We start from the raw sequence: 57,025 nt of genomic DNA on the forward strand, positions 1-57,025 counted from the left end.
CTTTTTTCAATGCGTTGGATTTCATAAGGTCTTTCCTCTTGGTTGGTTTGCGTTTACACGCGGTTCATGAGCTTTGCGGTTCTGCCGGCGGAATGTCCGATGATGAACACCACCGCGCAGGCGCTCAGCAAGACACCGAACATCTGGAGGTCGAAGGTCAGAAGGTGGGCGAACTCCAGAAGGTCGGATTCGTAGACCTGCCACTCACCCGCACAGGTGACGGTGGTGGTATCCACCATCGTGACTTCCCCGGTGCAGATCAGTGGCGCGGTCATGGTTCTTAGCCCTTGCTGCTGGCGGTGGCGGCGGGCTTGGTGTCAGGCACTACACCGACCACGTGGGGCTGGGCTTTGCCCTGGGCGGCGCCTTTCATGCGCATAATCAGTTTCTTGCGCTTGATGTCGCCGTAGCGAATGTCATTGAGCTGGTCAAAGACCGCTGGGTCTGAGGGGATTTTGCGGACGCTGAAGCCGTGTACGTCGTTTTCCTTGTCGGGGTCTGGAGTTTCACCGACGAACACGCTGCAGAACTGGGTGCCCTCAACGGTGACCCGGGTCACGCTCAGTACAGTGGTGTCGTATTCAAATTGCATGGTGGTTTCCTCTTGGGTGGTGCTGTTCAGGGGTGCCGAACAGCGGGTTATTGGCTCCGTAGAGCCGCTTTAGGGTTAAAGCCTGTGGACAATCCGCTACGCGGACGGCGTTCGCCTGTTGACCACAGGTTTGCGCTCACGCGCCCTTGTCTCGCGGGACTCGACGTCTCCAAGTCATTTCTGTTTGAAGAAGGGGGCATGGTTGCTAAGGGTGGAAAACCGCAAAAAGCGAGGTAGCCATAGCGGATGACGTTTCTTAAGTAAGCGTCCAGGGTCTGGAGCTTGTGTAGGGTGTCGTCGTCTTCGGTGACCAGAACGGTGACCCGGTTGCGGTGTTCGTCGGGGTTGGCGCCGACGGGGAAGACGTTCAGGTTCAAGAAGCCCGAACGGGTGTCGTAATGCACCGTGGTGTGGACTTCTCCGGAGAGGCCGAGGATGAGGGCGGTGCCGATGACTTCGGACAGCAGGGCGTAGATGCGGCTGGTCAGAGTGTCCATTAGTGGGCCTCCACGAAGCGGGTGTATTGGCGTTCGACGAAGTTTTTGCCAGCGGCGGTGCTTTTGAAGTGCTTTTCCGCCAGTAGGGTGCTGTTGGGGAAGTTGCCGGTGTAGCAGCGGGCGATGGTGTGGCCCAGTTGGGTGTAGACCACTGCACTAAAGCGCTGGGGGCCCTGGTTGGTGGTGGTGCAGTGTTCGCCGCGTGAGCCGATCCAGTGGAGTTGTGACATGACTATTCGGCCTCCAAGAGCTGTTGGCGGAACAGTTCGACGTTGATCATGAGGCGTTTGCCGATACGGAGGGTGGGCACATAGCCGCGATCTACCCAGCCTCTTACTACCTTGGGTTCATCGCCCAAGCCGATCCATTCGGCGAATTTGACCCACGGGAGGACGGGGGGAGCGTGGCGTAAGGTTTCTTGTTCCAGTTCTTGAAAGTCCATGCGCTTTGTCTCACTATGTTTCACATTAACGATTGCTCTTTTAGTGGGAAGTCAATCGGTGTGTATTAACTAACAGCACGCCCTAAATATTAGGGTATGCCCTAATATTTAGCAATTAGAGTTTATTTATACGGATGGACGTAATAGATAGGGTAAAACTATTAAAGACTTTGGAAGGCGTAACCTATAGCGAGATCGCCGGAAAAGCGGGAATTGAGAAGAAGCGACTGGAAAATATGATCGGTCGTAAAGCCAAAGTGCGTCACGAAGATATTGAAGCCATCGCCGACATTTACCCGCAATATGAGGTGTGGCTGTTCACTGGGAAAGAGTTTGCTGCAGACGGGCAAATAAGCCCCATGACAAAGGAGGCAAAGGAGCGCTTAGGAACTCAAGGGAAGGTCGGTTAATCGCAGCAAAGGTTGCCAATCGATGGAAGAGGAAGGGAGTCTGACAAGCGCTTTAGTTGCAGCTACTAGTTTAATTGTTTCCAATGACACTATGGAAGGTAATAGTCTAATTTGTAAACGTGATATAAAGTTAGGGTTTGTTTAGAAAGTTTTTTTTGATCGGAAAAGGACCAGTTATGGAAGCGGCAAAAATAACGTTTTATGAGATAGAAAGGTGCGGGTATTACAGGCATGGAGAGCAAACTCCAGAGTTTGGCAATGTTGGTCTCATATTGCAGCAAATAAAAAATTGGGTTCACTCAGACGGAGTTTCTCTTGAAGATACATGTACATATGCTATCGAAGAGAGCGAAGATGTTCTTAGGACTTTTTGTTACGACATAGTTAGTGATGCAAGTACAGGAGATTACTTGCTTACAACTTGGAATGAAACTCCCTCTTATGATGGAAAGGTTGCTGCGGTAAAGGGGGCGTCTAAGGTTGGTAGCGCAAAAGTAGAGTTCGGCAAGCTGCCAAAGAACAGTATACCGGGATATGCAACATATTTTTGGTTTATCCCGTCGAGGAATTTGTTTGCGACGATTAGGTTTCAACACAGGATGAACGGTAAAAGAGGGCTGGATAAATACATGAAGGAATATGTGGGAAAGCTAAGTGATTATGTCGTGGAGTCTGAGGACGGCGACGCAGATTTCAATATTATCGGCTATGCTGACCTGGATGAATCAAATCCCCAAGGGTTGAACGCGCTCTTCAGAACTTCAATAGTTCGTAAACCTGGGAAAATTTCATATATTTTTAAAAACAGAAGGTCGATAAGAAAAATCGTAAGGCACAACAAGCTAATCCCAAATGATAAGGTGAGCAAAGGAACTTGGGAACAAGCGTTTAAACACCTATTTTCTGAAGCTAGGTCAGCTCCTCCATTAGATTCTAGTGTGAATTTTTCATATGAATTTTTGTATATGCCGGAGGAAGACGAGCTTAAAGACATGGTGCGGGAGTGGGAGGAAAACCACGACTCGAAATGGGATGACATAGGGTTTGGTATAAGTGGAGAGCAGACTCCAGTATGGCTAAGTAACTCTTTGGCAAGGGATGATGTGGATCTCGATGTGAAAAGAATGGATGAAGAGGTTGTGGACGGTAAAAGCATACTTAAAGAGGTTTGTCGACAGCGAGACAGGCTGCTGACCTTGCTAGAAAGTTGAGCTTAGAATATGAAAGGTTGGTTGAAAGCAGTCTTCGCATTTATTTATATAGCTGTTGCCATATTGTCGTTCATTGTTGGGGAAAATATTCCCATGAAGGAGCAGGTACATATATATGATGGTCTTAGGAACACAGCCGCCATAATTTTTGGCATAATGGGCGCTTGGATTGCTATGCTTTACCCAAATAAACTTAATGCGATTTTCAAAAGCAAAGACCTAGATAAGAGCGCCAAAGAAATAAGCGAAATAAAGCTTCTCTTCAAACCGATGATTTATTCTACGTTGATTTTATTTGTTGTGATTTCAGTCTCAATTCTGGTTCCTGTTGGGAGAAACTTGGAGTTCCTTGTTGGATATAAAGGGGTTCTTAGGTCTGCAAGTTTTTCTTTGGTGTGTACTATTACAGTTTTGCAGTTTTGGTCTCTTCTTATGACGCTGCTGCCTGGCGATTTTTTAAAGCGTGATATAGACGCGAAAGAGTCAAAAAATAAAACCATACAAGCTGTGAAGCCTACGAGAAGAAGGCAAAAAAGTAACCCAGTTGATTAGTTTGCAGTTTATGCGGCTTTACTGTGCGAGAAGTGACCGAAACTTAAGCAGTTTTCTATAAAGCTGTCGCTGACAATGCTTCCAAATGAGTCTTTTATCGGGACGTATTTTTCCTGCCAAACAGCGCTGTTTCTGATCGTCACGGCGGGCGTGACGTGCGGAAGCTTGGTTAGCATCAGCGTATACATCACCAGAGTGATCGCTGCTGGCTTGTAACTCGCCGTTACAGGCGTCTCCGACGGCCCTTTCAGGGAGACCAGGGGAATGATTCCCCTGGACCCGCAAGCCGCAGGCTGATGGGGGGGAGTAATCGGTGTTCTCGGAGTGATCCCCCAAAAATGTCCTTTGATTGTCCGATGTCTATCCCTAATACAATTCCGCGCCGGGAGCTTCGTGGAGGCTGCCGATATAGCCGCACATGAAGCAGAGTCAGCTATCACAGAAATCAAATTTTAGCAATTCATTGGTGTCTAAAAAACGAACAGCGCAAAACTATCTTTTTTATCGACACAACATGTTGTGTGTTTAACAGCTTATAAACAGGTTGTCCACAGGGTTTGACGCTATATATAGTGTTGCAGTGTCCTAAAAAGCGGATTATATTAGTGGCGTGGATGGAGGCTCAAGGATAACTTGGTCCAAATCGAAAAAACCCCCTAAAAGCTTTACCTTTAGGGGGTTTGAATCTCCTGCCAGAGAGATTTGGATAGGCAGTTTATGTCTCAGTCTAAACTACTGCAAGCTTCTTGAAGGTACTTTGACGTGTCCCCGTCCACAAAATTTACCTTTTAATTGATAGGAGCTTTAAACATGTCTAAATCCAAAGGTGGTGGTCGTATCGGAAGAGATGCGGGAACTGGTCGTTTTATACCGGTGAAGGAAGCCGAGAGGCGACCCAAAACAACTGTGATAGAGCGTATCAAGAAGCAATAAATACACTTTGGCCCCTTCATGGGGCCTTTTTCAGTTGTGGCTAACCTCAAAGGGGTGGCACCGCTTTGACCTAAATCTGCCCCCCCCCCCGACGTTGTGGTTGGCAGTTAAGGGTAGTGAATTCCAAAATGCCATAATCTATTGATTTTTAATAAATAGTTGGGTGTAGTGGCGAATTATTGAGAGGCTGGATAGGGACGAAATCCCACAATGCAGCCCAATGGACTGACAAAACCAACCTTACAGTAAGTGACGCTCCGCGCTGGCTCGTAACTCGCCGTTACAGGCGTCTCCGACGGCCCTTTCAGGGAGACCAGGGGAATGATTCCCCTGGACCCGCAAACCACAGGCTGATGGTTCTGAGTAAATCGCCCGTCAAGGTGGAGAGGAGGGCAGTGCGATAGAGGGCCGTGAATTTGCCCCCATTTTGCCCCAAAAGCTGAGTAAATAAGAGTATCAAAGAGGTTGCCCGATTTCGTAACTTATTGATTTTAAAAGGATAGTGGAGTTTTGAGTGTCATTGAAGTGCCGCTAAATGGGGTTCAAATCCTGCCGTTCCGACCAAATACCTCGAAAAGCCCCTGATTCCAAAAGAATCGGGGGCTTTTTCGTTCCCCCTCTCTAGCTGCCTATTCCGGCAATCGTGGTTGTGCTGTAGGGTAGGTAAGCGAAGCGCCACCTACCATCCTTTTCACTCTTAAGCATATTTCCCCACCCATCTGACTCTGGCACACTTGCTGATAAACAGCGCACGCTTTCTCTCGTGAGTATCTTTGATTTTTGAAAATCTTTTATTTTCAGGTGGTTACGTTTATAAATAAATGAAAGCTAGAGCCAACGTGTAAGAGCTCGATATACAGCTTTATGTGACAAAATTGGGTACTGTCGGCATGCTGTCGGGTCTTTTTCGTAACCGCCAGTCTAATTTTTTTGTCATTGTGACCGCTCAGAGCCGCGAGGATTTAGAATGATTGTTAAAAAGTTGAGAGAAGAAAGGAAGTGGTCACAGGAGCAGCTTGCAATACTAAGTGGTCTCAGCATTAGGACTATTCAGCGTGTTGAAAGTGGGCAAAGTGCCAGCCTGGAAACTCTTAAATCACTCGCCTCTGTATTTGATGTCGAAATATCGAAATTGACAGAGGAAATCACGATGATAGATAAAAAGTCAGAAATATGGAGATCACAGCCTTGGTGGTTTAGGTGGTCTTTTTTTGGGGTGCCATCAAGAAGAGTTCAGCTGGTTCTTGAGCTATTAGCCTTACTCGTTGGAGTAGTATCTATATTTGTTGCGGATAATCCTCGTGTGGCACCGGCATTTATACTAGTAGCGTATATTACTGGGTGGACCGTTCGTTACGGGGATAGTAAAAAAGTGTGGTAAGACGGTAACATAGCAAAGCCCTTAACCGGACTTCATTTCCGTTGCTTCTATTTTTTGCTCGAATAACGAAAATTAGAAGCAACTACAATTAACTGCTTGTAGAGGTGTTAGTGCGACAAGCAAAGCTTGGAGCATTCTTGCAGGGTGGAAGTCCCTGTCGGGTAAGGTCTAGCCAGCCACCCGTATCGAGTCTTGCGCGCTGCGCGGAGGCTGTGGATCGCGTACACTTTCCGGTGCGAGGGGCGACCCTCCCACGAGCAGCCGAACAACCAGTGTGAAGCGTAGACAGAGAATTGCACAGGCCATAGGGATTACGTGATCCTGAAGCGTTGGTATCGCTCCGACAATAAAGTGTCCTGACTGACGAGGCTTGTAACGCCGTCGAAGTCCATGCAAAGCAACCGCACTGGCAAGGTTGTGGCGAGTCAGCGGAGTTATCAAACCGTGGCATGTGTAAAGAGAAGCTCCAGGAACTTGTGAGATCCAAGGTGCTCCCGCAGGAAGTGGGTAGGGACGCTGAGTAAACAACGAGGCCAACGATGGCACTTTGGAAGTCGGACCAGTCCATAGTAGTCCGAGAGCGGGAAATCCGTTCACATGGCGAAGGGACTGGCAGTTGTATCACGGTGTGCAATAGACACATAGGCCGGACAAAGTAGGGCTGGACTCACTATGACAACCGCACTGCACACCATAGCATTTAAGGCACAAACCCACCCCACGCATCGGTTTCAGAATCTTTATGGGTTACTGGATGCTGATCTACTGATTCAAAGCTGGGGTCAGCTCAACAAGCAGTCGGCGCCAGGAATTGACGGCAAAACCGTTGATGACTATCGCCCCCGCTTGATGAGCCATATCGACCGCTTGAGCGGCCTGCTTAGAACCAAGCGATATCGGGCAGCCGACATCAAGCGGGTGCACATTCCGAAAAGCAACGGTGGCGATCGACCGCTGGGCCTGCCAACGCTGGATGACAAAATCGTCCAGCAAGGTGTCAGTCAGATACTACAAAATATCTGGGAGCAGGACTTCCAGCGGTGCAGCTACGGTTATCGGCCCAACAAGAGCGCCCATCAGGCGGTACACAGCCTGATGCTCAATCTTCAGTTCAAAGGCTACGGCTACCTCGTCGAAGCTGACATCAAAGGCTTCTTCGACAACATGAGTCACTCGTGGCTGATGAAAATGCTGGCCCAACGAATTGACGATAAAGCGCTCTTGGCGCTGATAGGCCAGTGGCTGAAAGCGCGAGTGCGAGAGCCGAGACGAGGGGCTATCAAACCGACCAGCGGCACCCCGCAGGGCGGTGTGATCAGCCCGGTATTGGCCAATATCTACCTGCACTACGCGTTGGATCTCTGGTTCGAAAAGCGGGTCAAGCCAAGGCTGCAAGGCCGTGCCATGCTAATCCGGTACGCGGACGACTTTGTTGTCGCCTTCCAGTACCGGGACGACGCCAGACGGTTTTATCAGGCGCTGCCCCAACGGTTGGAGAAGTTCGACCTTCAGGTGGCGCCCGAGAAAACCCATCTGAAGCGGTTCAGCCGGTTCCACCCCTCGCGCCGTCGAGTGTTCCAGTTCCTCGGCTTCGAGTTCTACTGGGATCGAGACCGCCAAGGTGAGCCGCGTCTGAGGCGAGTCACGGCCCCAAGGAAGCACAAGAGCCTGCTCAAATCGCTCTACGACTGGATCAAGCAGAACCGCCACAAGCGGCTCAATGGCTTGATGCCAGCGTTAAGACGGAAATTGGCAGGCTTTAGAAACTACTTCGGCCTGCCGGACAACAGTCGCAGCGTAAGCCGTGTGTATGACTTCGTGTTGAACACACTGTTTAAGTGGCTCAACCGTCGCAGCCAGCGCCATAGCTTCAACTGGCGGAGCTTCAAGGATATGCTAAGGTATTACCAGTTCGCGCCACTGCGAGTGTCCAAAAGGCAATTGGCGGTAGACTGGTACTGAGGGCTTGTGGATTACACGAGCAACGATACAACTGAAGAGCCGGATGCGGTAGTTCCGCACGTCCGGATCTGTGTGGGGGCGGTTCAGGAAACTGGCCGCTCTACCATGACTGTAACCAGGTTCCCAAGAAAAGTAGACACCTAATTCCCACTTAACGGAGGGTGTCGTTTTGACCAATCGGCTCTTCTCAAGAAATCCTGGGCGACGCCGATGTCACGGACATCCGCTGGGTTGCCTATATGTTGGCGACTGTCAGACGTGAATGTGGGGGAACATGGCAACCCATTCGGGAATGGGGAAGGGGGCGCAATCGTCCCTACGGAGAAGAAATAACGGTCACTGACCCGGTCACCGGAAAAGAGAAGACCAATGTGTACTACGGTCGAGGGTATGTCCAGCTTACCTGGGATTACAATTACAGAAACGTTGGTGAAAGGCTGGGCCTGGGGAACTCTCTCTACCTAAATCCCGATGATGCCCCTCAGTTCGAAGATCTTCTTTTCGCCTCATCCGCTCAGAAACTGTTTCGATTGATGCCGACCAATAGGTTTGCCAACTATGCTTAATTGCCGATACGTCTGTATTTTGTTGATGTCAGTCGCTGTTCCGGCATGTGCCGGCAGCGAGAAAACTGCTGTTCAGCCTGAAAAAGCAGCTGTGAAGGCAGAAACCAGTTCAGTAAATAGCCCAACCGGGGCTTCTTCGCAGACTCTGCCAGAGGACTGGGAAACACTCACCCACAGTGAGTGGTTGGACGCTTTAGATATCGCTAACTGTGACGCTGAGAATCAGGGCAGCGAGGCTCGCCGAAAGAACTGGATTCGTTTAGACAACAGTACACAGCTACTTCTCCTGACCTGTGGGCTTGGAGCCTATCAGGATGCTTTTCATGTCTACACGGTCAATGTTGAGGATAAAACGGTGGCCCCTGTCATGTTGACACCCCCTAAAGACGAAGGCGGCTCGGAGAGCGGAACTCTCGTTAGGGGGACACTGTATAAAGGTGACGAAGGAAACGTTGTGGAGTTGTTACATTTGTCCGCTGCCACTGGCGCTTGCGGATGGCGGGCTCTATACCCGGTAGATGATGTGAAGCGCGGTGGCCTTATAAAGCCAAAACAGGCGTTCTGTGACGGTGATTGCTATAACGGTGTAACCGTTCCGGATTGGCCGGAAATTGAGGGAGAATAGAGTTATTGTTTCTGTTTTCTGAATGACGAGTTACTGGGACAGATTGTTGAGCCGCTCTTGTTTTTCGAGGTATTCGTTTGCGCGCTTCAAGCCCTTTAATGAAGTTCCGGAGATTCTCTTGGCCACCTGTTTATTGTTGCACAGCGATGGCTCTTTTACCCAATAGCTTGTATGCATCTTCGCGGGGGATATTTTGTCGATTAGGCTGCACTTCACATATCCTTTGCTCTTGGCGGCATGGTGCCAGTAGTAGCTGATACCGACTCCCCCTACTGGAATGGCGACGATTCCTATAAAGATAATACAGGTGAAATACGGCAGTGCTTTCTTGTACCAGTTTTCTTTGTATAAAAAGGCAAAGAGCGACAGAGCATAAAGAAAACCCCCGACGCCTATAATCAACGCCCCGGGAGTGTAACTGTGAAAAGTCTCTACTAAAATGATTGGTGGAGTCTCCTCCAGTAGAGTTAGCAGGGTTTTTACATCGCCAACAAAAAAATACGCTAGTACCGAAACCAGTAAAAGGCACCCTAAGGCGAAGGCGCTGATAAAGGCGATTTTTTTGATTAGAAGAGCCATCTTGGGTCTAGGCCTTGTTTTATGGAGTTTAGCTTGTTCATGAAGAACCGTCTGATTGACTGTTTTATGGCTCGTCCAGTTTCATCAATAATATAATAGACTCCGTCCTGTATCGTCTCTTTATTCATGCTTTTGGCCAGCGATTCGTAGCTCTCTAGTAGGTCTACCATTCTTTGAATTTCCTTTTCGAATTTGTAGTGAGTCAGAACAGTGGCTACGCCTATGGAGACCGCGAGTCCGACGCCAATCGGCACGATGACAGGAGCTGCACCCAGGGTCACTAATAGACCGGCTGCCAACCCTTTTGCAGTCAGGTATCCCGCGATGCTTGCCATGGCTATTTTGGCGATATCAACAGACAAGTTAGCTATCCAGTTTGACCATCTATAATCTTCTTCAAAGAGCCACTTGATGCTCTGAAGACTGATCGAGAACAGCGCGGAAATGACAAATCCAGATTTTGCACCGGCTTTTAGGGCTTTCCCGCCAATGCCAAAATTCATCATCTTGGTATTTGTGGAAAGGTAACGGGTTCCCGTAATGATGGTTCGCAGTCTTTGGTTGCCTTTAAAAACGATATAGTTTTTCCCGCCTTGGGTGGTTATATAGTATTGGGAGAACAGATTTCCCGATTTCGCTAAGTCCTTGGCCAAGACGGCGAGCAAAAAACTGCTTTTGGCGGTGGTTAGGTTGTCTCTGGCCTGAGCGAGTGTTGTCTTCGTGGTTTCCACTCCAAATTCTTTGAGTTTCTCCGCGATCTGTTCGTTGCTCTGGCCCTGGGACCGTTGGATAGAAATCCACAGTTCCAGGAAGCCGGGGGCATCCAGGGTATAAATATCAACATTCTGATATTTGGCGCGGGCGTTGAGTTGCTGTCTGCTGTGGATGGCATGCGCGGACTGTGGCGGGTAAATCATCAACTATCTCCTTGTTGGGTGTCGAGCGTACGGTGATGATACTTAAAGTTATCGTCCGGCTGCAAGGCCTCTCGGACACCCTTTTCACGAAATTGTTGAAACGTGATCCGTTCCTCAGTTTGTGCGTTTCTCACGCCGCCAAATGCACCCGGTTGCGCCCGTTCTGTTTGGCTTTGTACAGCTGTCAACACCGGCCTGGTTTGTCCACATGAGGTTGGCTCAAAATAGATGGTCATTGCCACCATCATTTAAAACCAACGCTTCGGATAGCGTTGCCCTGAAATTAGTCTGTGGTATACCACCCCGAACGCTACAATTAAAATAGCGCCCGCCGCCGCTGGCATCAGCAGAAAGTCCCAGTGTTCACCTGCCAGCATGACGACCAGCGGATTGGCTCCGGCTGGCGGGTGAGTGGTGTTGGTCAGCAACATCAAGCCTACCGCTAATCCTACCGCCAGCCCAAGCGACCAGGGAGTGACGCCCACGAGAGATGCTACAGACAGACCGATCGCCGTGGTTAACAGGTGACCCACAATGATGTTTCTGGGCTGGGCCAGCGGACTTTCCGGCAATCCGAAAAGGATCACCATGGTCGCTCCAAAAGGAGCCATTAACCAAACCGAGGATTTAACGACGATGCCCAGGCTGCTCAGAGCCGTAATGCACAGCATTGCTCCCATGCCTGCTATCAGCGGGACAAGGAGGCGTGAAGTGGCCAGACGTTGGTACATGGGCAAAAGTCCTCAAAAGTAGACAGGTCGGTCTACCTATAGTAGACAGGTCTGTCTGCTGATGTCAAGATGCGAATATCTGGGGTGATGTGGGTATAACTATGGATAAGCAAGAACAGCTGGTTCGTACCGCCTTTAAATTGTTTTACACTCGGGGTATCCACGCTGTTGGGATAAACCTAGTGCTAGCGGAATCCGGAATAGCCAAGAAAACGCTGTATCATCATTTTCCCAGCAAAGAGCATTTGGTCGAGGCGGCCGTCCGCTATCGTGATCGTAGTTACCGAGCCTGGTTTATATCGAGGTTGGACGGTGTTTCTCCAGGCAGGCCTGCCTTGCTGGAACTTTTCAACGCTCTGGATGATTGGTTCCACAACCGGGTATCGGATATCGATCACTTCCATGGTTGTTTCTTCATAAATGCCAGTGCTGAGTTTGGCGACCGAGACAGTGCCATCCACCGGGCCTGTGCCGAGCACAAGGCTGGTATAACGATGCTGATTCGAAAACATGTGGCTCTGCTGTATCTCTCGGAAAAAAAAGCAGATGAGATCACACGCTTGGTTGTTCTGCTGAAGGAGGGGGCAATCTCGCTGGCCCATGTTCAGGGGAATCTTGATGCAGCCTTGGAGGCGAAGGGAATAGTGGAGGGCTTACTGTAAGCATGAATGACTAAGTGAAAGAAAAATCTGGTCTGATGGTAATTCCAGAATATATCTTCAAGCCCATACATAAAGAGAGTTAGATCATGGGAAAAATTATATTATTTATTCTATTGTTTTCCGTTTCTCTAGTTTCTACAGCCAATGAACTTGAGGGGGTTTGGGAGCTGGTTTCCGGGGAATACGTAGATAGCGAAGGACAGCTCGTTAAATACAACTCACTTGATCTTCGGTCGTTGAAAATACTCTCTCCTACACACTTTAGTTTCACGTCAGTAAAAGAAGGTGAGTTTTGGGCGGCTGGCTCAGGGACGTACAAAGTAGAAAACGGAAAGTACACGGAGATCCTGAGTTACAATTCTTTTGGGCAAAGCCACGGATCCGAATTTGTATTTGACACAAGAGTTGAGAAGGATTTTTGGTATAACTCTCGCTGGGACGGTGAAAAACGAGTTGAGTACGAGGTTTGGCGTCGAGTCGAGTGAACAAGCTTAGTAATTCCAGGAACCGCGACGGTACTCTCAGTGCCATAGTGGACAGCGGCTGGAAGTGCCATTAGGGGCTCGTTCAAGGTAGGCGGTTCAGGTGACATCTTGTAGCTATCAGTGATGATGAATGTTACAACGGCGTAAGCGTGCAGGATTGGTCTGAGATTGAGTCAGAATAGGAATTTTTATGTGATTGGAAAGTCACTGGGGCGAGTTGTTTAGCCGTTTTTGGTTTTCTAGATATTCATTGGCACGTTTTAAGTCTTTTAGTGAAGTTCCGGAGATTATCTTGGCCACCTGTTTGTTGTTGCATAGCGACGCCTCTTTTACCCAGTAGCTCGTATGTATCTTCGCGGGGGAAATTTTGTCGATCAGGCTGCATTTCACATATTCTTTGTTCTTGGCGGCATGACGCCAGTAGTAGCTGATGCCGACTCCTCCGGCTGGAAGAGCCAGTATCCCGATAAGAACAATCCAGCTACAGACTGGGATGAACTTTCTGTACCAGGCTTCTCGATATAAAAATGTAAATAATGATAGCGATGATAAAAAGATCCCCACTCCGATAATCAAGGAACCGGGAAAATAGCCGTGAAAGGTGTCTATGATAATAAGCGGCGGGCTCTCACGGAGGAGGGCAGCCTGTGATGTTACGTCATCGACTAAATAGTGTGCTAGCAATATAGAGAGAAAGACGCTACCTAAAGCAATGGCGCTTATAAAAGCGATTTTCTTTACTAGAAGAGCCATCGTGGATGTATGCCTTGCTTGATAGTGTTCAGTTTGTTCAGAAAGAGTCGCTTAATTGAGTGTTTAATCGCCTTGTACTTTTCTCACCCTGCCACATGCACCCGGTTGCGCCCGTTCTGTTTGGCTTTGTACAACGCCTGGTCGGCGATATACACCAGTTGTTCGATGGTGTTCTCGTCGCCCGGCAGGGCGGTGGCGCTGCCCAGGCTGATGGTGATGCAGTTGCTGGTTGAGGACTCCCGGTGCTCGATGGCCAGCGCTTCGATGGCGAGACGGGTGTTCTCGGCGATCTGGATGGCGCCGTTTCGGTCGGTGTTGGGGAGTATCAACATGAATTCTTCGCCGCCGTAGCGGACCACCATGTCGGTGGAGCGTTGCATCTGGCATTGCAGGGCCTCGGCGACGCGGATCAGGCAGTCGTCTCCTTTCTGGTGGCCGTAGGTGTCATTGAAGCGCTTGAAGTCGTCCACATCGAGCATGATGACCGACAACGGCTGTGCTTCGCGGCGCAGGCGCAGCCAGGTGTTCTGCAGGTAGGCGTGGCCGGAGCGGCGGTTGGCGACGCCGGTCAGTCCGTCCCGGTCCGCCAGCTGTTGCAGTTCTTCGTTCAGGGTTTCCAGCTTGGCGGTTCGCTCGGCCACTTTCTCTTCCAGGGTGTGGGAGTAGTCCTGTATCTGGGTGTAGAGGCGGGCGTTTTCGATGGCGACGGAGGCTTGCGCGGCCAGCAGCTTGATCAGCTCCACCCGGGCTTGGGTGAAAACACCGTCGGCCAGGTTGTTCTCCATGTAGACCGCCGCTTCAAAGCGCTCCCTGAGAATGGGCACGCAGAGTATGGAGCGGGGCCCGAGGTTGACGGTGTAGGGGTCGTTGACGAAGGGGCCTTCGCTGGCGGCGTCGTGCAGAACGACGGCTTCGCGCTTTTGAAACACCTGGGTGACGACGCTCATCGGTAGAGCGATGGGGTTTCCCTGGTGGTCCTGCAGTACCGAGTGGCTGGGAATATCCGGGTGCGGCTCGTTCTGCTCCGGCAAAACGACGGCCTCGACCATGCACTGTCCTTCGGTTCGTACAATCATGCAGCCCCATTGGCCGCCGGCATTTTCCAGAAGAATGGCCAGGGTTTTTTGCAGCAACTGTTCCAGCACCATCTCGCCGGAGATCTCGCGTGAGGCTTTCATGACCGAGGCGAGGTCCAGGTGGGAGAGGGGCGTCGCGGGTTGGCCCCGTTGGGCCTGCCATTCTCGCAGGACGGGGAATTGCTGTTCCAACTGGTCGACTTTGCGCTTGGCGCCCCAGCGGTTGTACACGCCGTGGGCACCGCGCAGGTAGCCCTCGGCCGAGCGCCATTTGTTCTGTGCAATAAGGTGGCGGGCGGCGCGTTCAAACGCGGTGGCTTCGTCCCGCAGGAAGCCGTGGGCCCGGGCGCCGTCGATGGCGGCATCGTAGTGCGTCAGGGCGGTATCATTGTCCCCGTCCAGGCGGGCCAGTTCGGCGCTCATTAGCGCTTGCAGGTGGCGGAAGTTGGCTTCGCAGTTGTCGGCCCAGCGGGTCATGCGGGCGAGATCCTGCTCCAACCGTTCGCGGGTTGCGTGTTGTTCGTTCTTGTCCATGTCGGGGTAGAGTGTGGTGAGCGTGAGGTTGGCGACGATATAAAAACGCACCAACTGCGGCAGTGACATGGCTGACTTGATCAGCTTGTCCTGCTTTTTGACAAACGCCAGTGCCTGCTCGTAGTGGCCGTAGAGCAGGTTAATCTCGGCGCTGTAAATGTGGTGGTTGGCGATGCCGGTCATAAAACGGCGCGCGTGCATGTCATCCAGGCACTGTTGGGCATCGAAGTCATCGCTGCTCAAGCTGGAGTGGCTTTGGGTGTCGCCGAGAAAGTTGCGTTGCATCTGCAGGAACAGGGTGCCGGAGTCGAGCGAGTCCTGATAGGCGCATTCGCGTACGATCTCGAGGTTTTCCTCGTGCAGGCGGCGGGCGGTTTCCAGGTCCAGGCCCGGGTCCCAGATAACGCAGTCTTGCGCGCTGTAGGCGAGGTAGAGCAGGTCACCGGACTGGTAGCCCGCCTCGATTCCTTTGCGGAACCAGGGGGTCAGGGTGGACCAGTGGTTGCTCCAGTGGTGGACGAACATCGCGTACACATAAATGACGCGCGCTCTCAGGCTCAGGTCGTCGAGCCGTTCATTGATGGCCAGGCCGGCTTTGGCGTACTGATAGCCGAGGGCGGGCTCATCCAGTTCGCCACACAGCAGCATGCCGTAGGCGGCATAGGCGAATGCCGCCTCCGGGCAGTTACCGCGATCCAGCGCCAGGTTGACCGACTTGAGCACCAGGTAGCTGAACAGGTTGCTGCCGGAGAGAAAAGCCGCTGCGAAAATCTCCACCAGCAGACGCATGGCCGCGAGGGTGGCCGGGTCGTCAATGACTGGGGCGTCGACCAGGTCGGCAATGTCCCGGCCCGCGAGATATTCCTCCACGCGTTGGCGCTCGGTGGCGATGTCTTCAAGGCTGGGGTGTTCGGTAAAGTTCACGCCCAGCAGTGCCAAACCTTCGATCGCCGCCTGGATGGACTCGTTCATCCGGCCCAGCGTAGCGTTTTGGCGGGTGCGAGTGGCGAGGATATCGGCCCGCTCCAGTGGTGTCTGGGCGTGGTCCAACATCAGTTCCAGCCAGCGGTCCGCTTCCTGCGTGCGCCCGGTCAGGTAGAGGCACAGTTGCATTTCGCTGGCGAGGGTTCGCATCAGCGAGGGCATGCGTTGCCAGGCGTCTTCCGGTATCAGGGTTTCGGTGATTTGAAGGTAGTCCAGCGCCGATTCGTAGGCGGAGGCCTGCCGGGCGAGAACGCCAGCACGGAGGTTGAGCTGGGCGAGCAGTCTCTCCTCATCCGAGGTGATCAGGCGTCGCCCCTGGTTGAGGTGGGTGACGATATCGATCAGCCGGTCATTGCCGACCACCTCCCCAGTGTACCGCAGCATCAAGCGGCCCACCCGCAGGTGGACGTGGGGTCGCTTGTCGGCTTCAACCAGGTTGTAGGCCGCTTGTTGTACCCGGTCGTGTTGAAACCGGTAATTGGGGTTGAGCGAGAGGTTTTCGTCCACTTGGTTGACCAGGCGATAGTCGCTGTGCAGCGGTACGACCGTGTACTGCTTTAGCGCGGGTAGCAGCGCCTGGGCGGTGTCCGCCGTCGAGTGCTCGTAAATTGCGGCGAGGGTCTGCAGCGTAAACGTGTTGCCGATACAGGCCGCCAGTTGCAGCACTTGCTGCGTCTCGGCGGGGAGCTGTCGCAGGTTTTTTACCATGAACTCAACGACGTCTTCGCTGATGTCGTGCCAACTGGCCCGATCAAGCCGCCAATGCCATTGGCCGGTCGCCGGGTCTGATTGAATCGCCCCCTGGGCGTGCAATTGGCGCAGCAGCTCGTTGGTGAAGAAGGGGTTTCCCTGGGCGCGTTGGAACAGCATGTCGCTGAGTTCCCGGCTCGCTTGCGGCTCGCACCGAAGGGTATCGGCTACGAGGTGCGCGACTGAGTCGCTATCCAGTGGGCCGAGGGGAATTTCATGAAGGCGGCGGTGATTGTTCAAATCTTCCAGCAACAGGCTCAGCGGATGGCCGGGCCCGACTTCGTTGCTGCGGTAGGCTCCGATCAGCAGCAGGTGGCTCTGCTCCCGAGACGTCACGATGCGGCGCAGCAGGTCGAGTGTGGGGGTATCGCTCCACTGCAGGTCGTCCAGGAACAGCACCACCGGGTGGCCGGCGCCGGCGAATACCCGCAAAAAGGCGGTCAGCACCAACTGCAGGCGGTTGCGGTTCTCGGCCGGTGGCAGCTCCGCCACCGGTGGTTGTTCGCCGATAATCAGCGCCAGCTCCGGTACCAGCTCGATCACCAGGGCGCCGTTGGGGCCCAATGCCTCGATCAGGCGTGCGCGCCACTCCACCAGGGTGTGTTCCGGCTCCAGCAGGACCTGTTGAACCAGAGCGCGAAAGGTGGCGGCCAGCGCCGAGTAGGTTTGCCCCTGTTGAAACTGGTCGAATTTGCTCTGCACCAGAAAGCCGCGTTCGCGGATCTGGTAGCGGTCAAGCTCGTTGACCAGTGCCGACTTTCCCACGCCGGAGTAGCCATGCACCAGGCAGAATCGGGTGCGACCGGCCACGGCCTGCTCGAACAGGTCGAGCAGCTCCTGCAACTCTTGGTGTCGGCCGTAGAGTGCCTGGGGCACCAGAAACCGCTGCAAGTGGTCTTTCTCGCCCAGGGCGAAGGGGAGCGGTGTTTGACCCTGGTGTATCGCCGTCAGGCATCGGCTGAGGTCATGTTGCAGGCCCTCGCTGCTCTGGTAGCGCTCTTCCGGGGATTTGGAGAGCAGCTTCAGGATGATGGCGGAGACGGCTTCGGGGACCTCGGGGACCAGTGCCTCGGGAGCCGAGGGCAGGCGACTGATGTGGTGGTGAACCCACTCCAGGGTGTTATTGGCGGCAAACGGGGGCCGGCCCGTGAGCAGCTCAAACAGCAGCACGCCGAGTGAGTAGTAATCCGAGCGATAGTCCAGGCTGCGGTTCATGCGCCCGGTCTGCTCTGGTGAGATGTAGGCCAGCAGTTCCTCGAACTGGTCCGACAGCTCGGTGGCCTGGCGCTCCTGGCCCAGCTCCGAGGCGATGCCGAAGCCGGTCAATGCCAGCTCCCCCGTGTGGGAGTCAAACAGCACGTTATGGGGGGTTATCGCCTTGTGGACGATTTCGCGGGCGTGCACCTCGCCCAGGGTGTGCACCAGGCTCCGGGCAATCTCCAGTACCCGGGTGACCGGCAAACGTCCGTTCTCGGCCCGATTCAGCACGGTTGCCAAGGCGCTGTCGTAGTAGTCGGTGATGAGGGCCAGGTTGCCACTGCCGTGTGGAAGTATCTGGTGAATCTGGCGTACACCCGGTACGCCTTCCAGGCGGGCGGCAATGCTGGCTTCGTGACGAAGTGCGGCCGCCTGTTTGCGGTCCGGGTACTCGGCATCCAGGGTTTCAATGGTCACTGTCGCGCCATCGGCATGGCGCCGGGCGCCATAGGCGACCCGGCCTGTATTGCGCCACAGACAGGAACGGATGGTGTAACCGGGTAGTTGAACGGTGCTTTGCATCAGGGAGTCTTTAACCAGGGAACAATCGGGTAAAGGTTTCGCTGAAAGCCTCGCGGGCGTTGTCACGAACCGGTTCGCCGTGGCCGCAGAGGACGTGTTTGAACGTTAGCGCTTTCAAACGCTGGAAGTCCTCGGCGCCGGGTTCTGCCGCCTGCAGCCACACCGGGCCGACATTGGCCGGGGTGAAAAAACCCATGCCCTCCATTCGTTCGCGGCTGGCATCGCAAAAGTGCTCATCGGGGCTCAACCAGTTCTGCAGGGCGTCGCAGGCAATCAAAATACCGCCGTCCCTTTGCAGATGGAGAACCCCTTCGGGGATTTTGCTGGTCTCGAACTGAAACACTGAGGCGTCGCCAAGGGGGAGCTCGGATGTCTGCAGCGTTTGCGCACCGAGTTCAGGATCGGTTTCTAGGCCGGGCATCACCCAGTATTGGGCCTGGTAGCGATCGAGGTAAAACGCATCATCGCGCCCGTGCAGGGCCCCCAGACGAACGACATCCGTGACCTTGCCCAGGCGTTCGAGTTGGGCGAGGCCCTCATCGCTGAGGCGAATGGAGTTGACGAGGATCAGCCGTTCGCCGTCCCGGATAATGGTCATGTTCCGGCTGAACTGCCAATCCAGATTCATCAGCACGGTTTCCATCGCACCGCTGACGAAAAATACATCGGAAAAAACCTCCTCGATGGCACCATGTGCCAGGGCGGGAGGGAAGGGGGTGAGCTGATCCATGCGGACTCCTCAATTTTTATGATAGCTGTAGTGACCCACGTAACGGTATTCTTTGGCGTACTCGTGGAGATAGGTGTTGAGATATTGCTGTTGAGCCGGGTTCAGGCGATTGTTTCGAATATCGTCCACGGTTTCGTCGCCATTGCTGCTGTCCAGCCGCTTGAGGTGGAACAGCGTCATGTCCCTGCCACCGAAAAAGCTCTTTAGGTACTCGTGCAAGGGGCGTGCCCCTGACATATCAAACACGGCGCCTGCGAGTGCAGTATAGTGAGGATGCTCGAGAAGCGCGTCCCGGTCAAAGGTCGGGTATTGCCCTTCGGGTGGCACGAATGCCGGATAGGACTCGGGCGAGTGGACCGGATGGTCGGCCAGAGCCTGGATGTAATCCTCATCCAGTTTCGCTTCTCGGGCCCCGGCCAGAACAATGTTCAGGTAGCGACGGCTGGGCAGGCGCTGGTTGTCGATGAACTGAGGCATGCCGATATACGTGAGGGCCGGGACGCTCCGGCAGCTTCCTGCGCGATGGTCAGGCGATTCCACTTTCACCTCTATACGGTCATAGCCGTGGCCGTAGGCCTCGGCGGCATCCAGTTGTTCAAGGGCCTCATCGGCGCACTCGTGCAGTACGCCCAGGACCCTGTCCTCAGGGTTTCCGGTCCGCTCGATATTGCCCACTCCTCCCTCATGCCGGAAAAAGTGCTGCACATTGAAGCGCAAGCGCCAGCCGGGTAGCTCGGCCCGGTGCGACGCCAGAGGCTCTACACCCTTAGCTCTCAGCGAGAGTCTGCTCATGTTCGAGCCAAAACCGAAGTAGTGAAACATAACGAAAGTAGTGATACGTGACCAAAGTAGCGAAGCATACCGCAGAAGGCCGGGGCTATCAGCTAAATATCGCAGCTCCCGCGCGTCGCTACTGCCGTCGATAACTCGACCTCAGGCGCTCCATGTTGGCACCAGATTACTCTTTTGGCCGTCGTATTTCTATAGCCACGCATCGGCGGGAGGCGACATTCCCGCCGGTGGGGCGGCTCATCCGTGTCGGGGGAAGTCCTTATCGTAGGGGACGGCGAGTTCCGGTGCGCTCTTGCGAGGCTGAGGCTCGGTCAGCACGGCTTCAAAGGTGGGCACGTCGGTGATCCGGTCCCCAAGGCCCCAGGTCTCCCGGGGAACGCCGTACCAGTCGAGCAGTGTGGCGGCGAAAGAGGTGGAATCAAAGCTCTGGCCGTTGTCGCCGCGCAGAACGGTCTGGGGTTTGATCCAGGGGGAGGCGAATACCGCCGGTACCCTCGGGCCCATGATGTCGAACTCAAACCCATCCGCGACGTCGTGGGGCCAGGGTTTGCGGGCATAGGGCGGTGGCATATGGTCGAACAGGCCGCCGTTTTTGTCGAAGGTCACCACCAGCAGCGTTTTCGCCCATACCTTCTCATCGCGGCTGAGGGCTTCGTAGATGTCGTTGAGCGCCCGCTCGGCGGGCACGACAGAGTTGATACCGCTGGCCGAGGAGCCCGGGTGATAGGACGTGCAGCCTTCACCGACCCAGGCCGGTTCCAGGTAGCTGAAGCGGGGCAGGGCATCCGCTTTTACATCGTCGTAGAACTGCTGCAGCGGGGCGATCCAGGGGGAGTTGGGCAGGGTGCGGTCGGTTTTCGCCGCCAATACCGCTTTGGCCCAGGCGGCATCCACCTCGGGGATCTGACCCTTGAGGTAAAGCTGGTAGGTGAACACCGCTTTTTCCCACAGGATGCTGTAGTAGATTTTCCAATCCCGATGGCCGTGGTTCCAGAGGGTTTTCCAGAGTGACTGTCGGTGGGCGGCGTCCGGCCAGTCCCGGTAGGCGTTGCCTCCCTCCCAGGTGCCCAGGCGGTTATAGGCGGAGCCGCTGACGGAGAAGCCGCGATTGATATCGGTGCCCCCGGGCACTGAGCCGAACCAGTCATCACTTACGGCGAATGCCTGGGCGAGGCCATTGAGCACCGTCAGTTGTTGCGGGGTAAAGCTCGAGAGCACTGCGGCGGTGTTCTGGTTCCAGGCGAAGCCGTCCATGGTGGCGGGCTGTTTCTGTGCGTAGCCCTCGTAGCCATGGAACATCTGCATCAAGATGTCGCTGTTGTCGTGCCAGGGGTCCTGGGCCGGGCCGCCGAGCACAAACTCGTTGCTCAGGTGGCCTCCCATGTATTGGCTCACAAATGCCGCCTGGCCATCCGGCAGAGGATTGCTCATGGACGGATCGAGGCCACGGAAGCCGTCCGGGTGCGGGCCGACCCAGTTCAGGCCATCTTGCTGGCCTCGGGTGTAGAGCCAGCCCAGCACATTGTCGAAGGACCGACTTTCCAGCATGAGATAGACCACATGCTCGATCTTCTCGCGCATGAAGCCGAGGGTGCCGGGCGTTTTGGCCAGAGGCTGATCGACGGCTTGGCTCGGTGACACGCCCATGAGGGTCGATTGCCGCTCAAAACCCGCGGGCAGTGGTGCAGTGTTGATTGGTTCGCCCCCCAGAGGGTCGGCGTTGCGCGGGTCAAAGGCCCAAATTCGACAACCCGCTGAGGGCGCCTCGGGCTTCCAGGTCACGAGGTGTTTCCCGATCACCGCCATGGCATCGCTCTGGTCGATCCCGCTCCAGGTGCCTTCCTGTAGCGTGGGAAGCGCCAGCGGCGGTGTCGATTGCGGGTCAAAACTCCAGACCCGGAAATGGGCGCCTTTGCGATCCAGTACGACGTTGCCGATGGGGTACAGCTCGCGGTCGGCGGCAATATCCCGAAAGCCGCCGCTTTCAAAATTCCCGGCGGAAAGACAATCGTATTCGGCGTCCGGGTCGAAATTCCAGAGTTGATAGCTGCGACGTCCGGCCGCGGGGATGATGCTGAGCACATAACCCGGCAGGCCGATCAGTTCGATCTGTTCGAAGCTGGCGCCGAAGTTGGGGCGGTAATCGCCGAAGAATTTTTCTTTCTTCCAACGGCCGTAGGTGACCGTCCTCTCTGCCAGCGGGTTGCCGCTGTCCCGGTCGAATTGGATGACCCGGTAGTGAATCACCGGGTCATCCGCGGTGGGCGCAGTCCAGTCCACCAGGTAACCGCCGACTTGCATCAGCCGGTGATTGACCGCAAAGCTGGCTTGCGGGTCCATTGGCACCTCGGCAAAGGCCTCGGGTGCCCGGGCGTTGAAGGCGTAAGACGCGTAGTGGTCGGAGTCGGGCTGCCGGCTGAGAACAAAAGTCTCGGCCGTGGATTGCGCAACCGTGGGCGTGAATTGGTTATTGTCGAGACTGAACTCCTGATTCTGCTCCTTCATGATCGCCAGGAGAGTGTCGATTTTATCCTTTCGTACGGAGCCCGTTGTCGGGTCCCAACCCCATTTTTCCCTCAACCCGGCCAGTACGCGGTAGGGATCATGATCGGGGTGCTCGGACATGTGAGCCTGCCAACCGGCCGCGATCAGATCCTGACACATGACGTTGATCGGAGGCGGGTAGTCGCCGTTGGGTTTGGTGGCATCGCTTAGCGGCAGGTCGGTGTCATACAGGTATTCGCTGGGGTGGTTGGCGCACAATACCCAGGTTTGCGCTGAAGGTGCGCCGGTGCCGTCCTCAAGGATCGACAGTGGCACAATATTCAGAACGGCCGGTGTTGTTTCCAGGTTGAAGGCTTGCGCCAACCACTCATGAACCGGTTCGCCATAGGCCACGACCGGCTGAGTCAGGGTGCGGTGGGTTTCCTCCAGCGGGCGCAGAAAGTTCTGCAACTGCGCTTTGGCGTAGGGAATGAAGTCTTCATTGTAGTCACTGAGCGCCTCGCCGGCACCGCCGGGAGCGGCTACCGGAGCCACATCCACAATACGTTCGACGGCCGTGTTGTGAGTGCCGTTGAAGCCGTTTTGTGCCAACAGACACTCCCAGCGTCGGTTGGTGGGGGAGTAGAGATAATCTTTGTACGTAAAGGTTTCCAGAGGCGGGAAATGCAATAGCTGAATGGATTTGACGTTCGCCATTGCCAGGCCGAACGGCAGTAAAAACTCCCAGTCCTTGCGGGCCGAGTAAGGGATGTTATCGTAATAACTGGCCATCGCCAGTTTGCCCGCCGCGATATATTGCGGGATCAGGGTCTCGTAAGCGGAAACGTCGTCACAGGGGCTGGTGATTTTCAGTCGGTACTCGCCATTTCCGTTGCGGTACGCCTGTGCCCAGGACCCGAAATAACAATCGCGTTGCAGCGTCTGACTTAATACGAAGGTGATGGCATCTTCTAGGCGGGGGCTGTCTTTCCCAAACCGAAACAGACCTTCGATATCGTGATAATAACCCAGCGCAATATCGATACTGCTGCATTTTTTATTCATTGTCAGGCCTCATCAAAACCGTCTGTCGTTAATGTCAGGTGGGCAGTATGATGTGGCCCAAGAATAGATGCCAGTGATTCGTTTGTCGGGGTCGACAACCTGTAGGCCCGTTTTATCCTCTACCGCTCGCGCGCAAGCGTCGAGCCACCCAGGCGTGGTACCAGCGGGATAACAAACCGCGAATGCCGGGTAGTCCGATCAGCTAAGCCAGGGGGCGTAACAGCCAGGTTCGCCGCATCAACAGAATGTAGGCATCCAGTTCCCGGTGTATTTTTCCCTCGGCATCGCGCACATGCAGTTCGCGCAAAGCGCGTTCGGGGTCTATACCCATTTGCTCCAGCTCGGAGTCACGGCCGGTAATGTCGACCCACTGTACGGATTCTCCGGCCTTGCCCGCCATGCGTTCGTAGCGTCGCCGGTCAGCGCGGCAACGGGGGCAGGCGCCGTCGTAGTAAACGATCAAGTGCTCTGTGGGGGTGCTCATTTTTCGGAACCTGTCTGTTGCTGAGCTTTAATGGACGCCCTGGCTAACGTATCTCCCGTATAGAAGGTAACATAGCAACTTGACGCTAATACAGTGACTGGAGCTACTGATGAAAATATTGAATATCGGTTGGGTATGGGGACTTACGGCCTTGCTGGCAGTGGGCTGTACGAATATAGCCCCGTCCGAGGGCTTTGATTATCCGTCGGACATTGCTCAGGTGGGAGCTGATCCGGTCAAAGCGCAGGAGATTGACGCTCTGTTGCAATCCTTTGTGGACGAGCAGAAAGCCAACAGTGTGGTGGCGTTTGTGGCCCGCGATGGCAAGGTGCTGTATCTGGATGCGTTTGGTTGGAGAGACCTTGAAGAGGGCGTACCAGCCAGCGTCGATGACTACTACGCGCTCTTCTCCCAAACCAAGGCTGTGACGACCGTGGCGTTTATGACACTGGTGGAGAAGGGGCTGGTGGATATCCATGACCCGGTCTCAAAGTACTTCCCCGGTATTCCGGACCAGGTGATTACCGAACTCAATGATGACGGCACCTACGAAACCCGCCCCGTTGAAACCCCGATGACCTTCGTCCACCTGATGGCTCACACCTCGGGGCTGGATGCCGGGTTGGCGGCAGACCTTCGGCGTCAGAAAACTGGTCGGTCCATGGGCTTTATCGGGTTCGGGGGTGAAGAGCCCGATTTTACCCCCATAGGGCAGCACACGGCCGGCGGGGATTATCACTCCGAATATCTTGAACAGGAAATGCTGGCTCTGGCGCAATACCCGCTGGGCTTTGAGCCCGGAACGCAGTGGCACTATCACCCGAGTACCAACATGCTGGGGTATATGATCGAGCGTATTTCGGGTCAGTCGCTGCGCGATTACGTTAAGGAGAACGTGCTGGATCCGTTGGGCATGAAGGACACGGACTGGTTCCACGCGCCAGAGGCGTATGACCGCTTCGTAAAACCCTATCGCGCCTTGGAGGGTGAACTGGTGCCGGGTACAGAGGTGTACATCAAAGGCGCACTGAACGAACAGCAGAGTTACGCCGAGGGCGCCATTGGCCTGAACGGGCCGATTGAAGACTATGCCAAGTTCTGTCAGATGCTGCTGAACAAAGGGGAGTTCAACGGCGTGCGAATTCTGGAACCGGAAACCGTTGAGCTGATGACAACAGTGAACCGCCTGCCCGAGGAAAGCCAACCCTTTGAGTTTGGTTTGGGGTTTGAACTGTTTAACGCCGACAAGGAGCCAGTGCCGGCAGTGTCCAGCTCGGCTTATGCCTGGGGCGGGCTATTGGGGACCGCGTACATCATCGATCCGGAGAACAATATGATCGCGCTGTTTTACCGGAATATGTACGAGCGCGAGGAACTGTACCCGCAGTTTCTGGAAAAAGCGTACGAGTTGATCGAAAAATAAGAACTTTCAGGACCGTGGCCAAGGCGACGATCGTTTGGCCACGATTTCTCTCCTCTCTGTAATATCACGGTAACAACGATTGTTCATTCTCTATGGGTTGTGATTTGCGCCACTGCGCTGACACCGAAGGAGGGCAAAATGAGTGTGCTGTTGGTGACATATGATTTCAAGAATAGAGATGACACCTACTTCGAGCTGATGCGGCGGATCAAGGCCTATAACTGGGCCAGGCTGTCGGATTCCAGCTATGCCATCGATACCGAGCAGAGTCCTTGCGAGGTTTATACCACCATGAAGGATCTGGTGGACGGTGGGGATAACCTCTACGTGACTGTGCTGACCCGGCCCTACTATGGCTTTGGCCCGGAGGAGGTCAACCAGTGGCTCTCCGAGCGACTGGCCCTCCCTCATAAGCAGCGGGCCTGTTAGACCACCCGCTGCTGTCTGGAGCGCTGGCTCAAGGCGCTTCCAGAACCCTTACTTTGCCAGTGGCCGAGCGTCCAAAAGTCTCCGGTCGATACATCTCTTCGGCTTTTGCCGGGGGCACCACGAACTCCCCGGGCGTGGTGGCCAGGGCGGTGTATTCATATTCGTAGACTCCGGCTTCTACCTCGGTGCTGAACGCTTCGGCACGATCGTCCCGCAACTGTTGATGTTGGTACCAGTGGGGTTGCCAGTAACGCGTCCGCGTCTGCGCCATGAACCGGGTACGGTCCGGCATCTCAGCGGTGGTTTCGAGCGCCGGGTTCAGCGCTTCGAAACCGGCCGGTAGGCGATCGGTCAGGGCCACATGGTGGCGACGGGCGGGAACGGTCATGGTGACGGTGACCCGCACCGCGGCGCCGGCCTTGATTTCCCAAGTGCCGTCTTTGGTCTGGGTGACATCGCTCGGCTCGTTGATGGCTTCGTAGTGCCGCTCGACCTGGAAGCCGTGACGAGCTGCTTCCAATTGCAGGTCCTCAGGGGCGTATTCCATTCCAACGCGATAGTAGAGACGGCCTTGCCCCTCGTGTTGCAGTGCCAGTGTGGGGCTGGTGGTTCCGCTTTTCAGTTCTTTCATCGGAACCTGCTGGCTGTGCGTCTGCGTATCGCGGCCCCGGTAGTGTTGTTCTCCCAGGAACTGATCGCCCAGCCAGGCGCGGGCCGTGAAATCGGGAACCACATTTTCTCTTGCCAGGAAGTACTGCTTGAGCGCCAATAACGCGAATACGTTTTCCTGAGTGTTGCCCCAGTGACCGTTGCGACGATCGTTGAGCAGGCCCCGGGACAGCTTTTCGATCAGATCGCTCTGCGGCTGGGTCGAGAGCAGGGCGTCGAGCACGACCGCATCGGTGCGGCGACTGCCGTGCAGAACCCAGTGGCCGCCGGTGTTGTAGTCTTCCACGAACGAAGCCGTGGCAGCGGTTTCCCGAAGCTGGTTGTTGAGGCGACGGAGAATCTCAGTGCGCATGGGTTGAGCCGGGGAATGGTCCACCGCCGCGCTCAGCAACCAGCCCATCGCTTCGATGCTCAGGCTTTCCTCTTCCGTCCCCTCAAAGAGTGCCACGGCGGCCTTGCCCGTCGGTTCCCCCGCGAGGGATTGAACATAGAGGCTGTAGGCTTTGATGCTGGTGGCCGGTTGCGCTTCCATGGTTTTGGGAAGATTGTCGCCCGCTGTGCGGGTGTAGCGTAAGGCTTGTGTCAGCAGTGGCTCGGTCACGTCGTAGCCCGCTTCCCGGGCGCGAAGCAGGGCGTGGGTGACATGCACGGACAGATAAGCCTGGGAGTCCCCGTTGCGGGTCCAGAAGCCCCAGCCACCGTCCTGATTCTGGAGCTCTTCGAGGCGGGCGAGAATATCGCCGACGCTTTGGTTGATGGCCTCTTGGTCCGGTAAGCCATCGGCGTTAAACGCTTGCAGTAAATCTTCCAGCGAGGCGATGGCCATTAAGCGCGAGGCAATTTGTTCGGAGCAGCCGTAGGGATACTCGAGCAAGTACAGGAAGGCATCGCTCAGGGATTGGAATTGTGTGCTGCTGGTGGTGAGTTTCAGGCCCCCGAAGTCGGGGTAGACGTTATCGGGTACGGCCACCTGGAGAAACTCATTGCCGCCGGTCAGACTGCCGTACTGCGCAAACGCCTCGGAGGTGGCTGGCCGTTGAACGGGCAGGGTGATCTCAGCGGCGTCCTGATGTTGCCCCGATTGCACAATCACCTGAACGTTCGCATCGCCCACCTGCAGGGGTTGCGCCGTAAAGCGTACCTCTTTGCGGTCGTTGGCGGGAATGGTCAGTCGCCGGCCCTGAGCGCCGGTGAGTGTCAGGTTGCTTGCACGGGCGGCGAGCTCAACCGTCATGGGTCGGTCGGTCGTGTTCTGCACCACCACCGGCAGCTCGGCCTTGTCCCCCAGGTTGAGGAACCGGGGCAGGGAGGGGCGAACCATCAGGGGCAGCCCGACTTCGAGGGTCGCCTCTCCCGTGCCGAACTGTTGTTCGGTATGGGCCACACCGATGAGACGATACCGGGTCAGGTTGTCGGGCAGCTCGAACGAAACGGTCGCTTTGCCTTGCTGGTCCAGTTTGATGGTGGACTCGAAAGTGGCCAGAGGGCTGAAGTTTGAGCGAACAGCAGCGGTGGACTTGGCTTGCGCCTTAGGCACGGCCGCTTCATATCTCATATCGGTACTTGCTCGCGCGCCACTGACCATCACTTCTTCCGCTAATTCAGGAGAAGGGTTGGGCGGCAGTGCTAGGGCGTCACTCCTTGAACGGTATTCGCTCACTCCGTCCTCAATGTTTGAGTAAAAAGCCTCGAGCGGCAAGGGAAGCTCGTAGCCGGCAAGGTCCAGCACCGACTGGTCGACGGCGTAGAACGTCAGTTCCGCGCCGCTGGCGGGTGAGTGCTTGCCATCGGTTACGGTAATGTCGACGGTCGCCGTTTCCCCGGGTTTTAGCGACGCGTTCTCCGGTTGCACCCTCACCGTCAATTTCCGGCTCTCTGTGCTTATCGGAAGTGACAGCTCCTTAAAAGCGGATTGTGGAAGTTCTCCGTTATCGGGGGTTCCTCCGATGGCTTCGGCGGTGATGGTTAATGACGGTATCGACGTCTCCTTGATGGGAACCTCGAAGGTATAGAGGCCATCATCCAATCGATGATATTGCAGGTCCACCAACCCCTGCCTTTGCACGGTCAGCAATACTTCCGTCGGCGCAAACGGGGTCTGCACCTGGATTCTGGCGGTCTCGCCCGGGGAATATTCTTCCTGGTCCGGGATCAGTTTGATTGCCGGGCCTTCCTCGGGCGTGGGGAAACCATCGCGGGCATCGCCGGCGACCCAGAGGGTCATCTGCGTGCGGCTTTCCCGATCCTCTGAATCTCTGACTTTCGCGGTCACCCGGTATTGGCCGCTTTCCTCCGGTACAAACTCACAACCCGAACGCTCAGCGTTGGGTTTGCAGGCGGCGGTGTCAACGGCAACCCAATCGCCGTCCTTCCATTCAAGGCGCTCGACACTGACGGCCGGATTTCTCTTTTTGACAGGCTTGCCTTTGATATTGACGGTGACCCACTCGACGGTCACGGCCTCATCGACTTTGGCGAACAAGGAGGGCGTGCGCAGCCCGACATAAAGCTTGCTGGGGTGAATGAGCGTCTCTGCGCTTGCGCTCCATTGCTGGCGATTGACGTCGGTGACGTTGGCGGTGGCGCTCAGGCTGTGGGCGTAGAAAAGTTCAGAAAGATTGACGTTGGTATTGGGAGCCAGCGTCAGGGTATGTTCGCCGGCGGCATTGGTTTGACCGCTGATGGACTGCTCCCAAACGGTTTCGGCTGGAGTTGGCCAAAAGCTTCTGGCCCAGATCGGTTGCGAGCGCCCGAAGCGATAAGCCTCCCAGCCGGGTGGAGCGTAGTGCGAGGCTTCCAGGGAAAGTTGCCACTCCACCGGGGCATTGGGCAAGGGGCCGCCCGAGTAATAACTCGCACTGGCGGTGGCTCTCAGTGGCTCGTCAGTCACATACTGATCGGTACTGAAGTCGAGACTGACCTGGTATTCCGGTCGACGAAACTCTTCGATCATGAAGGGGTGGTACCACTCATAACCCTCAATGGTTTCGTCGCCGCTGAGAAGAGTAAATTCCAACTCGCCCATTCCCGAGTCGGCATTCGTCGGAATCGGCAGGGTGATATCGACGCTTCCTTCCGGGCTGATGGGTGTTCTATCGCTCTCTAGCTCATTCATTTGCCCATCGTAGGCTGTCCATTCGATGTGAGTGACATCGGTCGGGTGGCGAATGTCCCCATCAGTTCCACTTGTCCGCTCGCGCAACAGCGCCTTGAAATGGGCCGTTTCGCCCGGTTGGTATAGATGCCGGTCCGTGAAGACAAAGGTCGGGTAGCGGTAGTAGTTGTTTTCTCGCATTGAATAGCGGCGATAGCCCGCTTGGGGAAAAAGGGCCTGGTCCGCGTCTTTTATAACCTTCAATGTCTCGGTATTTTCTGAATCGCCGAGCGAAAGCTCCACCAGGCCGTGCTCGTCGGTTTGTCCTGATTGTGCCTGCAGGCTGACTTCGGCCCCGTTTATCGGGTGGCCATCTAACAAGTCGGTCACCCACGCCGTGAAGCGGTGAGGCTCCGTGTAGCTGCTGATACTGAGGTTGGTAACCTGCACCCAAGTCCCCATGGCAGCGGGGTTGTACCGTGGAAACTGAGCCGGAGAGGCTTCTGCCTCCGGTGAGTTGACAAAGACCAGTACGTGTCCAAAGTCGGCGTCATTCAGCCCCTTTTTCAACGACAGGTCGGTCCGCGTGTAGGTGGTCTCCGAGGGCTCAACCGTCACTGTACGCTCTTCAATCAGATCCCCGGGTTTGGGCAAAGCTTCTCGATCGTTGCTCCGGCGGTACTGCTCACGGTAGTCCTGAAATGCCTGCCAGTCTTCCGGGGTGACCCGACGCAGCTCCACATTCAGTGTTTGAATATTGCGACTCATTACCGGCAGAGAGGCGGAGCCGCTGGGTACGGTAATAAATTCATGGCCCGGCAGGGTGAATCCCGGTGGGTAGTCGCCTACCTGTACGTTTGTGGTCAGATCGTTTTCCAGCACCCGACCGAAACGGTCTTTGGTGCCGGCTTTTAAGCGCAGGGTGTATTCGGTCTCCGGTTTGAACGAACCATTCAGATAAAAGTGATTACCATGGTGGTTGACGTTCAGGTCTTCCACTTCGGGCGAGACCGTAAACAGCGAGCTATCCCAGTCATCCGCCAGGCCATGGCTCAGGCTCACGGAAATCCCGCTTTCGGGATTGCAGGATCCGTTGTGGCCACAACTGACGTTATCGAACTGCAGTGGGCCGGCCGTTTTAAAGCGGTGGCGTTGAGCGTCGGCGCTCAGTCGGTGGCCCGTTTTAGCGGGAACGCCGGCTTTCAGCTCAAGGGAGAAGCTCTGATTCCAGGGCAGCGGTTCACTGGGCGTGACGGCCAGCCAATGTTCTTCCTCCAGGGAGTCAGTAAAACGTTTGGCGTCTTTGTGATTTTCCGTGAGGGTGGCCTCATCCGCTTGGTTCAGCGCATAACGTTGCCCATCTCCCGTCAACACCAACTGGTCCAGCACCGCATTCGGATTGATGGCCTGGTTGAAGACCAGAACCAGTACCGGCTTGTTTGATGTCGGAGCGTCGCTTTCGGGATAAAAGCCGGTCACCTGCAGAGGCGCCGTGGCAAATTGCCACTGAACGGGATCGCTGAGCTTGTCGCCATTGACGGAAGTGATGTCCTGGGCCACCGACACGGTATATTCGGTGGCCATGGGCAGGGCCTCGGCGTCCGGCTCAAACACCAGGCTCTTGGTGTCCAGCCAGCGCCATTGGCCCTCGACCTGCGGTTTAATGGAGATGGGAAGCGGTTTTTTCCCACTTTCCTCATGGCTACCGACGGCCACCATTGGCTGGGAGAAGGTGATGCTGATCATCGCCGCGCGGTCGACTTCGCCTTCGGGGGTAAAACGCTCGATTGTCGGAGGTTGTGAGGTGTCCGCCACCGGGGCTTTTTTCTCGGGGAACGCCGGCTTGGCGGATTGTTCCGGTGAAGGCGGGGGAGCGGTGTCGCTCGGCGTTTGCGCTTCAGCGGTGTCAGGCGTCGCTATCGGTGGAAGCTGGTTGAGCAAGGCATTGGTTGCCTCTGGCGAGAGCGCCTCGGATGAGTCAGTCTCGGCCTGCTGACAACCGCCGAGCGTGAAGGTCAGTAATACTGCTATGGAGGGAATAGTCCATACAGAGGCGATTCGCTTCATTTCCCGTTCCTTTTTTTTACAGGCGTTTTACAGGCGTTTACAATTTTTACAATCGATTTTACGAGCCGTTTTGTGATCAATTCCAGGGTGATCCATTTTTGTGATCGGTCATGATGTTCTTGTGAGTCGTCATGGCGTCATTGGTGTTGTGCTGGTCTGCAAGGATACACTGTACGTAGACACTTTCGGATTACCACCGGTTCAAAGAGGACATCATGCGCTTTTTTCTGCTTTTGTTATCCCTGTCACTGGGGCTGCTGCTGGGCTGTAGCCCGGACTCGCCGTCATCCGGCCAGTCTGGCGACAAGGTGACATTGCCGGGGGCTTCGTCCAGCTATGTGGAACGGGGCGACATGGATGCCCTGAAGAAGCGGGGGCAATTGCGCATACTGGTTCATCAGTACGCGGACAACTACCTGCCCAGGGCCGGTTATCCCCTGGATATCGAGCGGGAGATGGCGCAACGATTCGCCCGCGAGCACGGAATGGAGCCGGTTTTGGTCCCGGTCACCCATTACGGTGACCTGCTGACGGCGCTGCTCGAAGGTAAAGGGGACGTGGTGGCCGCCAACCTCACGGTTACCGAGTCTCGGGCGAAGCGGGCCGGTTTCACTCTGGGTATTGATCAAACGCGGGAAGTGATCGTCGGTCGCTCGCAGGGGCCAGCAGTAGCGGGGGTAGCCGACCTTGACGGGCATTCCGTGGGCGTAATGCGCGGTACCAGTTTTTGGGAACTGGCGCAGGCTCGCTTGGCGGACCGGGAAGGCATTGAGATTGTGCCGCTGGATTCGACGCTGACCAGTGATGATGTGCTGGACGGACTGATCAAGGGTCAATACGACTTCGCCCTTCAGGACAGCAACGTCATGGAGATCGTGCGCACCTATCGGGACGATGTGCAGACGCGTTTTGCCCTGGGTGAGCGGCGCCCTCTGGCCTGGGCTGTGCGCCCGGACAACCCGGAACTGCTCGCCGAGCTGAACCGTTTTCTGACCCGTGAGCGGTTGACCCGCTCCGAAATTGACGCGCATACCGACGATTTGCCGGGCATTCTTGAGCGCAAGGTGTTGCGGGTGATCACCCGCAACAACGCGGCCACTTATTACCTGTACCGCGGCAAGCTGGTGGGTTTTGAATACGAGTTGGCGCAACGGTTCGCCGACCGTCTCGGTGTGCGCCTGCAAATGGTGGTGCCCGACAGTCACGATGAGATGATCCCGATGTTGCGCGAGGGCAAGGGCGATATGATCGCCGCGTTTATGACCCGTACCGAGGAACGCGCCCAGGAGGTAGCGTTCTCCCGCGCCTATCACTACGCCACGGAAACCGTGGTGGGGCAGGCCGATGAGACGGCCCTGGAAAGTGTTGAAGGCCTGGCCGGGCGCACCTTGCATCTGCGCCGCTCCAGCAGCTATTGGGACACCGCCGAGGCACTGCGGGAGCGAGGTATCGATGTGGACCTGAAGGCGGTGCCGGATGATATGGAAACCGAGCAGATTATTGATCGGGTTGCGACGGGCGAGTTTGATCTGACCATCGCGGACAGCCATATTCTGCAATCCGAATTGACCTGGCGTGACGACATCACTGGCCTGCTTTCCCTGGGTGAGCCCATCAGTCATTCATGGGCGGTTCGCCAGAACAATCTGCAGTTGCTCGAGGCTATCGATGACTTTTGGGACAAAGAGTATCGGGGGCTGCATTACAATATTTTTTACCAACGTTACTTTGAAGACGACTCCCGCATTCAGGCCCATCGCAAAGGGCGGGTGGATCTGGCCGAGGGGCAATCCTTCTCTGAGTGGGATGATCTGGCCAAAGTCTACGGTGAGCAGTATGACTTCGACTGGCGCCTGATTCTGGCGCAGATGTACCAGGAGAGCGAATTCGACCCCGAGGCGGTTTCCTGGGTCGGTGCGGAGGGGTTGATGCAGGTCATGCCCCGCACCGCCAAGGAGCTTGGCCTCTACCCGCTGGACAACCCCAGAGTCAGCGTTCATGCGGGCGTGAAATACATGGAATGGCTGCGCTACCGGTTTCCGGACCGGTTGCCCGTGGAGCAGCAGATGTGGTTTTCCCTGGCGGCCTACAATGCCGGCGTGGGCCACGTGCGTGACGCTCGCCGGCTGGCCGACCAGAAAGGCTGGGACCCGGACCAGTGGTTTGGCCACGTGGAGGAAGCCATGCTGTTGCTCTCGCAACGGAAATATTACCAGCACGCCCGTTTCGGTTTTGTTCGCGGACAGGAGCCGGTGAATTATGTTCGCCATATTCGCGATCGTTACCGGGCCTATGTCCGTCTGACCGAGCAGTAAGTGTCGCCAAAGCAGATGCCCCTGGCCGGGTGATCGGGTATTATTGGTCGCGTTAACCACAAGGCGCGACCAAAAGCGTCGACCCATCACTCGGCAAGGCATCGGTTCTATGACAAGGTTTTGTACACTTTCCCTTACGCTTTTCTCCCTGACTCTGCTTGGCCCTCTGGCCGCGGCCGCCCAATGGCAACCGCTGCTGGATGCCGAACTCAGCCAATGGCGCACCTATCTCGGGTACCCCAATCCGGGCACCCCCGTCGCCAACCTTGAGCGCTCTGATGACGGGGAGTACCTCGAACCGGTTGGCTATGATCGGGACGACTGGAATATTTTCAGTGTCAGCACCGAAAGCGGAGAACCGGTTCTGCGCATTTCCGGGGAGATATATGGGGGCCTCTTTACCCGAAAGGACTACGGCAATTACCGGCTTCGAATGCAGGTCAAGTGGGGCGAGCAGAAGTGGCCGCCCCGTGAGGAACTGCCATTGGATACCGGTATTCTCTACCACGGCATGGGCGAGCATGGCGTGGATTACTGGCGAGCCTGGCCGCGCTCCCAGGAATTCCAGATTGTGCAGCAGGGTGTGGAGGGGTTGACCGGCGACTGGTGGAAAATCGCGGACTCCCAAATTGATATCCGGTGCGTCTCCGCTGGCGAGGAGCAGCCCCACACATATGATCCCAAGGCGCCTGTGAAAACCTTTGGCGGAGACGAAGGGCCCATTACCTGCCGTGCCAGCCACAACAACGAAAAGCCCACTGGCGAGTGGAATACCCTGGAGCTGATCACCTTCGAAGACAAAAGCCTGCACATCGTCAATGGCGAAGTCGTGATGGCGCTGAGTGGTTCGTCCTATCCCACCGAATCCGGAACCGCGCCGTTGACCCAGGGGCAGGTCGTGCTTCAGAGCGAAGCGGGCGAGGTCTTTTACCGACGTATTGAATGGCAGCCCATCGGGGATATCCCCGAGGAGTACCACGCCTACTTTAAGTAGGTAGCCATTCGTTGGCGCGTTGACTTTAACGCGCCGCTCGCCTACATTGCGCTCCATCGACACACGGTGCCCACTGCCTCCGGAAACCATCCCCGGGGTGCTGAGTGGGTTAAACGGGAAGTCTGGACGATCCAGCGCTGCCCCCGCAACGGTGATCAAGCGTCGCTTCTTCGCGATCCTTGTCAGCCCGATACCGGCCGTTTGTCGCCGTCGCCGACCCTTCAGGGGACGGCGTCTTGAGATGGAGCGGAGGGCTACCATCCGGCAATTGTTCGCGCGCCGTGGGCTGACGCCCCTGCCGAGTCGCTTTGCTATTCCTCCCTCCCCATGTTCGTTTCGAAAAACATAGGGGAACAATTGTGTTCAAACCGTCTTTTCTATCGGCAGCGATTCTCGCTGTCAGCACTGCCGCGCCCGTTATGGCGCAAACCCTCGAAACCACGCCGGTCTCCGGCAAGGCCCCGGATGAAGTCCTGGTGGTCATTGCCTCTCGTACAGAAACCCCGTTGCGCCAGGTCGGCAGCTCGGTCTCGGTACTGGATGAGCAGGCACTGAAAACCCTGGGTACGCCGTCCCTGGTCGATGCGTTGCGTACGATGCCGTCAGTATCCGTTGTCAATACCGGTGGCATGGGCAAGGCCAGCTCGATCCGTATTCGCGGCGAGGAGGGGCACCGCACCCTGGTCCGGGTCGATGGTGTGGACATCTCTGACCCCACCAGCACTCAGCCCAGTGCACAGATTCAACATGTATTGAACAGCAACGTGGCGCGGGTGGAATTGTTGCGCGGCCCTCAGGGAATGATGTACGGCGCCGACGCCGGTGGTGTGTTGAACATTACCACCGACCACATCACCCAGGGCTCCAAAGCCGGCGTCAGCCTGGAGGCGGGCCGTTATGACAGCCGCAAAACCGCCGGCTTTATCGGTGGCGGTGGCGAGCGGGGAGACTTCTACCTCTCTGCCGCTCAGGTCGACACCGACGGCTTTAACGCGTTTGTCGATACGAGTGTCGCGGAGGCTGGTGGCTTGGATGACGACGGCTACGAAAACACCACCGTTCACGCCCGAGGCGGCTGGAATATTGACCCGGAGCTGCGTGCTCAGTTGGTGGTTCGGGATACCGACTCCACCTCCCAGTTCGATAAATGCTTTGGTGCCGACCCTCAGGACTGTGTGGGTTACTTTGATCAACAAAACCTGCGTGGCAGCATTACTCACCAGAACGCGGCCGGTGAAAACACAATCGCTTACTCGAAAACCGATGTGGAACGCACCAACTACGCCTCTGGCGAGGTGTCTTACGATACCGAAGGCACCATCGCCAAGTGGGAACTGAACGGCAATGTGGCATTGAACAAAACGCATGCCCTGGTGTACGGCGCCGAACATCGTCAGGATGAAGTGAACGAGCTGGAGCGGGAGCAACAGGGCGCCTACCTGGAGTATCAGGGGGCGTACCACGAGCGCGTTTATCTGACCGCGGGCATTCGCCAGGACGACAACGAAGATTTTGGTGGGCACACCAGCTACCGGGTGAGCGCTGCTTACCTGTTTCCCAAAATGAGCCACGGTGTGGTGAAACTCAAGTCCAGCGTTGGGACGGGTTTTCGCGCCCCGAGTCTGTTTGAAATCGACTATAACCGCTCTTCAGACGGTGCCGAACTTCCCGCTTTGGCCCCAGAGGAAAGTCAGGGGGTGGACGTTGGTATAGAGTATCTGGGCAGTGATGGCACGCATCTCGAGGCGGTTCTGTTTGATCAGACCATTGATGATGAACTCTATTTTGATCTGGTGAGCTACTCCGGGTATCTGCAAAGCGAGCAGAGCAGCGAATCCCGTGGTCTGGAATTGATCGGCCAGTGGCCCCTTTCCGATCAGTGGCAGTTGAACGCCAACTACACCTATGTGGATGCCGAAGCCGAGGATGGCAGCCCCCGTTCGCGCCAGCCCGAGCATCTGGCGAACATTGGTGTACGCTATACCCCCACGCGTGACTGGACCGTCGCCCTCGACTGGCGCACGTCTCGCGATCGTTACGAAGGCGATATCAAAATTGAGGACTATGAGGTACTGAACGCGAACGTTCGCTACCAGGTGGTCGAGGGTATCGTGGTGTACGTGCGCGGCGAAAACATTCTGGATGAAGACTACGTGGAGGTGCCAAGTTACGACGGCAACAACAACCTGACCGGTTACTACAATACGTCCGGCGCCGCTGGCTACGCCGGCGTGGAATTCACTTTCTGAAAAGGCCAACACCATGACCGAGAATGAAAAAGAGGATAAAAAAGCACAGCGGCACAAAGCCGCCATGCAAAAGCAGAAAACCAAAGTGGATGCCCGTATTGCCGAGGCACAGCAGGAGCGCGGTATCGCGCTGCTGCTGACCGGCAACGGCAAGGGCAAATCCAGCTCCGCCTTCGGCATGGTGATGCGCGCGCTGGGCTATGGCCACAAAGTGGGCGTGGTCCAGTTCATCAAAGGTGAGCAGCTCTCCGGCGAAGAAATTTATGTGCGGGAACAGTGCCCCCAGGTCACGCTCTACCAGATGGGCACGGGCTTTACCTGGAACACTCAGGATCGCAGCGGCGACATCGCGGCGGCGGAGCGCACCTGGGCTCAGGCCGAGGCGATGCTGAAGGACCCGGCCTACCAATTGGTGGTGCTGGATGAGGTGACTTACATGATCGCCTACAAATACCTGGACGAAGAAAAGGTATTGCAGGCGATCAAGGACCGTCCGAGCGAGCAGAGTGTGGTGGTCACCGGTCGCGGCGGCGGCAGCGCCCTGCAGGAGCTGATGGATACGGTCTCCGAAGTGAAAGACGTCAAGCACGCCTTCCGAGCGGGTATCAAGGCCCGCCAGGGTGTGGACTACTGAGCCATGGCCACCTTGATGGTGCAGGGGACGACCTCAGACGCTGGTAAAAGCACGCTGGTGGCGGGCCTGTGCCGGCTGTGGGCGCGTGAGGGGGGCTCGGTGGCGCCCTTCAAGCCACAGAACATGGCATTGAACAGTGCGGTAACGGTGGACGGCGGAGAAATCGGCCGCTCCACGGCCCTGCAGGCGCGGGCGGCCTATCTGGACCCGCATACGGATATGAACCCGATTCTGCTCAAGCCCAACAGCGATACCGGCGCCCAGGTCATTGTTCAGGGCCATGCCCTGACGGACATGGAAGCCGGGGCCTACCACGGTTACAAGCAGCGGGCATTGGAAGCGGTGTTGCTCTCCCACGGACGCTTGAGCGAGCATTTCTCGGTTATCGTGGCCGAAGGGGCGGGCAGTCCGGCGGAAATCAATCTGCGCGAGAACGATATTGCCAACATGGGTTTTGCCGAGGCGGTCGATTGTCCGGTGATTCTGGTGGCCGATATCGATAAAGGCGGCGTCTTTGCACACTTGGTGGGCACCTTGGCGTTGCTGTCCGACTCCGAACGGGCGCGGGTGGAAGGCTTTGTGATCAACCGCTTTCGGGGCGATCTGGCGTTGTTACAACCGGGGCTTGATTGGTTGGAGCGCAGAACCGGCAAGCCGGTGTTGGGCGTTCTGCCTTATTTGCGCGATCTCTATCTCGATGCCGAGGATGCCCTTAGCACCAGCCAACAGAAGGCCGATGCCAAGTTGCGCGTGGCAGTGCCGGTGTTTTCCCGCATCAGCAATCATACCGACTTCGACAGCCTGCGTTTGAACCCGCAGGTCGAGCTGCGCTGGGTGTTGCCCGGCGAGCCGTTACCCCCCTGTGACTGGGTGATTCTGCCCGGCAGCAAAAACGTCCGACGGGACCTGGATCTGCTGCGCGACAGCGGCTGGGACGAGGACCTGCAACGGCATTTGCGTTACGGTGGAAAAGTCATGGGCATCTGCGGCGGCTACCAGATGTTGGGCCAATGTATTGCTGACCCCGACGGCGTAGAAGGCCGGCGCGGTGAAAATCGGGGCCTCGGTTTATTGCCGTTTTCCACCGTGCTGGAATCGGGCAAAGAACTTCACAATGTCGCTGGACAATTGGCGCTGCCCGGTGGCGGCAGTGCCGATTTTACCGGCTATGAAATTCACTGCGGTCGCTCGCAGGGCGAGGCGCTTGAGCGACCGTTGCTGACCTTGGACTCCGGTCGGCGTGACGGGGCGATCAGCGACGATGGCCAGATCATCGGCACCTATGTGCACGGCATTCTGGATCAACCGGCGGTGCAACAAGCGCTGTTTCAGTGGGTCGGCGCCACGGCGGATTCGGTAGTGTCCATTGCCGAGCGACGCGAACAGTCCCTTGATCGTCTGGCGGATACCCTGGCCGAGCACCTCAAACCCGACTGGTTGCAACGCTGGCGCCTGGTGGCGGACGTAGGGTGAGAGTGAGGGTGAGAGTGAAATGGTGATCCCGGCACAACAACGCGCGCATCGACGCCGCCAAGGCACCGTGGGCCTGAGTGTTGCACTCGTGATCAGCTTTGTCCTCGCGCTGTTGCTCGGGTCGGTCTCGCTGTCACCGTTGATGGTGGGGCGAGCCCTGTTTGGCGGCGATACGCCGGAGCATCTCGCCCTGATCGTGCAATCCCTGCGTTTGCCGCGCGCGCTTCTGGCGGCAAGCGTCGGGGCGATTCTGGCCATTTGTGGGGCGATTCTGCAGGGGCTGTTTCGCAACCCGCTCGCCGACCCCTCGTTGATTGGCGTCACCGCCGGCGCCTCGGTCGGGGCGAGCGTCATGATTGTGCTGGGCGCAAGCCTGGGGAGCATGTTAGGCGGCATTGCCGGCGTATCCCTGGTGGCGTCTGGCGCGTTTGTCGGCGGCCTGGGGACCGTCTGGTTGGTGTACCGGGTGGCCACGGGTATTAACGGCACCTCTGTGGCCACCATGCTGCTGATGGGCATTGCGGTCTCGGCGCTCTCGGCCAGCGCCACCGGCCTGCTGGAATACTTTGCGGACAATGAAATGCTGCGACGCATGAGCCTCTGGCGCATGGGTGGGCTGGATGGGGCCAACTTTACCCGCGCCGGGGTATCGTCTCTGGTGTTGCTGCTGATTCTGGTGGCGGTGCCCGCCTTTGGGCGGGCGCTGAACACCTTGCTGCTGGGAGAATCCCAGGCGCGCCATTTGGGTGTTGATGTGGAACGACTCAAAACGCGCTTGATCATTCTGGTCGCGGCGGGCGTCGGGCTGGCGGTGGCCGTCTCCGGCAGCATTGCCTTTGTCGGGCTGGTGGTGCCGCATATGGTGCGCCTCTGGGTCGGGCCGGACCATCGAGTGCTGCTGCCTCTGTCCGCGCTGGGCGGCGCCGTGCTGTTGCTGTTGGCGGACGCCGTGGCGCGAACCGCCATGGCCCCGGCCGAGCTTCCCGTGGGACTGGTGACTGCGCTGCTGGGTGCGCCATTTTTTATCTCGCTGCTTCGCCGCCGTCGGTTGGAGGGCTTTTAAAATGCCCCTGTTGCAGATTGACCACCTCAGCCTTCAGATCGAACAGCGTGAGCTGGTGCGAGATGTCTCCCTGGCGGTGGAACCGGGGGAGATTCTCTCGATCATCGGCCCCAATGGCGCCGGCAAAACCACCTTGCTGCGCTCAATCAGCGCCGACCTGGAGCCCGCTGCCGGGCAACTGCAGTTCAACGGGAGGCCCCTGTCGGACTGGCGCGCCGCCGAGCGGGCACTGGCCATGGCGGTCCTGACCCAGGCCAACCCCCTGTCCTTTCCGTTTACCGTGGGCGAGGTGGTGGCGCTGGGGCGCACGCCCCACAGCACCGGCTTGGCGGTGGACCGGGAGGTGTGCCGCGCCGCCATGAAAGCACTGGATGTGAACCTTTTGGAGAGTCGGCTCTACCCATCACTGTCGGGCGGTGAAAAACAGCGGGTGCAACTGGCCCGGGTGATGGCCCAGATCTGGCGACCGGACACCGGCGCGGATCGGCTATTGTTACTGGATGAGCCGGTTACCTCTCTGGACCTGGGCCATCAGCGACAGTTGATGCAGGCCATCCGACAGTTTGCCGACAGTGGCGTCGGGGTGGTGATGGTGGTCCATGACATCAGCCTGGCGGCGGCCTACAGTGACCATTTGCTGGCGCTCAACAACGGCCAGCGGGTGGCCTACGGCACCCCGGAAGAGGTCGTGACCTCAGCGCTGATGAGTGAGCTGTTCAATACCGAAGTGGATGTTATTCCGCACCCGCAATCCGGCAAGCCGGTGGTGCTGGCGCGCTAGCAACGCAAACGTTTTAGGAGATGCTTATGCGGCAACTGATTCTCGGTGGCGCCCGCAGCGGCAAAAGCCGGTTGGCGGAAGCGCGGGCCATGGAGTGGAGTGAACGCACGGGCGCAGACCTGTTGTATGTGGCGACCGCCAATGCCGACGACGATGAAATGGCTAGGCGGATTCAGGTGCACCAGAGCCGGCGGGAAACGCGCTGGCAGTTGCGGGAGGAACCCCTCGACCTGGCCGGCGTGCTGCACGACAACAAGGATCGGGACGCCTGCGTGCTGGTGGACTGCCTGACACTGTGGCTCAGCAACTGCCTGCATATGAACTGCTGGGCCTATGAGCGCGACCGTTTTCTCGATGCGCTGGAATCGATCGAAGGCTCACCCTTGTCGCTCATTCTGGTGAGCAATGAGGTGGGCTCCGGCATTGTCCCGATGGGGGAGCTGTCCCGGCAGTTTGTCGATGCCAGTGGCTGGCTGCATCAGGCGTTGACGCCGTTTTGCGAGACGGTAACGTTAGTGGTCGCGGGCCTGCCTCTGGCTCTGAAAAGTGAATCCGATCAGTAATCCGGTCCGAACAAGAAAGGAAATGCGTGTGAGCACAAGCAACTGGCTACAGGAAACAGTGGTGCCTGTGAGTGAGGCGGCCCAAGGGGCCGCCCGGGAGCGTCAACAGAATCTGACCAAACCCCCGGGTTCGCTCGGCCATCTGGAATGGTTGGCAGAGCGCTTTGCCGGCTGGCAAGACACGGAGAAGCCCTCCGTGGAGCAGGTTCAGGTGTGCGTCTTCGCGGCTGACCACGGTGTGGCCGCCCGGGGTGTATCTGCCTATCCGCAGGCGGTAACGGCTCAAATGATCGCCAATTTCTGCGCGGGTGGTGCGGCCGTCAGCGTCTTGGCACAGACCTGCGGGGCCGACTTGAGTGTGGTGAACCTCGGCTGTGTGGTAGAGCCGCCAGCGCACGAGCGTTTGCGCGACCGGACTCAGGGGCCGGGCACGGCGGACTTTACCGAGGGGCCGGCCATGACCGAGGCTCAGTTGCGCGGCGCTCTGGCCGCTGGGCGCGAGGCCGTGAGCCGGAGCGATCTGTTTATCGGCGGGGAGATGGGCATCGGCAACACCACCGCCGCCTCCGCGCTTCAGGCGGCGCTGCTGGACGTTCCCGCCGCCGAGGTGGTGGGGCCGGGAACCGGTGTGGATGCGACCACTCTCGCCAGAAAATGTGAAGTGATTGAGCGGGGGCTGAAGCGCCATGCCGCCGCGCAGCCGAGCCCAGTGGAATGGTTGCGCTGTCTCGGTGGCTTTGAAATTGCCGCCCTGACCGGCGCCTATATCGCCGCCGCCCAGCAGGGTATTCCCTCTCTGGTGGATGGCTACATCAGCACCGTGGCGGCGCTCCTGGCCGTGCGCGTGAACGCGGGCGTGCGGGACTGGCTGCTGTTCGCCCACGAGTCCGCCGAGCCCGGTCACTGCCGAATGCTCAGCGCCCTGGATGCCCGGCCACTGGTGTCGCTGGATTTGCGTCTGGGTGAGGGCAGTGGTTCGGCGTTGGTCGTCCCGCTGATCCGCAATGCCCTGGCGCTGCACGCCCGCATGGCGACCTTTACGGAAGCGGGGGTGAGCAATGCCTGAGACTCGCCTGGACTTGTTGCGCCACGGCCAGTGTGAGGGCGGCGAAATCTTTCGCGGCTCCCATGATGTGGCCCTGACCCAAGAGGGCTGGGCCACTATGCAGGCCCGCGTCGACATCCCGACACCCTGGGATGCCGTGGTCACCTCACCGCTGCAACGTTGCCGCGCCTTCGCGGAGGCGGCCGCCGAGCGCCTGGCGTTGCCGCTGATCATCGAGTCCGATCTTCGCGAAATGCACTTTGGTGAGTGGGAAGGGCGGCCGTACCAGGAGATCTGGGACAATGACCCCATCCTGGCCCTCTGGGGGGAGGACCCGGAAGAGCACACGCCTCCTGACGGCGAGCCGCTCGCCGATTTTGCCCGGCGGGTGAATGCCGCGCTGGATCGGCTGGCGAAAAGCCAAAGCGGGCGACGATTATTGGTGGTGACCCACGGCGGGGTGATTCGTCTGCTGCTGACCCGTGCCAAGGGCCTGCCGCGCAACACCCTGCGGGACCAGCCCGTGCCCTATGCCCATTTTGTGCCATTGAACTGGTGCGATGGTCAGCTCAGAGAGGTGCCCGGTGAAGCCGGTTGAGCACGGTCGGGCCCTGATGACGGCGCTGGCACTGCTGACCCGCTGGCCCTGGCCGCTGCCGTTTCAGTGGAGCGAGGCGGCCCAGCGCCTGTCCCCGGCGTATTACCCATTGGTGGGCGCCGCGCTGGGGTTGGCGCTCTGGGGTGTCCACTGGCTGTGCGGCGACTTGCCCCCGGGGCTGACGGCCTTTGTCATTTTGCTGTTCTGGGTCGCCCTGACCGGTGCCCTGCACCTGGATGGGTTGGCAGACGCGGTGGATGGCTACTTCGCCGGACACCGTTGCTCCGATCCTCTGGAACAAAAAGAGCGCGTATTGACCGTCATGCGCGATCCGGCCTGCGGCCCCATGGCGGTGGTGATTCTGATTCTCGTGCTGCTGGCCAAGTGGCTGGCGCTGGAGGCGTTGATGGGCTCCGCCCTGGTGGCGTCGCCGCTTTACTGGTGCATGCTTCTCGCCCTGCCCAGGGCGTCCCTGCTGCCGGTATTGATCGCGACGCCCTACGCCCGCTCCGAGGGCCTGGCGGCGGGCCTGAGCCTGGAGTCTACGCCACTGGCGGTCTGGGTGGCCCTGGGGCTGTCTCTGGTGGTGGCACTCTGGGTTGGCCCGGCCTGGCCCATGGCCATCAGCCTCGGTTGGCTGGTGCTGCTGGTGTGGTTCTGGCGCCGGCTCTGGGTTCAGCAGGTGGACGGCTATACCGGCGACACCCTCGGTGGCCAGGTGGAGCTGGCCGAAACCCTGCTGCTCTGGTTTTGGGCCATGACCGTGGTAACGGGGCACCTATGAGCTGGATGACACTGTTGGCCCTGTGGCTCGGCTGCCTGCTGGATTACCGACTGGGCGAGCCCCGGCGTTGGCACCCCCTGGTGGGTTTTGGCCGGTTCGCGAATTCGCTTGAAAAAATCCTGAACCACGCGGGCAAAGCCGCAAGGGGCCCGGGCGTACTGGCCTGGATGCTAGCCGTGCTGCCACTGGTGGCCTTGGCGTTCTGGCTCAGAATGCGACTGGTGCCACTGGGCGCCCCGGGGATTTGGCTCTATACCGGGTTGGGCGCGCTCGGGCTCTATTGGGCTCTGGGCTGGCGCAGCCTGGTGGCTCACCTGCAGGTCATTCGGTTGGCTTTTGCCCAGGGAGAGCTCGACGCTGCCCGCGTGGCGGTCGGGCAGGTGGTCAGTCGGGACTGCACCGACGCAAGCTGGTCGGATTTGCGCCGGGCGGCCCTGGAGTCGGCTCTGGAAAATAGCAGCGATGCCATTGTGGCGCCGCTGTTCTGGTTTGCGGCGCTGGGCTTGCCCGGCGTCATCCTCTATCGGCTCAGCAATACCCTGGATGCCATGTGGGGCTATCGCAATGAACGGTTCCTGCGCTTCGGTTGGGCGGCGGCGCGAGTGGATGACGGGCTCAATTGGCTTCCGGCTCGGCTGACGGCCCTGGCGTTTGTGGTAACGGCGCCGGGGTTCCGTGCGGCCCGTCTGGCAGCGCGAGCCTGGTTCGTTCAGGCCCGTCGGTGCGAGAGCCCCAACGCCGGCCCGGTGATGTGCGCCGGCGCGGGCGCCCTGGGGGTCGCCTTGGGAGGTCCAGCCTGGTACCACGGACAGATCAAGAACAAACCCGCGTTTGGCGGTACGCGCGAACCGGAAGCGCGGGACCTGCCTCGGGCACTGGCATTGATTCATCGCGCGATCGCTCTGGTGTTGATCTTGCTGTCGGCGGCTCTGTTGGGCGTGGCCTTGTGGCCCTGGACCGCATGAGCCATCGAACGATTGGCGGCGAACCGCACGGGGGCGATCTACAACGGGCCCGCGCCCTCTTTGGTGAGGGTGGCTGGGGTGAGGGTGGCTGGGGCGACGGTGACTGGCAGGATCTGTCCACCGGCATCAGCCCCTGGCCCTGGCCGGTGCCACCGGTGCCAGCGTCGATCTGGCAGCGCTTGCCGGAGGGGGGAGGGCCCTTGTCCAAGATCGCCGCCCACTACTACGGCGTTGATGAGGAATCCGTTTTGCCGCTACCGGGCAGTCAGTTTGGTATCGCCCGGTTGCCTCATCACCTATCCTCCGGACGGGTGGCATTGCCCGCCTTGGGATACGCGGAGCATGAGCGGGCCTGGCGCGGGGCCGGCCATGAGTTGATGAAATATGACTGCTGGGATGGGTTGGAATCGCTGATCGAAACCGGGTCCGTAAATCATCTGGTGTTGATCAACCCGAACAACCCCACGGCGGAGCGGCTACCGCTGGACACATTACGAGGCTGGCTGCGCCAACTGCCGGACGACAGTGTCGTACTGGTGGACGAAGCGTTTGCGGACCTCACACCCCAGTGCAGCGTGGTTCCGTTGCTGAAAGAATTTCCATCGCTCTGGGTGCTGCGCTCGGTGGGTAAATTCTTCGGCTTGGCGGGGGTACGGTTGGGATTTCTGCTCGGCCAGTCGGATCACTGGCTGAGACGGGCGCTTGCGTCCGAACTCGAGCCCTGGGGCGTCTCCCACCTCGCCCAGTGGGTCGGTGCCCAGGCGCTGTCCGATGAACACTGGCAACGGGAGCAGCGTGAGCGGTTGGCGCACGCCTCACGCCAGTTGGAGGCGCTCTGGCGACGCCATCTTGACACTCAGTGCCCGCAAGTCACTGTGGCGAACGGCGGTCTGTTTGTCACCTTGCGCGGGCCAGCGGCGGTGCTGCGGGAGTTGCATACACAACTGGCGGCTCGGCACCTGTGGTTGCGCCTCGGGGAGGACCCACATCGCAGTGCCGCTTGGTTGCGTTGTGGCTTGCCGGCGGACGGGGGACGGCGTTTGGCCCAGGCACTGGACGTGATTACGATCAATATTGAGGAGAATGCGTGAAATTCATGACGGGAAAGGGGTGGCAAAAAAGGGCGCCCGGAATGGTGGGGGCGATTGCCCTCTTGTGCCTGGCAACAGTGGTGCAGGCCGAGGTTCGGGTGACCGATTTTCAGGGACGAACGGTTACGCTGGAGAAGCCCGCCGAGCGAATCATTGCGTTGGCACCCCATATTGTGGAGAACGCCTACAGTGCCGGCGCGGGAGACAAGCTGGTGGCGGCGGTCAATTACAGTGATTTCCCCCCCGAGGCCAAGGATTTGCCTCAGCTGGGGGGCTACAAGGCGGTCAGCGTTGAGGCGATCGTCGCCCTGAAGCCGGACCTGGTCTTGGTGTGGCGCTCGGGCAATGGGGACACGCTGCTTCGCCAGTTGGAGCGGCTGGGCTTGACCGTTTACGTCGATGAGCCGCGAACGCTGGAAGATGTCGCCCGGGCGGTTCGGGACATCGGTGTTCTGGCAGGCTCGGAACCTGAAGCCACGGAGAATGCCCGGGCCTTCACCCGGCGGCTGGAAGGGTTGCGCGCCGAGTACAGCGGGCAGTCGCCGGTGACGGTGCTGTATCAGGTATGGAACCAACCGCTGCAGACGCTCAACGGAGAGCATCTGGTGAGCGATGTCATCCGTTTGTGCGGTGGGCGCAATGCGTACGCCGACGCCGAGCCCATCGCGCCCAAGATCAATATGGAAACGGTGCTGGAACGGGACCCCCATGCCATTGTGGCCAGTGGCATGGGGGACAATCGCCCCGAGTGGCTGGACGAGTGGAAAGAGTGGCCCGGGCTGACCGCCGTCAAACAGGACAATCTGTTTTTCGTGCCGCCGGATCTGATCCAGCGGCACACCTTCCGGATACTCGACGGCGCCGAGTTATTGTGCCGGCACTTGAGCACCGCCCGGAGACGACTTAGCGCTCCGTAAGCGTGCTCGACTCCTTGAGGTTGACCGGGTGGCGCAGTGCATCCAGCGCTTGGGCCGTGAACCGTTGGTAGTCGGCGTAGCGGGTGGCCCCGAACCGCCCGGCGTTGATCTCGAAGCGGAACTGCCGGGTCGCGCTTTGCTCATCCGCCTTCCAGTCCGATTCGAAAGCGCCGAACTCGGAGCGTCGCTCCCGCCGACTCTGTTTGCTCAACCGGATTGCCTCCTGATGCGGTGCCCGGTAGGAAACTTCGGTTTCGAACACCAGGGGGTAACTGACTTCGAAGTCGGTCTGCCGGTCGTTCACCCAATGGCTGCTGAGGTAGTAGTGCTCCCAGTAGGCCGGGTCCAGCACAAGGTTCTGGTCGTTCCAGAAGCCCATGGGGCTGACCCGATAGCGAAGGTTCAGTACCAGGTCCTTATCGGTGGCGAAGAGGTGGTCGACGCTCAATGACTCCACCGCGACCGGTTCGCCTCCCTCTCCCAGAAAACGCTGTACCCAGTTGAGGCGTTCGCGCGGCTCGATGTTTTTGAGGTGACTGCGCAGAGTGGAGGCGAAGTAGGCCCCCATCCGCACTTTTTCGGTCACTTGCAGGTCGCCGTTGGGTTGGACCTCCAGGTTCCGCCGGATACGGACCCGACTGCGATCGAGTTCCGGGACCGCTACCAGTTCCGGCTTGTCACCCAAGGTCAGGGTCCAGGAGCCACCCAGGCCGTCGGGGGAGACCGCGAGTAAATCAATGTCTTTGTTGGTGGCGTCGATAAAGGTTCCCCCGCGCCACTCGGGCAGGTAGACCACCATATGGTCGAACTGGTCGATGCTGGGCATATCCGGGTCCACGGGGCCGGACAGGTTCGCCAGGGCCAGCTCGGCGGGAATGCCGGCTTCGCGCAACAGCCGCCACAACAGGACTGAATGATCCTTACAGTCCCCGAAGCGGTCCTGCAGGATTTTCGAGGGCGGGTTGGGGGTGTAGCCGCGCACGCCGAACTCCAGTGCTTTGTAGGTCAGCGTTTGCTGCACATAGCGGGCGAGGGCGGCGATGCGGGCTTCGGTGTCCTTCGGGTTCAGTTCGCCGGTCAGTTGCTTCACCAATGATGGCAGCTCCGGGCTCTCGGCGAGAATCAGGTCGTTGACCCGCTGGCGGTAATCGTCGCCGGCGCTTCGCCACTGATTCTCGCTCACCAGCACGACACTCGCCATGTACTCTTCGTCATTGACCTGCATGGGTTCCCAGAGAGCAGGGGTAGGGTTTTCCACGGTCCAGAGCAGGCTGTTTTTCCGTTTTTTGGGTTTGGGGGCGTTGGTCTGGTTGTAGAGCAGGTCCTCAAGCTTGCCTTCGATGTACAGGGCCGCCAGGCCGATGGGTCGCTCACCGGACAGGTACAGGCGCTCGAACGAAAACTCGTCGGCGACGGAGCGTTGCTCCAGGGTGTAGACGAATTCGATACGGTAGTTGGGTGCCAGCCCCGCCACTGGAGCGCGTACCACTTTGCCGAACGTGGCCTGATCGTAATCGGCGGCATCGCCGATGTAGAGGCTGCTGCGATCCAGCTCCGAGACTTTGCGACCCTCGGTATCAAAGACTTCGAGCCGGTTGATGTACAGCTTTTCGGATAGCGGATTGAACCGGGCGTAAAGCGTGCTGTGGCGCTGAACCCCGGCCTGGTCATGCACTTTGATATGGCGCACGTGGGTGGTCTTGAGAGGCTTGTCCGGGTCGTAGTGATAGGCGGTCACGGTGAGCGGGTAGTGGGAGTCGTACTCTTCGATGCCGGTTACCTCGTCGGGCGCTTCAAGCTCGGGCCAGGCCACCGCTTCGATGGGCTGGTTGATTGACGCCGAGTCGCCCTTTCCCAGTTGCGCATTGGTGTAACGCAGGTATTCGGTGACATTGGCGTCTCCGGGCTGAAGGACCAGCGCCTGCTCAAAGGACGCCTTGGCGTCGTTGTAGCGCTCCAATTGGTATTGGGCGTCGCCGCGGTAGTTGTAGACCAGCGCTGAGCCGCGGCCCTGGTCAATGAGTTTGTCACTGAAGGCCACCACGCGCTCGTACTCGCGCATGGCGCCCAGCACTTCCATGCGGGTGATGTCCAGATTGGCGGAGCGAATGCCCCGGTTTTCGGCCTCGTCGAGCGTTTTGAGTGCCTCCTGGTAGGCTTCTCGCGCCACGGCCAATTCGGCCAAAGCCTGCACGGCTGTTACCCCCGGCTCTTTCGGGCTGTACTTGAGGGCCACGGTATTGGCCCGGTCCAGTCGCCCCAGTTCGACCAGACTCTGGGTGTAGGCATAGAGGTCGTCCTCGGAGAGTTCCCCCAATTCAAACCCCTGGCGGTAGTGTCGGGTCGCCTCTTCGTAGTTGCCGAGGTGGTATTCGAACCAGCCCAGCCAGCCTTTCACCATGGCCTCTTCCTGTTCCGCAATGGCGGGGCGTTTCATCAACTGCAGTCCGGCGCCGTATTGGCTTAACTGGTTGTAAGTGGAGGCGGCGTTGTTGATATAGACGGTGTCCGTCGGGTCGAGGGTGGCCGCGAGGCGGAAGCCCTCCACCGCGGCCAGGTAGTTCTCCACACCGTGGAAGTAGAGCCCGGCGGCGTTGTAGAACCAGGCCCGGGCCAGTTCAGTGGCGCTGTTGTGCGGGGTGGTGAAGTGGAGCCGGTCCACGAGCTCATCGGCCATGGTGTCCAGAGCGGCGTCGTCCAGGGTGGTCCAGACCGTGAGCATCAGCGCGCAGTCGCCTCGCTCAATCACGTGGTAGCGGAAGCGGAAGGGCAGTTGGCCCTCTCGCGGGCGCACGGACTCCCAGACGCGGGCGGTTTCGCCGTCGATCAAGAGAGTCCCCTCGGCGCGAGCCCCCGGGGTGGGATACTGGTGCCCCATGCTTCTCAGCAACGCGAAGTTGACCGCTTCGGGGCCCGGTTGCCAGTCCTCGAAACAGGCGCTCACCGCCACAAATGCGCCCTGCCAGCGCTCCGCACCCACATCGGGGTGGGAGACGTGCTCATCGATGTTGTCCCAGTGGCGCCATTCGGTGCCCTCCAGTTCCAGCCGGTAGCCATAGTCAGAACGGAAAGTGGTCATCAACGGAGGTTCGGCATCCGTGGGCGTCGCGGCGCTCTCGGGGCGGTTCTTGGCGGCTTCGGTCAGCGCGGGCATACCCAGGCAGGCCAGTATGAGAAGCAGGGCGCTGAGGGGGGCGGGAAAGCGGAAATTCTGACGCATGCAGGGGTCCTTTTGGGGTCGCCTTGACGGCTTGTTATCTCAGGAGCGTCCCGGCGGTTGATCTTTTGGGTAATACTAGCGGGATTGGGCTCTGGGGGCAATTCATGTGCCCACGTCGGAGTGGCGGGCAATTTGGGTGGTGACAGGCGGCGGGAAAATGCTAGTATCTGGCCCTGCTTTCTTACCGGCGCCCGGTGCGGCGCTTGAGAATAACAAACGAGGACAACCGAGGTAGTAACGTGTCGAAACAACTTCTGATCTACAACAACATTCAGCCGGTCTCCAGCGAAACGCACCGCGATTGGGCCATCCAGATCGAGAATCACGCCTTTGCGGCCGAAGTGAACTCGGTTCCGCTGCTGGCCACCGAAATCGCCTCCGTCGCCCGTGAATTGCCGGTGATTTTCGCCAAAACCCAGGACGATGGTGGCTTTGTGCCCCTGGGCGTACTGGGCCTGAAGAAAGGCCAGAACCTGTTCCTGGACGACAAGCAGCGCCTGACCCTGCGCTACATTCCGGGCTTCTTGCGCCGCTATCCGTTCGCCTTCGCCAACGATGGCAAGAGCGAGAACTTCACCCTGTGCATCGACGATCAGTTCGAAGGCTGGAGCAAAGATGGCAGCAAGGGTAAGCGCCTGTTCACCGAGTCCGGCGAGCAGACCGAAGAGCTCAAAGGCGTGATGGACTTCCTCAAGGATTACCAGTACCGCGCCGAGCTGACGAATGCGTTCTGCAAGAAGCTGTCCGAGCTGGAACTGCTGGAGCCCATGGAAGCCAACATCAAGCTCAAAGACAATCAGGAAGGCGGTGGTTTCAACCTGACCGGTTTCTACGTGGTCAACCGCGAGAAGCTCAAGGCGTTGAAAGACGAAGAAGTTCTGGATCTGTTCAAGAAAGACGGTCTGGAAATCATCTTCAGCCACCTGCAGTCCATGCAGAACCTGAACGGTCTGGTGAACAAGTACTCAGAGCAGTCCAAAACGGCCGCCTGATACCGTTACAAGTCCGCTCATAAAAAACCCGCGTCCTTTTTGGGCGCGGGTTTTTTTGTGAACGCCAATTTTCCGTGACCGCGCTTTGTCATCCGCCTTCTTTGGTTTCGTGAATGCGAACGGTCAGCACGTCGCAACTGGCGCCGTGGAGGATGTCGGTGGCGGTGGTGCCCAGAAGGCGCTTCAGGCCTTTTTCTCCGTGGCTGCCGGCCACGATCACATCCGCCCCGAGCTTCTCGGCCAGGTAGTGAATCTCCGTGGGTGGGTCGCCGAACAGGATGTGGATGTGATCCGGTGGCACTGCCAGGTCATGGGTGTATTCGTGGACTTTGGGGTACAGCTCCTGCCGAACCTGCAGTTCACCGTGCCGGTGGTTTTTACCCGTGCTGCTGCCCAGTGCGGTGACCGGGTGTTCGGCGACGTAAACCAGGTGCAGGTGGTGCTCGTTGTCGGTCAGCCTGCGGGCGGCCTCGATGACAACGGAGGAATCCGGCGACAAATCCAGCGCCACCAGGATGGTTGTGTATCCGGGCATAGACGTCTCCCCTATAAGTGTTACTGTTATTGTAGTCTACCGGGGACGGTGATCTGAAGTGAGTTGGCGTCAGTACCCCCCCCCCCCTGAAGGCTCAGCCTCAATCCATTGACCAAGGTTGGAGACGGTCTCTATGAGTACAGACAATCACCCTCGCGAGATTCTGCTGACCGGTGGCACCGGTTTTATCGGCGTGCCTTTGTGCCACGCCTTACAGAAACGGGGTGATCGGCTCACGATACTGACGCGCGATACCCTTCGCGCCGCCAAGACACTCGGCACCGGGGTCAACCTGGTGAGCGAATTGAAGCAGTTGCCCGACAAACCCATCGATACTGTTATTAATCTCGCCGGTGAGCCGCTGGCGGCCGGTCGGTGGAACGAGCGGCGCAAAGAGGAATTTCGACGCAGCCGTATCGGTACCACCGAGGCGTTGTTTGAGCACTTTCAGTCCCGCGGGCAGTTTCCCGAGCGGATGGTAAGCGGTAGCGCCATCGGGTTCTACGGCGATGGGGGAGATGCTCCCCTGACTGAAAGCAACGATGCTGGTAGCGGCTTTGCGGCGCAGTTGTGTCTGGATTGGGAGGCGGTCGCCGAGCGGTTTTCCGACCATGGGACCCGGGTCTGCCGGTTGCGCACCGGGATCGTGTTGGGCGAGGGTGGGGGTGCCCTGCAATCCATGTTGCTGCCATTCAAGCTGGGGCTTGGCGGTCGACTGGGGTCAGGTCGGCAGTGGATGTCCTGGATTCACCGGGACGACATTGTCGCGTTGATTCTTCATTGCCTGGATTCGGAATCGCTGTCCGGACCGGTAAACGGCACAGCCCCCAACCCGGTGACCAATCGGCAGTTTACCCGCACCCTCGCCAAGGTATTGCACCGTCCGGCCATTTTTCCGATGCCGGCCTTTGTGTTGCGAACGCTGATGGCGGATATGGCGGACGAGCTGCTTTTGGCCAGCCAGCGGGTGCTGCCCGAGGTGGCCATCGAAACGGACTTTCGGCATCGCTTCCCGGATCTGGAAGTGGCGTTGGAGAATATTCTGAAGAAACGCTGAGAACTGTTAAAAATATTTTCACCCAGAGTCTTGAAAAGCGGTTGGTTGCCCCTATTTTTTACTTGAGCCCGCTCGATAGAGGGGCTCGGTCACCGGCCAGTAGGCGGCATGCGTCGCCAACGTTCGGTGGCAATCAACTGAATTGACTTGATCATTGTGATAAGTCACTACCCCAATATTGCTCTGAAGTGAGGATATTACTATGCGTAGCTTTGATTTTTCTCCCCTGTATCGTTCGGCCATCGGTTTCGATCGCATGGCAAGCCTGCTCGATAACCTGAGCCGTGCCGAGCAGAACCAGCCGAGTTACCCACCGTACAACATCGAGTTGACGGGTGAGGACCAATACCGGATTACCATGGCAGTGGCCGGTTTCGATCGCTCGGAACTGAACATTGAAGTCAATCAGAACAACCTGACCATTTCCGCCAACAAGGAACCCGAGAACGAAGAGCGCACCTACCTGCATCAGGGCATTGCCGCCCGGAATTTCGAGCGCCGTTTCCAACTGGCGGACCATGTGGAAGTCAAATCGGCGACCTTTGAAAACGGCCTGCTGCACATCGAACTGAAGCGGGAAATTCCGGATGCGATGAAACCCCGGACCATTCAGATTGAGGACAGTCAGGGCGATGTCAAAAGCGTTGCCCATGACCGCAAAAGCGAAACCAAGGCGGCTTAACCTGGTGCGCTAAAAACGCACGATGAAGACGCTGAAAAGCCGGGGGAAATCCCCGGCTTTTTTATGGTGGTTATTTTTTGGGGTGTCATTCGGCACTAAACAATTTTGCCCGCACCGTGGCACGGTACTCCCGGGGCGTGGTGGACAGTTGTTTTTTGAACAGCGTCGTAAAGTAACCCGTATCCTGATAGCCCACCTTGTCCGCGATTTCTCCAATCGTGAGGTTGCTGGTTTTTAGCAGGTCCCGGGCGTTGTTGATACGGATTTCCTGCAAATATTCCAACGGCGTCTGGCCGGTGGCGGCCTTGAAGCGACGATTCAGGGTTCGGGAGCTGAAGCCGAAACGTTGGGCTACCTGCGCGAGCGAAATGGCCCGGGGGTAGTTGTCCTGGAGCCAGAGCTGAATCTGCACAATGTCTTCATCCGGGTGACGGCTGTGGGCGTCCTCGAAATAGCCGCTGTTTTCATAAGAGCGACGAATTTCGTGGGAGAAGTGCCGCTCCACATGACTGGCAATGGCCTTGCTGTAGAGGCGTTGAATAAAGTGCACGGTCAGGTCGGCCAGGGAGTTGACGCTGGCGGCGCAGTAGAGGTTGCCGGCCTGGGTGATGAAGTACTGGCGCTTGAGTTGTACGTCCGGATAATCCCTCTGGAACTGGTCGAAGTAATGCCAATGAGTGGTGGCGGCTTTGCCCGAAAGTAGGCCAGCTTCGGCGAGAAAACAGCAGCCGGTTCCGACGGCGCTGATCAGCGCGCCGTTCTGGTATTGCTCCCGAAGCCAGTCGAGTACTTCCGGTTGACGCCGGATCACCGGCCGGGGGTTGCGCCAGAAGCCGGGAACGTAAACCAGATCCGGTGAGGGCGAATCGGCCAGAGCGTAATCCGGGGTCCATTGCAGGCCGGAACGGGTGGTGGCGGGCTCCCCCCGGGCGGAGACGGTGCTCAGGCGCAGCCGGGTGCGATTCAGGCCCCGGTCCCGCAGGCTGGCGCTTTCCGCCGTGAGCAGCATTTCCATCGGCAGGGTGGCGCTGGTGGCGAGCATATTGTCGCTCAGTAGAAAGGCGATCCGGATGGGACCGCCGGGATCTTGCGGCATATCGAACTCCTATTGGGCATTTTGGCCAAAATACCATAAGTTTTGTCCAGAACAACCATGACAATCCCGCCACAGACCAATACACTCTCCCACTATTCGTGCTCGGTCCGTCTGCCTCCTGCTGGCGGCTGCTGTTGAATTGTTGGGGAGTTCTCTATGTCATCACTGCCGGTCATCGTGGGTTTCGGCGGCTTCAATGCCGCTGGCCGAAGCTCGGGTCATCATGCCTATCGTCGGATGATTCTGGAGAGCTTACCCACACCGGAACGGCAGGAAACGCTGGCCGGCCTGGCGGTGCTGATGGGGTTCGTCAGTTTTGAGGACGGTGCCTATCGGGACGCTGATGACCGGGCCTACGACCTTGCGGAAATTGAGAGCCAGTTCGGCCCGGCCATTATTGAGGGTAGCCTGATTCGCCGCATTGATCCCGACCTGTTCGACGTGGACGCCGCCCACTGGCAAAAGAACGCCGAAATTTCCAACGGCGGTGAACCGCTCAGTTTTGAATTGCACGAGCGTGACCTGCCGGACCCGCTGCCGTCGGACTGGGTGATTGAGGAGATGGGGGAGCGCAGGGTCCGGGTGACACTGCCTGGCTCGGTTCAGGTGAAATGGGACAGCTTTCGCGAGCTGCCGGTCAAATCCGCCGGCCAACTTCCCAAGGGGTTCAACCCTGGCGCCCTGTACAACTCCCGCTTCCACCCCCGCGCCCTGCAAATGACCGTGATCGGCGCCTCCGATGCGGTACAGTCCATCGGGATTCCCTGGCCCGATATCGCCAAAGCGGTGCGTCCGGATCAGGTCAGTGTATACGCCAGTAATGTCATGAGTCAGCTGGACGAGGCTGGTATGGGAGGCCTGTTGCAGGCCAGACTCCGAGGTGGCCGGGTCAGCACCAAGCAGTGCCCCCTGGGCCTGAACAGTATGCCCGCCGACTTCGTCAACGCCTACATCATTGGCAGCGTCGGCCAGACCGGGGCGATCGCCGGGGCCTGTGCCTCCTTCCTTTACAACCTGCGCGCGGCGGTGGAAGACATCACCGCCGGGCGCTGCCGGGTGGCGGTGGTGGGCAACGCCGAGGCGCCCATCACCCCCGAAGTCGTCGACGGCTACGCCACCATGGGCGCCTTGGCGCCCGAGGACAAGCTCAAGAAAATTGATGGCGCCGACCACACCGACCCACGGCGTTCCAGCCGTCCGTTTGGCGAAAATTGTGGTTTTACCATCGCTGAGGCGAGCCAGTATGTGGTGCTGATGGACGATGCCCTGGCGGTAGAGCTGGGCGCCGATATTCACGGCGCGGTCAACGACGTGTTTATCAATGCCGACGGTTTCAAAAAATCGATCTCGGCGCCGGGCCCGGGCAACTACATCACCATGGCCAAAGCGGTGGCCTCGGCGCGCGCCATTCTGGGTGAGGAGGCGGTCCGTGAGCGTTCTTTCGTCCAGGCTCACGGCTCCAGTACTCCGCAGAACCGGGTGACCGAGTCGGAAATTTTCCATCGGGTAGCCGAGGTGTTCGGCATCAGCGAATGGCCGGTAACGGCCGTCAAAGCCTATGTGGGGCACTCGCTCTCCGCGGCCAGTGGAGAGCAGCTGATCAACAGCCTGGGCGTGTTCAAATACGGTTTTGTGCCGGGCATCAAGACCATCGACCGGGTGGCCGACGATGTCTTTGCCGAGCGCCTTCGCCTTCCGCTCAAGGACCTGGACCGCCGCGAAAAACCGCTGGATGTGGCTTTTCTGAACTCCAAAGGCTTTGGCGGCAATAACGCCACGGCCAGCGTGTTGGCGCCGCGCGTGGTCGAGACCATGTTGCAGCGCCGTTACGGCGATGAGGCGTTCAAGGCCTATGCCAAGCGTCGGGAGCAGACCCGCGCCAACGCCGCCGAATACGACCAGAACGCCACCAGGGGGCAGTTCAACACCCTCTATCACTTTGGCGAGGGCATGATCGACGAGCAGCAGATTGAGTTTGACGGCCACTCACTTCGACTGCCCGGAATGGCTCAGGCGGTGGACCTGAATCTGCCCAACCGCTACGGTGATATGACCGAATAGCGCCGCTCCCCGGCGGGCCGCGTCCGGCGTGGTCCGCCAATTGCTTACACACCCTATACAAAGGCAGATCTTTCCCTTAAAATACCGCGCCTTTCGCACCCGCTGTGCGATTGCGTCTTTTCACCGGGTGTCGGTCAGTGCCGGACCCAATTGGAAATTACAGGAAAATCCTCAATGGTAACTATTCGTCTGTCACGTGGCGGCTCCAAAAAACGTCCGTTTTATCACCTGAACGTAACCGACAGCCGCAGC

General features: G+C 58.0%; 51 protein-coding genes and 1 riboswitch (2 of these 52 running past the window's edge). Of the genes, 31 read left to right on the forward strand and 20 right to left on the reverse strand.

Annotated elements, in window-relative coordinates; translation table 11 throughout:
- The 6 genes in view from G547_RS20380 to G547_RS0106280 are tightly spaced (at most 47 nt apart) and all read right to left on the reverse strand, a layout consistent with a single transcriptional unit that may run on beyond the window.
- Positions 1 to 25: the 5' end (the start) of a hypothetical protein gene (locus G547_RS20380; protein ID WP_036187401.1), read on the reverse strand. 224 nt of this gene lie to the left of the window's left edge; 25 of the gene's 249 nt are visible here — the first part of the coding sequence; the start codon lies at positions 23 to 25; the stop codon falls past the left edge of the window.
- A gap of 28 nt (positions 26 to 53) precedes the next feature.
- Entirely contained in the window at positions 54 to 275 is a 222-nt protein-coding gene (locus G547_RS0106260; protein WP_027329108.1) for a hypothetical protein, read from the reverse strand.
- 5 nt (positions 276 to 280) lie between these two features.
- A complete protein-coding gene (locus G547_RS0106265) occupies positions 281 to 592 on the reverse strand; it encodes a hypothetical protein (RefSeq protein WP_027329109.1) in 312 nt (103 codons plus the stop codon).
- 47 nt (positions 593 to 639) lie between these two features.
- On the reverse strand, positions 640 to 1,089 hold the full coding sequence (locus G547_RS0106270; RefSeq protein WP_027329110.1) for a hypothetical protein: 450 nt from the start codon (positions 1,087 to 1,089) through the stop codon (positions 640 to 642).
- Positions 1,089 to 1,319 (reverse strand): hypothetical protein, encoded by a 231-nt coding sequence (locus G547_RS0106275; RefSeq protein ID WP_027329111.1) that lies wholly within the window; start codon positions 1,317 to 1,319, stop codon positions 1,089 to 1,091. The genes G547_RS0106270 and G547_RS0106275 overlap by 1 nt, the downstream gene beginning before the upstream one ends.
- A 2-nt stretch (positions 1,320 to 1,321) precedes the next feature.
- The gene (locus tag G547_RS0106280) at positions 1,322 to 1,531 is read right to left on the reverse strand and encodes a hypothetical protein (RefSeq protein ID WP_027329112.1); all 210 of its coding nucleotides are present in this window, start codon (positions 1,529 to 1,531) and stop codon (positions 1,322 to 1,324) included.
- A 134-nt stretch (positions 1,532 to 1,665) separates the two neighbouring features.
- On the opposite strand from G547_RS0106280, the gene G547_RS0106285 reads away from it, so the two are divergent.
- The 8 genes from G547_RS0106285 to G547_RS0106310 all read left to right on the forward strand — a co-directional run bounded on the left by G547_RS0106285 (position 1,666) and on the right by G547_RS0106310 (position 9,171).
- Positions 1,666 to 1,941: a helix-turn-helix domain-containing protein gene (locus G547_RS0106285; protein ID WP_027329113.1), complete on the forward strand. Its 276-nt coding sequence runs from the start codon at positions 1,666 to 1,668 to the stop codon at positions 1,939 to 1,941.
- A gap of 176 nt (positions 1,942 to 2,117) precedes the next feature.
- Complete coding sequence (locus tag G547_RS0106290; protein WP_027329114.1) at positions 2,118 to 3,152, forward strand: hypothetical protein; 1,035 nt, start codon at positions 2,118 to 2,120, stop codon at positions 3,150 to 3,152.
- Positions 3,153 to 3,161: 9 nt separating this feature from the next.
- Positions 3,162 to 3,704, forward strand: a complete 543-nt coding sequence (locus tag G547_RS0106295) for a hypothetical protein (protein ID WP_027329115.1) — start codon at positions 3,162 to 3,164, stop codon at positions 3,702 to 3,704.
- A gap of 810 nt (positions 3,705 to 4,514) precedes the next feature.
- The gene (locus G547_RS23950) at positions 4,515 to 4,637 is read left to right on the forward strand and encodes a hypothetical protein (protein WP_281167755.1); all 123 of its coding nucleotides are present in this window, start codon (positions 4,515 to 4,517) and stop codon (positions 4,635 to 4,637) included.
- Positions 4,638 to 5,604: 967 nt separating this feature from the next.
- Entirely contained in the window at positions 5,605 to 6,018 is a 414-nt protein-coding gene (locus G547_RS22985; RefSeq protein WP_084645730.1) for a helix-turn-helix domain-containing protein, read from the forward strand.
- 672 nt (positions 6,019 to 6,690) lie between these two features.
- A complete protein-coding gene (gene ltrA, locus G547_RS0106300) occupies positions 6,691 to 7,980 on the forward strand; it encodes a group II intron reverse transcriptase/maturase (protein ID WP_027329116.1) in 1,290 nt (429 codons plus the stop codon).
- Positions 7,981 to 8,219: 239 nt separating this feature from the next.
- Positions 8,220 to 8,546: a glycoside hydrolase family 19 protein gene (locus tag G547_RS22990; RefSeq protein WP_084645732.1), complete on the forward strand. Its 327-nt coding sequence runs from the start codon at positions 8,220 to 8,222 to the stop codon at positions 8,544 to 8,546.
- A complete protein-coding gene (locus G547_RS0106310) occupies positions 8,539 to 9,171 on the forward strand; it encodes a DUF1176 domain-containing protein (protein WP_027329118.1) in 633 nt (210 codons plus the stop codon). The genes G547_RS22990 and G547_RS0106310 overlap by 8 nt, the downstream gene beginning before the upstream one ends.
- 30 nt (positions 9,172 to 9,201) lie before the next feature.
- On the opposite strand, the gene G547_RS0106315 is transcribed toward G547_RS0106310, so the two are convergent.
- Genes G547_RS0106315 through G547_RS0106330 form a run of 4 tightly spaced genes read right to left on the reverse strand, consistent with a single transcriptional unit; the run spans position 9,202 to position 11,398 of the window.
- Positions 9,202 to 9,750, reverse strand: a complete 549-nt coding sequence (locus tag G547_RS0106315) for a hypothetical protein (protein WP_027329119.1) — start codon at positions 9,748 to 9,750, stop codon at positions 9,202 to 9,204.
- Positions 9,738 to 10,667 carry a hypothetical protein gene (locus tag G547_RS0106320; protein ID WP_027329120.1) on the reverse strand — a complete coding sequence of 310 codons (930 nt, stop codon included), beginning with the start codon at positions 10,665 to 10,667 and terminating at the stop codon, positions 9,738 to 9,740. Before G547_RS0106320 ends, G547_RS0106315 begins: the two co-directional genes overlap by 13 nt.
- Positions 10,667 to 10,903 (reverse strand): hypothetical protein, encoded by a 237-nt coding sequence (locus G547_RS0106325; protein ID WP_027329121.1) that lies wholly within the window; start codon positions 10,901 to 10,903, stop codon positions 10,667 to 10,669. The genes G547_RS0106320 and G547_RS0106325 overlap by 1 nt, the downstream gene beginning before the upstream one ends.
- Positions 10,904 to 10,915: 12 nt before the next feature.
- Positions 10,916 to 11,398, reverse strand: coding sequence for an HPP family protein (locus G547_RS0106330; protein ID WP_027329122.1), 483 nt, complete (start codon positions 11,396 to 11,398; stop codon positions 10,916 to 10,918).
- Between the two features lie 101 nt (positions 11,399 to 11,499).
- On the opposite strand from G547_RS0106330, the gene G547_RS0106335 reads away from it, so the two are divergent.
- Both G547_RS0106335 and G547_RS20390 read left to right on the forward strand, forming a co-directional pair.
- Positions 11,500 to 12,060 carry a TetR/AcrR family transcriptional regulator gene (locus G547_RS0106335; protein WP_027329123.1) on the forward strand — a complete coding sequence of 187 codons (561 nt, stop codon included), beginning with the start codon at positions 11,500 to 11,502 and terminating at the stop codon, positions 12,058 to 12,060.
- A gap of 86 nt (positions 12,061 to 12,146) precedes the next feature.
- Entirely contained in the window at positions 12,147 to 12,545 is a 399-nt protein-coding gene (locus G547_RS20390; protein WP_051234933.1) for a hypothetical protein, read from the forward strand.
- 204 nt (positions 12,546 to 12,749) lie between these two features.
- Here the strand turns inward: G547_RS20390 and G547_RS0106345 are convergent, their stop codons facing one another.
- The 6 genes from G547_RS0106345 to G547_RS20400 all read right to left on the reverse strand — a co-directional run bounded on the left by G547_RS0106345 (position 12,750) and on the right by G547_RS20400 (position 23,976).
- Positions 12,750 to 13,298, reverse strand: coding sequence for a hypothetical protein (locus G547_RS0106345; RefSeq protein ID WP_027329124.1), 549 nt, complete (start codon positions 13,296 to 13,298; stop codon positions 12,750 to 12,752).
- Positions 13,299 to 13,381: 83 nt separating this feature from the next.
- On the reverse strand, positions 13,382 to 18,421 hold the full coding sequence (locus G547_RS0106350) for a diguanylate cyclase (protein ID WP_027329125.1): 5,040 nt from the start codon (positions 18,419 to 18,421) through the stop codon (positions 13,382 to 13,384).
- A 10-nt stretch (positions 18,422 to 18,431) separates the two neighbouring features.
- Positions 18,432 to 19,151, reverse strand: a complete 720-nt coding sequence (locus G547_RS0106355; protein WP_027329126.1) for an MBL fold metallo-hydrolase — start codon at positions 19,149 to 19,151, stop codon at positions 18,432 to 18,434.
- A 9-nt stretch (positions 19,152 to 19,160) separates the two neighbouring features.
- Entirely contained in the window at positions 19,161 to 19,973 is an 813-nt protein-coding gene (locus tag G547_RS0106360; RefSeq protein ID WP_027329127.1) for a gamma-glutamylcyclotransferase family protein, read from the reverse strand.
- Positions 19,974 to 20,180: 207 nt separating this feature from the next.
- Positions 20,181 to 23,492, reverse strand: a complete 3,312-nt coding sequence (locus tag G547_RS22545) for an alkaline phosphatase family protein (RefSeq protein WP_051234935.1) — start codon at positions 23,490 to 23,492, stop codon at positions 20,181 to 20,183.
- Positions 23,493 to 23,694: 202 nt separating this feature from the next.
- Complete coding sequence (locus G547_RS20400) at positions 23,695 to 23,976, reverse strand: thiol-disulfide oxidoreductase DCC family protein (protein WP_211224517.1); 282 nt, start codon at positions 23,974 to 23,976, stop codon at positions 23,695 to 23,697.
- A gap of 109 nt (positions 23,977 to 24,085) precedes the next feature.
- Here G547_RS20400 and G547_RS0106375 point away from each other — a divergent pair, with 109 nt between their 5' ends.
- Entirely contained in the window at positions 24,086 to 25,399 is a 1,314-nt protein-coding gene (locus tag G547_RS0106375) for a serine hydrolase domain-containing protein (protein ID WP_027329128.1), read from the forward strand.
- Positions 25,400 to 25,537: 138 nt separating this feature from the next.
- Complete coding sequence (locus G547_RS0106380; RefSeq protein WP_027329129.1) at positions 25,538 to 25,828, forward strand: hypothetical protein; 291 nt, start codon at positions 25,538 to 25,540, stop codon at positions 25,826 to 25,828.
- A 28-nt stretch (positions 25,829 to 25,856) separates the two neighbouring features.
- Here the strand turns inward: G547_RS0106380 and G547_RS0106385 are convergent, their stop codons facing one another.
- Complete coding sequence (locus tag G547_RS0106385; RefSeq protein ID WP_027329130.1) at positions 25,857 to 31,658, reverse strand: Ig-like domain-containing alpha-2-macroglobulin family protein; 5,802 nt, start codon at positions 31,656 to 31,658, stop codon at positions 25,857 to 25,859.
- Between the two features lie 215 nt (positions 31,659 to 31,873).
- Here G547_RS0106385 and G547_RS0106390 point away from each other — a divergent pair, with 215 nt between their 5' ends.
- From G547_RS0106390 to G547_RS0106455, 14 genes are all read left to right on the forward strand, one after another.
- On the forward strand, positions 31,874 to 33,973 hold the full coding sequence (locus tag G547_RS0106390) for an MltF family protein (RefSeq protein WP_036187405.1): 2,100 nt from the start codon (positions 31,874 to 31,876) through the stop codon (positions 33,971 to 33,973).
- 109 nt (positions 33,974 to 34,082) lie between these two features.
- On the forward strand, positions 34,083 to 34,967 hold the full coding sequence (locus G547_RS0106395) for a 3-keto-disaccharide hydrolase (RefSeq protein ID WP_027329132.1): 885 nt from the start codon (positions 34,083 to 34,085) through the stop codon (positions 34,965 to 34,967).
- A 47-nt stretch (positions 34,968 to 35,014) separates the two neighbouring features.
- Positions 35,015 to 35,183: riboswitch (cobalamin riboswitch) on the forward strand.
- Positions 35,184 to 35,326: 143 nt separating this feature from the next.
- The gene (locus tag G547_RS0106400) at positions 35,327 to 37,216 is read left to right on the forward strand and encodes a TonB-dependent receptor plug domain-containing protein (protein WP_245573379.1); all 1,890 of its coding nucleotides are present in this window, start codon (positions 35,327 to 35,329) and stop codon (positions 37,214 to 37,216) included.
- Between the two features lie 13 nt (positions 37,217 to 37,229).
- Positions 37,230 to 37,850, forward strand: a complete 621-nt coding sequence (gene cobO, locus G547_RS0106405; RefSeq protein WP_027329134.1) for a cob(I)yrinic acid a,c-diamide adenosyltransferase — start codon at positions 37,230 to 37,232, stop codon at positions 37,848 to 37,850.
- Between the two features lie 3 nt (positions 37,851 to 37,853).
- A complete protein-coding gene (locus G547_RS20405) occupies positions 37,854 to 39,323 on the forward strand; it encodes a cobyric acid synthase (protein ID WP_036187407.1) in 1,470 nt (489 codons plus the stop codon).
- A 19-nt stretch (positions 39,324 to 39,342) separates the two neighbouring features.
- A complete protein-coding gene (locus tag G547_RS0106415; protein WP_027329135.1) occupies positions 39,343 to 40,386 on the forward strand; it encodes a FecCD family ABC transporter permease in 1,044 nt (347 codons plus the stop codon).
- 1 nt (position 40,387) lies between these two features.
- Positions 40,388 to 41,167 (forward strand): heme ABC transporter ATP-binding protein, encoded by a 780-nt coding sequence (locus tag G547_RS0106420; protein WP_051234939.1) that lies wholly within the window; start codon positions 40,388 to 40,390, stop codon positions 41,165 to 41,167.
- A gap of 26 nt (positions 41,168 to 41,193) precedes the next feature.
- Complete coding sequence (cobU, locus tag G547_RS0106425; RefSeq protein WP_027329137.1) at positions 41,194 to 41,730, forward strand: bifunctional adenosylcobinamide kinase/adenosylcobinamide-phosphate guanylyltransferase; 537 nt, start codon at positions 41,194 to 41,196, stop codon at positions 41,728 to 41,730.
- A gap of 28 nt (positions 41,731 to 41,758) precedes the next feature.
- Positions 41,759 to 42,796, forward strand: a complete 1,038-nt coding sequence (cobT, locus tag G547_RS0106430) for a nicotinate-nucleotide--dimethylbenzimidazole phosphoribosyltransferase (RefSeq protein ID WP_245573382.1) — start codon at positions 41,759 to 41,761, stop codon at positions 42,794 to 42,796.
- Positions 42,789 to 43,373, forward strand: a complete 585-nt coding sequence (cobC, locus tag G547_RS0106435; protein ID WP_027329139.1) for an alpha-ribazole phosphatase family protein — start codon at positions 42,789 to 42,791, stop codon at positions 43,371 to 43,373. Before cobT ends, cobC begins: the two co-directional genes overlap by 8 nt.
- A complete protein-coding gene (locus tag G547_RS0106440; RefSeq protein WP_027329140.1) occupies positions 43,360 to 44,157 on the forward strand; it encodes an adenosylcobinamide-GDP ribazoletransferase in 798 nt (265 codons plus the stop codon). Before cobC ends, G547_RS0106440 begins: the two co-directional genes overlap by 14 nt.
- Entirely contained in the window at positions 44,154 to 45,122 is a 969-nt protein-coding gene (gene cbiB / locus G547_RS0106445; protein ID WP_245573384.1) for an adenosylcobinamide-phosphate synthase CbiB, read from the forward strand. The genes G547_RS0106440 and cbiB overlap by 4 nt, the downstream gene beginning before the upstream one ends.
- Entirely contained in the window at positions 45,119 to 46,213 is a 1,095-nt protein-coding gene (locus tag G547_RS20410) for a threonine-phosphate decarboxylase (protein WP_036187522.1), read from the forward strand. Before cbiB ends, G547_RS20410 begins: the two co-directional genes overlap by 4 nt.
- Before the next feature lie 5 nt (positions 46,214 to 46,218).
- Positions 46,219 to 47,130, forward strand: coding sequence for a cobalamin-binding protein (locus tag G547_RS0106455; protein ID WP_245573408.1), 912 nt, complete (start codon positions 46,219 to 46,221; stop codon positions 47,128 to 47,130).
- Here the strand turns inward: G547_RS0106455 and G547_RS0106460 are convergent.
- The gene (locus tag G547_RS0106460; protein WP_027329143.1) at positions 47,117 to 50,350 is read right to left on the reverse strand and encodes a DUF3857 domain-containing protein; all 3,234 of its coding nucleotides are present in this window, start codon (positions 50,348 to 50,350) and stop codon (positions 47,117 to 47,119) included. The genes G547_RS0106455 and G547_RS0106460 overlap by 14 nt on opposite strands.
- A gap of 239 nt (positions 50,351 to 50,589) precedes the next feature.
- Between G547_RS0106460 and G547_RS0106465 the strand changes: the two genes are divergently transcribed.
- A complete protein-coding gene (locus tag G547_RS0106465; RefSeq protein ID WP_027329144.1) occupies positions 50,590 to 51,342 on the forward strand; it encodes a SapC family protein in 753 nt (250 codons plus the stop codon).
- Positions 51,343 to 51,430: 88 nt separating this feature from the next.
- Here G547_RS0106465 and G547_RS0106470 read toward each other — a convergent pair whose 3' ends face one another.
- On the reverse strand, positions 51,431 to 51,877 hold the full coding sequence (locus G547_RS0106470) for a universal stress protein (RefSeq protein WP_027329145.1): 447 nt from the start codon (positions 51,875 to 51,877) through the stop codon (positions 51,431 to 51,433).
- A gap of 133 nt (positions 51,878 to 52,010) precedes the next feature.
- On the opposite strand from G547_RS0106470, the gene G547_RS0106475 reads away from it, so the two are divergent.
- Positions 52,011 to 52,934, forward strand: a complete 924-nt coding sequence (locus tag G547_RS0106475; protein WP_027329146.1) for a TIGR01777 family oxidoreductase — start codon at positions 52,011 to 52,013, stop codon at positions 52,932 to 52,934.
- Between the two features lie 202 nt (positions 52,935 to 53,136).
- Positions 53,137 to 53,616 (forward strand): Hsp20 family protein, encoded by a 480-nt coding sequence (locus G547_RS20415; protein WP_036187410.1) that lies wholly within the window; start codon positions 53,137 to 53,139, stop codon positions 53,614 to 53,616.
- Between the two features lie 85 nt (positions 53,617 to 53,701).
- Here G547_RS20415 and G547_RS0106485 read toward each other — a convergent pair whose 3' ends face one another.
- A complete protein-coding gene (locus G547_RS0106485; protein WP_027329147.1) occupies positions 53,702 to 54,712 on the reverse strand; it encodes a GlxA family transcriptional regulator in 1,011 nt (336 codons plus the stop codon).
- Between the two features lie 156 nt (positions 54,713 to 54,868).
- Between G547_RS0106485 and G547_RS0106490 the strand changes: the two genes are divergently transcribed.
- Together G547_RS0106490 and rpsP are read left to right on the forward strand one after the other, a co-directional pair.
- On the forward strand, positions 54,869 to 56,773 hold the full coding sequence (locus G547_RS0106490) for a beta-ketoacyl synthase (protein ID WP_027329148.1): 1,905 nt from the start codon (positions 54,869 to 54,871) through the stop codon (positions 56,771 to 56,773).
- 174 nt (positions 56,774 to 56,947) lie between these two features.
- Positions 56,948 to 57,025, forward strand: partial view of a 30S ribosomal protein S16 gene (gene rpsP, locus G547_RS0106495; protein WP_027329149.1) — the 5' portion only. The gene runs 177 nt beyond the window's last position; only the first 78 of its 255 coding nucleotides appear in the window; the start codon lies at positions 56,948 to 56,950; its stop codon lies beyond the right edge, outside the window.

Origin of the sequence: Marinimicrobium agarilyticum DSM 16975, assembly GCF_000423345.1 — a bacterium.
GTDB lineage: Bacteria > Pseudomonadota > Gammaproteobacteria > Pseudomonadales > Cellvibrionaceae > Marinimicrobium > Marinimicrobium agarilyticum.

What these genes read in the sequence shown, in the direction of transcription:
- G547_RS0106320 (WP_027329120.1), bottom strand. Translation starts at nt 10,667, where the DNA reads ATGATTTACCCGCCACAGTCCGCGCATGCCATCCACAGCAGACAGCAA.
- G547_RS0106315 (WP_027329119.1), bottom strand. Translation starts at nt 9,750, where the DNA reads ATGGCTCTTCTAATCAAAAAAATCGCCTTTATCAGCGCCTTCGCCTTA.
- G547_RS23950 (WP_281167755.1), top strand. Translation starts at nt 4,515, where the DNA reads ATGTCTAAATCCAAAGGTGGTGGTCGTATCGGAAGAGATGCGGGAACT.
- G547_RS0106295 (WP_027329115.1), top strand. Translation starts at nt 3,162, where the DNA reads ATGAAAGGTTGGTTGAAAGCAGTCTTCGCATTTATTTATATAGCTGTT.
- G547_RS0106325 (WP_027329121.1), bottom strand. Translation starts at nt 10,903, where the DNA reads ATGACCATCTATTTTGAGCCAACCTCATGTGGACAAACCAGGCCGGTG.
- cobU (WP_027329137.1), top strand. Translation starts at nt 41,194, where the DNA reads ATGCGGCAACTGATTCTCGGTGGCGCCCGCAGCGGCAAAAGCCGGTTG.
- cobC (WP_027329139.1), top strand. Translation starts at nt 42,789, where the DNA reads ATGCCTGAGACTCGCCTGGACTTGTTGCGCCACGGCCAGTGTGAGGGC.
- G547_RS22545 (WP_051234935.1), bottom strand. Translation starts at nt 23,492, where the DNA reads ATGAATAAAAAATGCAGCAGTATCGATATTGCGCTGGGTTATTATCAC.
- G547_RS0106395 (WP_027329132.1), top strand. Translation starts at nt 34,083, where the DNA reads ATGACAAGGTTTTGTACACTTTCCCTTACGCTTTTCTCCCTGACTCTG.
- G547_RS0106415 (WP_027329135.1), top strand. Translation starts at nt 39,343, where the DNA reads ATGGTGATCCCGGCACAACAACGCGCGCATCGACGCCGCCAAGGCACC.
- G547_RS20415 (WP_036187410.1), top strand. Translation starts at nt 53,137, where the DNA reads ATGCGTAGCTTTGATTTTTCTCCCCTGTATCGTTCGGCCATCGGTTTC.
- G547_RS0106330 (WP_027329122.1), bottom strand. Translation starts at nt 11,398, where the DNA reads ATGTACCAACGTCTGGCCACTTCACGCCTCCTTGTCCCGCTGATAGCA.
- G547_RS0106280 (WP_027329112.1), bottom strand. Translation starts at nt 1,531, where the DNA reads ATGGACTTTCAAGAACTGGAACAAGAAACCTTACGCCACGCTCCCCCC.
- G547_RS0106380 (WP_027329129.1), top strand. Translation starts at nt 25,538, where the DNA reads ATGAGTGTGCTGTTGGTGACATATGATTTCAAGAATAGAGATGACACC.
- G547_RS0106310 (WP_027329118.1), top strand. Translation starts at nt 8,539, where the DNA reads ATGCTTAATTGCCGATACGTCTGTATTTTGTTGATGTCAGTCGCTGTT.
- G547_RS0106335 (WP_027329123.1), top strand. Translation starts at nt 11,500, where the DNA reads ATGGATAAGCAAGAACAGCTGGTTCGTACCGCCTTTAAATTGTTTTAC.
- G547_RS22985 (WP_084645730.1), top strand. Translation starts at nt 5,605, where the DNA reads ATGATTGTTAAAAAGTTGAGAGAAGAAAGGAAGTGGTCACAGGAGCAG.
- G547_RS20400 (WP_211224517.1), bottom strand. Translation starts at nt 23,976, where the DNA reads ATGAGCACCCCCACAGAGCACTTGATCGTTTACTACGACGGCGCCTGC.
- G547_RS0106355 (WP_027329126.1), bottom strand. Translation starts at nt 19,151, where the DNA reads ATGGATCAGCTCACCCCCTTCCCTCCCGCCCTGGCACATGGTGCCATC.
- cobO (WP_027329134.1), top strand. Translation starts at nt 37,230, where the DNA reads ATGACCGAGAATGAAAAAGAGGATAAAAAAGCACAGCGGCACAAAGCC.
- G547_RS0106375 (WP_027329128.1), top strand. Translation starts at nt 24,086, where the DNA reads ATGAAAATATTGAATATCGGTTGGGTATGGGGACTTACGGCCTTGCTG.
- G547_RS0106260 (WP_027329108.1), bottom strand. Translation starts at nt 275, where the DNA reads ATGACCGCGCCACTGATCTGCACCGGGGAAGTCACGATGGTGGATACC.
- G547_RS0106490 (WP_027329148.1), top strand. Translation starts at nt 54,869, where the DNA reads ATGTCATCACTGCCGGTCATCGTGGGTTTCGGCGGCTTCAATGCCGCT.
- G547_RS0106455 (WP_245573408.1), top strand. Translation starts at nt 46,219, where the DNA reads ATGACGGGAAAGGGGTGGCAAAAAAGGGCGCCCGGAATGGTGGGGGCG.
- cbiB (WP_245573384.1), top strand. Translation starts at nt 44,154, where the DNA reads ATGAGCTGGATGACACTGTTGGCCCTGTGGCTCGGCTGCCTGCTGGAT.
- G547_RS0106290 (WP_027329114.1), top strand. Translation starts at nt 2,118, where the DNA reads ATGGAAGCGGCAAAAATAACGTTTTATGAGATAGAAAGGTGCGGGTAT.
- G547_RS20390 (WP_051234933.1), top strand. Translation starts at nt 12,147, where the DNA reads ATGGGAAAAATTATATTATTTATTCTATTGTTTTCCGTTTCTCTAGTT.
- G547_RS0106460 (WP_027329143.1), bottom strand. Translation starts at nt 50,350, where the DNA reads ATGCGTCAGAATTTCCGCTTTCCCGCCCCCCTCAGCGCCCTGCTTCTC.
- G547_RS0106470 (WP_027329145.1), bottom strand. Translation starts at nt 51,877, where the DNA reads ATGCCCGGATACACAACCATCCTGGTGGCGCTGGATTTGTCGCCGGAT.
- G547_RS20405 (WP_036187407.1), top strand. Translation starts at nt 37,854, where the DNA reads ATGGCCACCTTGATGGTGCAGGGGACGACCTCAGACGCTGGTAAAAGC.
- G547_RS0106390 (WP_036187405.1), top strand. Translation starts at nt 31,874, where the DNA reads ATGCGCTTTTTTCTGCTTTTGTTATCCCTGTCACTGGGGCTGCTGCTG.
- G547_RS0106285 (WP_027329113.1), top strand. Translation starts at nt 1,666, where the DNA reads ATGGACGTAATAGATAGGGTAAAACTATTAAAGACTTTGGAAGGCGTA.
- G547_RS0106350 (WP_027329125.1), bottom strand. Translation starts at nt 18,421, where the DNA reads ATGCAAAGCACCGTTCAACTACCCGGTTACACCATCCGTTCCTGTCTG.
- G547_RS0106485 (WP_027329147.1), bottom strand. Translation starts at nt 54,712, where the DNA reads ATGCCGCAAGATCCCGGCGGTCCCATCCGGATCGCCTTTCTACTGAGC.
- G547_RS0106345 (WP_027329124.1), bottom strand. Translation starts at nt 13,298, where the DNA reads ATGGCTCTTCTAGTAAAGAAAATCGCTTTTATAAGCGCCATTGCTTTA.
- G547_RS0106360 (WP_027329127.1), bottom strand. Translation starts at nt 19,973, where the DNA reads ATGTTTCACTACTTCGGTTTTGGCTCGAACATGAGCAGACTCTCGCTG.
- ltrA (WP_027329116.1), top strand. Translation starts at nt 6,691, where the DNA reads ATGACAACCGCACTGCACACCATAGCATTTAAGGCACAAACCCACCCC.
- G547_RS0106475 (WP_027329146.1), top strand. Translation starts at nt 52,011, where the DNA reads ATGAGTACAGACAATCACCCTCGCGAGATTCTGCTGACCGGTGGCACC.
- G547_RS0106270 (WP_027329110.1), bottom strand. Translation starts at nt 1,089, where the DNA reads ATGGACACTCTGACCAGCCGCATCTACGCCCTGCTGTCCGAAGTCATC.
- G547_RS20410 (WP_036187522.1), top strand. Translation starts at nt 45,119, where the DNA reads ATGAGCCATCGAACGATTGGCGGCGAACCGCACGGGGGCGATCTACAA.
- G547_RS22990 (WP_084645732.1), top strand. Translation starts at nt 8,220, where the DNA reads ATGTTGGCGACTGTCAGACGTGAATGTGGGGGAACATGGCAACCCATT.
- G547_RS0106385 (WP_027329130.1), bottom strand. Translation starts at nt 31,658, where the DNA reads ATGAAGCGAATCGCCTCTGTATGGACTATTCCCTCCATAGCAGTATTA.
- G547_RS0106275 (WP_027329111.1), bottom strand. Translation starts at nt 1,319, where the DNA reads ATGTCACAACTCCACTGGATCGGCTCACGCGGCGAACACTGCACCACC.
- G547_RS0106420 (WP_051234939.1), top strand. Translation starts at nt 40,388, where the DNA reads ATGCCCCTGTTGCAGATTGACCACCTCAGCCTTCAGATCGAACAGCGT.
- G547_RS0106265 (WP_027329109.1), bottom strand. Translation starts at nt 592, where the DNA reads ATGCAATTTGAATACGACACCACTGTACTGAGCGTGACCCGGGTCACC.